Source organism: Staphylococcus edaphicus (assembly GCF_002614725.1).
Classification (GTDB): domain Bacteria; phylum Bacillota; class Bacilli; order Staphylococcales; family Staphylococcaceae; genus Staphylococcus; species Staphylococcus edaphicus.
Genome location: NZ_MRZN01000004.1, coordinates 1 through 56,871, shown reverse-complemented (window position 1 = coordinate 56,871; position 56,871 = coordinate 1). Strand labels below are relative to the sequence as shown.

General features: G+C 33.6%; 68 protein-coding genes, 1 rRNA gene and 1 pseudogene (1 of these 70 only partly in view). 60 read left to right on the top strand and 10 right to left on the bottom strand.

Going from position 1 to position 56,871, the window contains the following annotated elements; all coding sequences use genetic code 11:
* Positions 1–2,812, top strand: partial view of an efflux RND transporter permease subunit gene (locus BTJ66_RS03905; protein WP_099089666.1) — the 3' portion only. Its footprint begins 362 nt before the window's first position; the window shows 2,812 of its 3,174 coding nt (coding positions 363–3,174); its start codon lies beyond the left edge, outside the window; it ends in the stop codon at positions 2,810–2,812.
* A 140-nt stretch (positions 2,813–2,952) separates the two neighbouring features.
* Here the strand turns inward: BTJ66_RS03905 and mspA are convergent, their stop codons facing one another.
* On the bottom strand, positions 2,953–3,270 hold the full coding sequence (mspA, locus tag BTJ66_RS03900) for a membrane stabilizing protein MspA (RefSeq protein ID WP_099089665.1): 318 nt from the start codon (positions 3,268–3,270) through the stop codon (positions 2,953–2,955).
* Positions 3,271–3,335: 65 nt separating this feature from the next.
* Entirely contained in the window at positions 3,336–3,512 is a 177-nt protein-coding gene (locus tag BTJ66_RS13620; protein ID WP_099089664.1) for an SE1832 family protein, read from the bottom strand.
* Positions 3,513–3,661: 149 nt separating this feature from the next.
* On the opposite strand from BTJ66_RS13620, the gene BTJ66_RS03890 reads away from it, so the two are divergent.
* A complete protein-coding gene (locus BTJ66_RS03890; protein ID WP_099089663.1) occupies positions 3,662–4,570 on the top strand; it encodes an AEC family transporter in 909 nt (302 codons plus the stop codon).
* Positions 4,571–4,736: 166 nt separating this feature from the next.
* Here the strand turns inward: BTJ66_RS03890 and BTJ66_RS03885 are convergent, their stop codons facing one another.
* The 3 genes from BTJ66_RS03885 to BTJ66_RS03875 all read right to left on the bottom strand — a co-directional run bounded on the left by BTJ66_RS03885 (position 4,737) and on the right by BTJ66_RS03875 (position 7,533).
* The gene (locus tag BTJ66_RS03885; protein WP_099089662.1) at positions 4,737–5,528 is read right to left on the bottom strand and encodes a glucose 1-dehydrogenase; all 792 of its coding nucleotides are present in this window, start codon (positions 5,526–5,528) and stop codon (positions 4,737–4,739) included.
* Positions 5,529–5,668: 140 nt separating this feature from the next.
* Positions 5,669–6,571 carry a RhaT/GlcU family sugar-proton symporter gene (locus tag BTJ66_RS03880; protein ID WP_274521112.1) on the bottom strand — a complete coding sequence of 301 codons (903 nt, stop codon included), beginning with the start codon at positions 6,569–6,571 and terminating at the stop codon, positions 5,669–5,671.
* Between the two features lie 92 nt (positions 6,572–6,663).
* Positions 6,664–7,533 carry a GNAT family N-acetyltransferase gene (locus BTJ66_RS03875; RefSeq protein WP_099089660.1) on the bottom strand — a complete coding sequence of 290 codons (870 nt, stop codon included), beginning with the start codon at positions 7,531–7,533 and terminating at the stop codon, positions 6,664–6,666.
* 123 nt (positions 7,534–7,656) lie between these two features.
* Here BTJ66_RS03875 and BTJ66_RS03870 point away from each other — a divergent pair, with 123 nt between their 5' ends.
* Both BTJ66_RS03870 and BTJ66_RS03865 read left to right on the top strand, forming a co-directional pair.
* Entirely contained in the window at positions 7,657–9,795 is a 2,139-nt protein-coding gene (locus BTJ66_RS03870) for a DNA topoisomerase III (protein ID WP_099089659.1), read from the top strand.
* A gap of 110 nt (positions 9,796–9,905) precedes the next feature.
* On the top strand, positions 9,906–11,240 hold the full coding sequence (locus BTJ66_RS03865; RefSeq protein ID WP_099089658.1) for an NCS2 family permease: 1,335 nt from the start codon (positions 9,906–9,908) through the stop codon (positions 11,238–11,240).
* 148 nt (positions 11,241–11,388) lie between these two features.
* On the opposite strand, the gene BTJ66_RS03860 is transcribed toward BTJ66_RS03865, so the two are convergent.
* Entirely contained in the window at positions 11,389–11,775 is a 387-nt protein-coding gene (locus BTJ66_RS03860; protein WP_099089657.1) for a hypothetical protein, read from the bottom strand.
* 360 nt (positions 11,776–12,135) lie between these two features.
* On the opposite strand from BTJ66_RS03860, the gene rpsJ reads away from it, so the two are divergent.
* The 36 genes and pseudogenes from rpsJ to BTJ66_RS03680 all read left to right on the top strand — a co-directional run bounded on the left by rpsJ (position 12,136) and on the right by BTJ66_RS03680 (position 31,857).
* The gene (gene rpsJ, locus BTJ66_RS03855; protein WP_002482611.1) at positions 12,136–12,444 is read left to right on the top strand and encodes a 30S ribosomal protein S10; all 309 of its coding nucleotides are present in this window, start codon (positions 12,136–12,138) and stop codon (positions 12,442–12,444) included.
* Positions 12,445–12,471: 27 nt separating this feature from the next.
* Positions 12,472–13,131: a 50S ribosomal protein L3 gene (gene rplC / locus BTJ66_RS03850; RefSeq protein ID WP_099089656.1), complete on the top strand. Its 660-nt coding sequence runs from the start codon at positions 12,472–12,474 to the stop codon at positions 13,129–13,131.
* Between the two features lie 26 nt (positions 13,132–13,157).
* The gene (gene rplD, locus BTJ66_RS03845) at positions 13,158–13,781 is read left to right on the top strand and encodes a 50S ribosomal protein L4 (protein ID WP_002482613.1); all 624 of its coding nucleotides are present in this window, start codon (positions 13,158–13,160) and stop codon (positions 13,779–13,781) included.
* Positions 13,781–14,056: a 50S ribosomal protein L23 gene (rplW, locus tag BTJ66_RS03840; protein ID WP_002482614.1), complete on the top strand. Its 276-nt coding sequence runs from the start codon at positions 13,781–13,783 to the stop codon at positions 14,054–14,056. Before rplD ends, rplW begins: the two co-directional genes overlap by 1 nt.
* 30 nt (positions 14,057–14,086) lie before the next feature.
* Entirely contained in the window at positions 14,087–14,920 is an 834-nt protein-coding gene (gene rplB, locus BTJ66_RS03835) for a 50S ribosomal protein L2 (RefSeq protein WP_002482615.1), read from the top strand.
* A gap of 64 nt (positions 14,921–14,984) precedes the next feature.
* The gene (rpsS, locus tag BTJ66_RS03830; RefSeq protein ID WP_002482616.1) at positions 14,985–15,263 is read left to right on the top strand and encodes a 30S ribosomal protein S19; all 279 of its coding nucleotides are present in this window, start codon (positions 14,985–14,987) and stop codon (positions 15,261–15,263) included.
* Positions 15,264–15,291: 28 nt separating this feature from the next.
* Positions 15,292–15,645, top strand: coding sequence for a 50S ribosomal protein L22 (rplV, locus tag BTJ66_RS03825; protein WP_002482617.1), 354 nt, complete (start codon positions 15,292–15,294; stop codon positions 15,643–15,645).
* A 24-nt stretch (positions 15,646–15,669) separates the two neighbouring features.
* Entirely contained in the window at positions 15,670–16,323 is a 654-nt protein-coding gene (gene rpsC / locus BTJ66_RS03820; protein WP_099089655.1) for a 30S ribosomal protein S3, read from the top strand.
* A gap of 2 nt (positions 16,324–16,325) precedes the next feature.
* The gene (gene rplP / locus BTJ66_RS03815; protein WP_099089654.1) at positions 16,326–16,760 is read left to right on the top strand and encodes a 50S ribosomal protein L16; all 435 of its coding nucleotides are present in this window, start codon (positions 16,326–16,328) and stop codon (positions 16,758–16,760) included.
* Positions 16,750–16,959 (top strand): 50S ribosomal protein L29, encoded by a 210-nt coding sequence (gene rpmC / locus BTJ66_RS03810; protein ID WP_002482620.1) that lies wholly within the window; start codon positions 16,750–16,752, stop codon positions 16,957–16,959. Before rplP ends, rpmC begins: the two co-directional genes overlap by 11 nt.
* Before the next feature lie 26 nt (positions 16,960–16,985).
* Positions 16,986–17,249 (top strand): 30S ribosomal protein S17, encoded by a 264-nt coding sequence (gene rpsQ / locus BTJ66_RS03805; protein ID WP_002482621.1) that lies wholly within the window; start codon positions 16,986–16,988, stop codon positions 17,247–17,249.
* 31 nt (positions 17,250–17,280) lie between these two features.
* Positions 17,281–17,649 carry a 50S ribosomal protein L14 gene (gene rplN / locus BTJ66_RS03800; RefSeq protein ID WP_002482622.1) on the top strand — a complete coding sequence of 123 codons (369 nt, stop codon included), beginning with the start codon at positions 17,281–17,283 and terminating at the stop codon, positions 17,647–17,649.
* Between the two features lie 41 nt (positions 17,650–17,690).
* A complete protein-coding gene (rplX, locus tag BTJ66_RS03795; RefSeq protein WP_099089653.1) occupies positions 17,691–18,008 on the top strand; it encodes a 50S ribosomal protein L24 in 318 nt (105 codons plus the stop codon).
* 25 nt (positions 18,009–18,033) lie between these two features.
* Positions 18,034–18,573, top strand: coding sequence for a 50S ribosomal protein L5 (rplE, locus tag BTJ66_RS03790; protein WP_002482624.1), 540 nt, complete (start codon positions 18,034–18,036; stop codon positions 18,571–18,573).
* Positions 18,574–18,594: 21 nt separating this feature from the next.
* Positions 18,595–18,780 carry a type Z 30S ribosomal protein S14 gene (locus BTJ66_RS03785; RefSeq protein WP_002482625.1) on the top strand — a complete coding sequence of 62 codons (186 nt, stop codon included), beginning with the start codon at positions 18,595–18,597 and terminating at the stop codon, positions 18,778–18,780.
* A gap of 31 nt (positions 18,781–18,811) precedes the next feature.
* The gene (rpsH, locus tag BTJ66_RS03780) at positions 18,812–19,210 is read left to right on the top strand and encodes a 30S ribosomal protein S8 (RefSeq protein WP_002482626.1); all 399 of its coding nucleotides are present in this window, start codon (positions 18,812–18,814) and stop codon (positions 19,208–19,210) included.
* Between the two features lie 27 nt (positions 19,211–19,237).
* On the top strand, positions 19,238–19,774 hold the full coding sequence (gene rplF, locus BTJ66_RS03775; protein WP_099089652.1) for a 50S ribosomal protein L6: 537 nt from the start codon (positions 19,238–19,240) through the stop codon (positions 19,772–19,774).
* Between the two features lie 31 nt (positions 19,775–19,805).
* Positions 19,806–20,168: a 50S ribosomal protein L18 gene (gene rplR, locus BTJ66_RS03770; protein WP_002482628.1), complete on the top strand. Its 363-nt coding sequence runs from the start codon at positions 19,806–19,808 to the stop codon at positions 20,166–20,168.
* 20 nt (positions 20,169–20,188) lie between these two features.
* Positions 20,189–20,686, top strand: a complete 498-nt coding sequence (rpsE, locus tag BTJ66_RS03765) for a 30S ribosomal protein S5 (RefSeq protein WP_029378520.1) — start codon at positions 20,189–20,191, stop codon at positions 20,684–20,686.
* 16 nt (positions 20,687–20,702) lie between these two features.
* Positions 20,703–20,882: a 50S ribosomal protein L30 gene (rpmD, locus tag BTJ66_RS03760; RefSeq protein WP_002482630.1), complete on the top strand. Its 180-nt coding sequence runs from the start codon at positions 20,703–20,705 to the stop codon at positions 20,880–20,882.
* 18 nt (positions 20,883–20,900) lie between these two features.
* Positions 20,901–21,341 (top strand): 50S ribosomal protein L15, encoded by a 441-nt coding sequence (gene rplO / locus BTJ66_RS03755; protein WP_099089651.1) that lies wholly within the window; start codon positions 20,901–20,903, stop codon positions 21,339–21,341.
* Positions 21,341–22,633: a preprotein translocase subunit SecY gene (gene secY, locus BTJ66_RS03750; RefSeq protein ID WP_037537939.1), complete on the top strand. Its 1,293-nt coding sequence runs from the start codon at positions 21,341–21,343 to the stop codon at positions 22,631–22,633. The genes rplO and secY overlap by 1 nt, the downstream gene beginning before the upstream one ends.
* 17 nt (positions 22,634–22,650) lie before the next feature.
* Entirely contained in the window at positions 22,651–23,301 is a 651-nt protein-coding gene (locus BTJ66_RS03745) for an adenylate kinase (protein ID WP_099089650.1), read from the top strand.
* A 172-nt stretch (positions 23,302–23,473) separates the two neighbouring features.
* The gene (gene infA / locus BTJ66_RS03740) at positions 23,474–23,692 is read left to right on the top strand and encodes a translation initiation factor IF-1 (RefSeq protein ID WP_001118443.1); all 219 of its coding nucleotides are present in this window, start codon (positions 23,474–23,476) and stop codon (positions 23,690–23,692) included.
* A gap of 31 nt (positions 23,693–23,723) precedes the next feature.
* The gene (rpmJ, locus tag BTJ66_RS03735) at positions 23,724–23,837 is read left to right on the top strand and encodes a 50S ribosomal protein L36 (RefSeq protein WP_002482634.1); all 114 of its coding nucleotides are present in this window, start codon (positions 23,724–23,726) and stop codon (positions 23,835–23,837) included.
* A gap of 21 nt (positions 23,838–23,858) precedes the next feature.
* Entirely contained in the window at positions 23,859–24,224 is a 366-nt protein-coding gene (rpsM, locus tag BTJ66_RS03730; RefSeq protein WP_002482635.1) for a 30S ribosomal protein S13, read from the top strand.
* 23 nt (positions 24,225–24,247) lie between these two features.
* Positions 24,248–24,637: a 30S ribosomal protein S11 gene (gene rpsK / locus BTJ66_RS03725; RefSeq protein ID WP_002461763.1), complete on the top strand. Its 390-nt coding sequence runs from the start codon at positions 24,248–24,250 to the stop codon at positions 24,635–24,637.
* 75 nt (positions 24,638–24,712) lie between these two features.
* Positions 24,713–25,657, top strand: a complete 945-nt coding sequence (locus BTJ66_RS03720) for a DNA-directed RNA polymerase subunit alpha (protein ID WP_017722939.1) — start codon at positions 24,713–24,715, stop codon at positions 25,655–25,657.
* Positions 25,658–25,675: 18 nt separating this feature from the next.
* Positions 25,676–26,044 (top strand): 50S ribosomal protein L17, encoded by a 369-nt coding sequence (gene rplQ / locus BTJ66_RS03715; protein ID WP_002482638.1) that lies wholly within the window; start codon positions 25,676–25,678, stop codon positions 26,042–26,044.
* A gap of 392 nt (positions 26,045–26,436) precedes the next feature.
* A pseudogene (locus BTJ66_RS03710) lies at positions 26,437–27,245 on the top strand (energy-coupling factor transporter ATPase).
* Positions 27,242–28,105 (top strand): energy-coupling factor transporter ATPase, encoded by an 864-nt coding sequence (locus BTJ66_RS03705; protein WP_099089649.1) that lies wholly within the window; start codon positions 27,242–27,244, stop codon positions 28,103–28,105. The pseudogene BTJ66_RS03710 and the gene BTJ66_RS03705 overlap by 4 nt, the downstream one beginning before the upstream one ends.
* The gene (locus BTJ66_RS03700) at positions 28,095–28,901 is read left to right on the top strand and encodes an energy-coupling factor transporter transmembrane component T family protein (protein ID WP_099089648.1); all 807 of its coding nucleotides are present in this window, start codon (positions 28,095–28,097) and stop codon (positions 28,899–28,901) included. The genes BTJ66_RS03705 and BTJ66_RS03700 overlap by 11 nt, the downstream gene beginning before the upstream one ends.
* A gap of 6 nt (positions 28,902–28,907) precedes the next feature.
* On the top strand, positions 28,908–29,711 hold the full coding sequence (gene truA / locus BTJ66_RS03695; RefSeq protein WP_099089647.1) for a tRNA pseudouridine(38-40) synthase TruA: 804 nt from the start codon (positions 28,908–28,910) through the stop codon (positions 29,709–29,711).
* Positions 29,712–29,915: 204 nt separating this feature from the next.
* The gene (gene rplM, locus BTJ66_RS03690) at positions 29,916–30,353 is read left to right on the top strand and encodes a 50S ribosomal protein L13 (RefSeq protein WP_047504367.1); all 438 of its coding nucleotides are present in this window, start codon (positions 29,916–29,918) and stop codon (positions 30,351–30,353) included.
* Positions 30,354–30,372: 19 nt separating this feature from the next.
* Entirely contained in the window at positions 30,373–30,765 is a 393-nt protein-coding gene (gene rpsI, locus BTJ66_RS03685) for a 30S ribosomal protein S9 (protein WP_002482644.1), read from the top strand.
* A gap of 228 nt (positions 30,766–30,993) precedes the next feature.
* Positions 30,994–31,857 carry an alpha/beta hydrolase gene (locus BTJ66_RS03680; protein ID WP_099089645.1) on the top strand — a complete coding sequence of 288 codons (864 nt, stop codon included), beginning with the start codon at positions 30,994–30,996 and terminating at the stop codon, positions 31,855–31,857.
* Between the two features lie 51 nt (positions 31,858–31,908).
* On the opposite strand, the gene BTJ66_RS03675 is transcribed toward BTJ66_RS03680, so the two are convergent.
* Entirely contained in the window at positions 31,909–32,901 is a 993-nt protein-coding gene (locus BTJ66_RS03675) for an LLM class flavin-dependent oxidoreductase (protein WP_099089644.1), read from the bottom strand.
* Positions 32,902–33,049: 148 nt separating this feature from the next.
* On the opposite strand from BTJ66_RS03675, the gene BTJ66_RS03670 reads away from it, so the two are divergent.
* The 6 genes from BTJ66_RS03670 to BTJ66_RS03645 all read left to right on the top strand — a co-directional run bounded on the left by BTJ66_RS03670 (position 33,050) and on the right by BTJ66_RS03645 (position 38,377).
* A complete protein-coding gene (locus tag BTJ66_RS03670) occupies positions 33,050–34,057 on the top strand; it encodes an NADP-dependent oxidoreductase (protein ID WP_099089643.1) in 1,008 nt (335 codons plus the stop codon).
* 21 nt (positions 34,058–34,078) lie between these two features.
* Positions 34,079–35,086 carry a zinc-binding alcohol dehydrogenase family protein gene (locus tag BTJ66_RS03665; RefSeq protein WP_099089642.1) on the top strand — a complete coding sequence of 336 codons (1,008 nt, stop codon included), beginning with the start codon at positions 34,079–34,081 and terminating at the stop codon, positions 35,084–35,086.
* Positions 35,087–35,289: 203 nt separating this feature from the next.
* Positions 35,290–36,873 (top strand): BCCT family transporter, encoded by a 1,584-nt coding sequence (locus BTJ66_RS03660; RefSeq protein ID WP_099089641.1) that lies wholly within the window; start codon positions 35,290–35,292, stop codon positions 36,871–36,873.
* Between the two features lie 135 nt (positions 36,874–37,008).
* Complete coding sequence (gene amaP, locus BTJ66_RS03655) at positions 37,009–37,545, top strand: alkaline shock response membrane anchor protein AmaP (RefSeq protein WP_099089640.1); 537 nt, start codon at positions 37,009–37,011, stop codon at positions 37,543–37,545.
* A 12-nt stretch (positions 37,546–37,557) separates the two neighbouring features.
* Positions 37,558–37,797 carry a DUF2273 domain-containing protein gene (locus BTJ66_RS03650; protein ID WP_099089639.1) on the top strand — a complete coding sequence of 80 codons (240 nt, stop codon included), beginning with the start codon at positions 37,558–37,560 and terminating at the stop codon, positions 37,795–37,797.
* 79 nt (positions 37,798–37,876) lie between these two features.
* Positions 37,877–38,377, top strand: coding sequence for an Asp23/Gls24 family envelope stress response protein (locus tag BTJ66_RS03645; protein WP_099089638.1), 501 nt, complete (start codon positions 37,877–37,879; stop codon positions 38,375–38,377).
* A gap of 117 nt (positions 38,378–38,494) precedes the next feature.
* Here BTJ66_RS03645 and BTJ66_RS03640 read toward each other — a convergent pair whose 3' ends face one another.
* Entirely contained in the window at positions 38,495–40,450 is a 1,956-nt protein-coding gene (locus BTJ66_RS03640) for an IucA/IucC family protein (RefSeq protein WP_099089637.1), read from the bottom strand.
* 103 nt (positions 40,451–40,553) lie between these two features.
* On the opposite strand from BTJ66_RS03640, the gene BTJ66_RS03635 reads away from it, so the two are divergent.
* The 7 genes from BTJ66_RS03635 to BTJ66_RS03605 all read left to right on the top strand — a co-directional run bounded on the left by BTJ66_RS03635 (position 40,554) and on the right by BTJ66_RS03605 (position 49,241).
* Positions 40,554–41,729, top strand: coding sequence for an MFS transporter (locus BTJ66_RS03635; RefSeq protein ID WP_099089636.1), 1,176 nt, complete (start codon positions 40,554–40,556; stop codon positions 41,727–41,729).
* On the top strand, positions 41,726–43,483 hold the full coding sequence (locus BTJ66_RS03630; RefSeq protein ID WP_099089635.1) for an IucA/IucC family protein: 1,758 nt from the start codon (positions 41,726–41,728) through the stop codon (positions 43,481–43,483). The genes BTJ66_RS03635 and BTJ66_RS03630 overlap by 4 nt, the downstream gene beginning before the upstream one ends.
* 3 nt (positions 43,484–43,486) lie before the next feature.
* Positions 43,487–44,548 (top strand): alanine/ornithine racemase family PLP-dependent enzyme, encoded by a 1,062-nt coding sequence (locus BTJ66_RS03625; protein ID WP_099089634.1) that lies wholly within the window; start codon positions 43,487–43,489, stop codon positions 44,546–44,548.
* Positions 44,549–44,642: 94 nt separating this feature from the next.
* Complete coding sequence (locus tag BTJ66_RS03620; RefSeq protein WP_099089633.1) at positions 44,643–45,653, top strand: ABC transporter substrate-binding protein; 1,011 nt, start codon at positions 44,643–44,645, stop codon at positions 45,651–45,653.
* 12 nt (positions 45,654–45,665) lie between these two features.
* Positions 45,666–46,700, top strand: coding sequence for a FecCD family ABC transporter permease (locus tag BTJ66_RS03615; RefSeq protein WP_099089632.1), 1,035 nt, complete (start codon positions 45,666–45,668; stop codon positions 46,698–46,700).
* Complete coding sequence (locus BTJ66_RS03610) at positions 46,697–47,659, top strand: FecCD family ABC transporter permease (RefSeq protein ID WP_099089631.1); 963 nt, start codon at positions 46,697–46,699, stop codon at positions 47,657–47,659. The genes BTJ66_RS03615 and BTJ66_RS03610 overlap by 4 nt, the downstream gene beginning before the upstream one ends.
* A 208-nt stretch (positions 47,660–47,867) precedes the next feature.
* Positions 47,868–49,241 carry a YjiH family protein gene (locus tag BTJ66_RS03605; RefSeq protein ID WP_099089630.1) on the top strand — a complete coding sequence of 458 codons (1,374 nt, stop codon included), beginning with the start codon at positions 47,868–47,870 and terminating at the stop codon, positions 49,239–49,241.
* Positions 49,242–49,349: 108 nt separating this feature from the next.
* Here BTJ66_RS03605 and BTJ66_RS03600 read toward each other — a convergent pair whose 3' ends face one another.
* Together BTJ66_RS03600 and BTJ66_RS03595 are read right to left on the bottom strand one after the other, a co-directional pair.
* Complete coding sequence (locus BTJ66_RS03600) at positions 49,350–49,661, bottom strand: heme oxygenase (RefSeq protein ID WP_099089629.1); 312 nt, start codon at positions 49,659–49,661, stop codon at positions 49,350–49,352.
* A 228-nt stretch (positions 49,662–49,889) separates the two neighbouring features.
* Positions 49,890–50,150 (bottom strand): SunI/YnzG family protein, encoded by a 261-nt coding sequence (locus BTJ66_RS03595; protein WP_099089628.1) that lies wholly within the window; start codon positions 50,148–50,150, stop codon positions 49,890–49,892.
* Between the two features lie 175 nt (positions 50,151–50,325).
* Here BTJ66_RS03595 and BTJ66_RS03590 point away from each other — a divergent pair, with 175 nt between their 5' ends.
* The 7 genes from BTJ66_RS03590 to BTJ66_RS03560 form a co-directional block, all read left to right on the top strand.
* The gene (locus BTJ66_RS03590; RefSeq protein WP_099089627.1) at positions 50,326–50,829 is read left to right on the top strand and encodes a metal-dependent hydrolase; all 504 of its coding nucleotides are present in this window, start codon (positions 50,326–50,328) and stop codon (positions 50,827–50,829) included.
* A 115-nt stretch (positions 50,830–50,944) separates the two neighbouring features.
* Entirely contained in the window at positions 50,945–52,132 is a 1,188-nt protein-coding gene (locus BTJ66_RS03585) for a UTP--glucose-1-phosphate uridylyltransferase (RefSeq protein ID WP_099089626.1), read from the top strand.
* A gap of 16 nt (positions 52,133–52,148) precedes the next feature.
* On the top strand, positions 52,149–52,832 hold the full coding sequence (gene trhA / locus BTJ66_RS03580; protein WP_099089625.1) for a PAQR family membrane homeostasis protein TrhA: 684 nt from the start codon (positions 52,149–52,151) through the stop codon (positions 52,830–52,832).
* Between the two features lie 177 nt (positions 52,833–53,009).
* Positions 53,010–54,347 (top strand): multidrug efflux MFS transporter SdrM, encoded by a 1,338-nt coding sequence (sdrM, locus tag BTJ66_RS03575; RefSeq protein ID WP_099089624.1) that lies wholly within the window; start codon positions 53,010–53,012, stop codon positions 54,345–54,347.
* 176 nt (positions 54,348–54,523) lie between these two features.
* On the top strand, positions 54,524–54,982 hold the full coding sequence (locus BTJ66_RS03570) for a SepA family multidrug efflux transporter (protein WP_099089623.1): 459 nt from the start codon (positions 54,524–54,526) through the stop codon (positions 54,980–54,982).
* A gap of 242 nt (positions 54,983–55,224) precedes the next feature.
* Complete coding sequence (locus BTJ66_RS03565) at positions 55,225–56,289, top strand: Mrp/NBP35 family ATP-binding protein (protein ID WP_099089622.1); 1,065 nt, start codon at positions 55,225–55,227, stop codon at positions 56,287–56,289.
* Positions 56,290–56,782: 493 nt separating this feature from the next.
* Positions 56,783–56,871 (top strand): 16S ribosomal RNA (locus BTJ66_RS03560); the annotation flags it as partial.

Sequence of the window (56,871 nt, the reverse complement as noted above, 5' to 3'; positions counted from 1 at the left end):
AAACGTAGAAGAGCCTGAGTTAACGAGAAGTTCTATGGATGCTTTCCCAATTGTTGCATACTCACTCACTACAAATGATAATAACTTAAAAGATACAACAAGTAGGATTAATAATCAGTTATTACCTAAGCTACAAACCATTGATGGCGTTCAAAATGCACAACTTAATGGACAAACGTCTAGAGAAGTATCTATAAAATTTGACCAAGACAAATTAGAAAAGAGTGGATTAACTAAAGACAGCGTCCAACAATACTTGAAAAGTGCTACAAGTGAAACACCGCTGGGCCTTTTTCAATTTAATGACACTGAGAAATCTGTAGTTATTGATGGTCAATTCAAGTCAGTTAATGCACTAGAAAACTTAGATATTCCGCTAACTGCTGCGGCTGGCACAAGTGGCGGTCAATCACAAGAAGGTGATGCAACATCAAGCAAAGGTGCTGGACAACAAAGTAGTTCTGCAGCTCAATCTGCAAGCGGTACTTCAAGTAGTCAATCAAGTGGTAGTGACATACCTTCAGTTAAACTGAAAGATATTGCACAAGTATCAGCAGGTGATGAGAGAGCATCAATATCTAAAACAAATGGTAAAGATGCGGTTAATGTTCAAATCACGAAAGCACAGGATGCCAATACAGTCCAAGTCGCAAAAGATACTAAAAAAGAAATTGATAAATTTGTAAAAGAAAATCCCAAGCTGGTTGCTACAAAGGTTATGGATACAGCTAAGCCAATAGAAGATGCACTGTATACAATGATAGAAAAAGCAGCACTCGGTACCATTGTGGCGATTATAGTCATCTTACTATTTTTGAGAAATATTAGAACGACGGCCATTTCAATCGTATCTATACCAATGTCTATTTTAATTGCTATGGTTGCGTTAAAATTATCAGATGTTTCGCTAAATATTTTAACACTAGGGGCACTAACTGTTGCGATTGGTCGTGTTATCGATGATTCAATCGTTGTTGTTGAAAATATTTATAGAAGATTATCAGATAAAGCAGAGTCACTCAAAGGTGATCGTCTAATTGTAAGTGCAACAAGTGAAGTGTTTAAGCCAATCATGTCATCAACAATCGTTACAATTATTGTATTTTTACCATTAGCGTTTGTAAGTGGTTCTGTTGGGGAAATGTTTAGACCATTTGCACTTGCGATCGCATTTAGCTTATTAGCTTCACTGCTCGTATCAATTACCATTGTGCCAGCGTTAAGTGCGACTTTCTTTAAAAAAGGTGTGAAACATCACAAAAAAGAAGAATCCTTAGGGTTAATCGGTAGAAAGTATAAAGCAATATTAAGCTGGTCGTTAAATCATAAATGGATTGTTATGATTATCAGCACAGTAATTTTAATTGCCAGTATTGGGCTTGGTGCTGCTAAATTAGGCACGAGTTTTATTTCTGCTGGTGAGGATAAATATATGGCATTGACTTATACACCTAAACCTGGAGAAACACAAGAAGGTATATTAAAACATGCAGAGCAAGTGCAAAAATATTTAAACAGTAAAGATAAAGTGCGTACAGTTCAATATTCTGTAGGTGGACCAACGCCAAATGATCCTAGTGGAAATTCTAATAGCCTAGCGATTATGGTAGCATATGCTACAAATACACCTAATTTTGATAAAGAACCGGATAAAGTATTACAGCATATTGAAAAATATAAACATCCGGGTGAGTGGACAAATCAAGATATGGGTACAGGCGGCAGTAATAATGCATTAGAAATTGCAGTCACTGGGCCTTCGTTAGATGCGATTAAAGGTACAGTAACTAAAGTTGAAGATAAAATGAAGGACGTTAGTGGAATGGCTAATGTCAAGTCAGATTTAACACAAACATATGATCAATACAATGTGAAAATAGATCAGAATAAAGCAGCAAGTTATGGATTATCTGCCTCACAATTAGCAATGACTTTAAATCAGAATACGCCTGAAGAAAGTGTGACAACAGTTAAAGAAAAAGGCAAATCTATTGATGTGAAAATTAAAGAAGATAAGCAAACAGATTGGACAAAAGATAAGCTAGAACATACAGAATTACAAGCTCCTACAGGACAATCCGTTGAATTAAGTGATATCGCTAAGTTAGAATCATCAACAACGCCAAATAAAATTGAAACGAAAGCAGGAGATTATACTGCAACGGTTTCATCAAAAATTACGAATGACGATGTTGGTGGTACTTCACAAAAAGTAATGTCAAAAATAAATCAAATTGAAACACCAAATAATGTAAAAATTAATGTCGGCGGCGCAAATGAAGATATAAGTAATGCGATTACACAATTAGCATTAGCAATGTTAGCTGCAATTATCATTGTATATCTCGTGCTTGTATTAACATTTAAGGGTGCACTTGCACCATTCACCATTTTATTCTCATTACCATACACGATTATAGGTGTAGTTGTTGCTTTAGTTATAACTGGAGAGACGATTTCTGTGCCAAGTATGATAGGAATGCTAATGCTTATTGGTATTGTGGTAACAAATGCCATTGTATTAATTGATAGAGTCATTAATAAGGAAAAACAAGGCATTGAAATGAAAGCTGCGTTACTAGAAGCAGGCGGTACGCGTATTAGACCTATTTTAATGACTGCACTTGCGACAATAGGCGCACTTGCCCCGATGTTGTTCGGTGAAGACAGTTCAATTATTATTTCTAAAGGTATGGCTGCAACTGTTGTAGGTGGCTTAATTTCATCTACATTACTAACGCTCATAGTTGTTCCAGTTATATATGAAATATTATTTACACTTAAGGCAAAGATATTCAGCAGAAAAAAATAATAGCTTCAATGTGAGTAATATAGCAATCTAATATATTAAAAATTTCCATCATTTCACTAACTCAATAAATGACAAGAGGCTTAGACAATTAAAATTGTCTAAGCCTCTATTGTTGATAAGCCAAATATTTGAACGTTCTATTAATATAAAACTAATGTTAAAATAGCATAGATAACAAATAAAATAATACTAATAATATTTAATATTTGAATAGCTTTTTGGTCTTTCTTACTGTGTTTGAAAGCAGTGATTTCAACATTACCAACCAATAATATTAATATTATGAATACCCACCAGTTAATTGCGGGGAATGATAATGTAGTGATTGCAACAACAAATAATAAGAGTAAGGCCATGATTATACGTAAAATACGCGTTATTATAGTATCCATTCTAAATATGCTTATGTAACATACAATTAGATAGAGAACTGGTAAAAAGATAAGATATAGTTGCATTTGATTACATCCTTTCTATGTTCGCACTTAATCTTAGCATGTAAAAATGATATTTACTAGGTTGTTTACTTACGTTCTTTTTGGTTAATTTCTGAACGTACAGATGCAATCTCTTGTTCTATTTCTTCGAGTTGCTTCACTAATGGGTCGACTGATTGATTTACAGATTCTCTTTTTTCTAGATCACCTTGCAATCTAACATAATCATATTTGAGTTCAGCTAATTTATCATTTAAATCCATTGTTGTACACTCCTTTATGCGTAGAAAAAGCCTACAGCGGTTTGAATAAAATTATAACATGAAATTGAAAGCTTCTAAAATAACCAATTTATATGTTAAGGTATGAAAATAGAATGAAAACGAAATAACGTAATGAAAGAAGGACTATTGTGACACAACAATTTATCATAATTATTTTACTCATTGCATTAGGTTATACGCTAAAGAGAATAAACTACTTTAAAGCAAATGATAGCCAAGTATTCTCTACTTTAGTTTTAAATGTCACGCTTCCTTCTTTAGTAATCGTAAATTTAAATGAAGCTAAATTAGATATATCATTGTCGATTTTACCAATTATGATGATTTTATACGGAATTATTACAAAAGTAATAATTGTTTGGTTCTTTATAAAATATGATAATCAAATACGTGGTGCTACGGGAATGATGATGGCGTCGTTGAATATTGGTTTATTCGCCTATCCATTAGTTGAAGCTATTTGGCCAAAGACTGGTATGATTTACTTTGGTATGGCCGATATTGGTGGTGCTATTATTATGTTCGGTGTGACTTATTTTGTAGGAAGTTATTTTAGTAGTGGTGGAGATAGCTTCGATTTTAAATATTTAGGAAAGAATTTATTAAAGTCTGTACCACTTATGACATATATGATTATGTTTATTCTAAATATGTTAAATATTCATTTTCCAGAACCAGTTATTAAGTTCTTCACTGTATTATCTGGTGCCAATATGCCTTTATCAATGATACTACTTGGATTGATGCTTAATTTTAGTATAGATAAACGTTTTTTACCTATCGCGATTAAGTATTTGGTAGTACATTATGGACTGGGTATTATAGCTGGTTTGCTTGTCTACTACTTCCTTCCAGTGAGTGATGAGATGGTCAAGACGACATTACAAGTGGCATGGCTCTTACCTGTGGGTGTAGCGATCATTCCATATTCAATTCAGTTTAAATACAAAACGCTACCATTAGTAGGGATGGTCACCAATTTAACCATAGTGATAAGTATTATAATTTTATATATTTATCAAGCACTATTCGTATAAAATAGATTAGTTTAAGTGTAATAAATAAGGGAACATGATTAACTTAATTCAATTGTTAATCGTGTTCCCTTTTTATATGAACGTACTTTCAACTTACAAAAAGTACAAAAAAATGACAGAGCGCTAAGTATAAAATGAGTGCTATGTCACAGTAGGGATAGGTGTTTTAACCTTTTCCTCCCATAAATGCCGGATAGTTTGTCATACCGCCATCTACATATATTGTTGTCCCGTGAATATAATCTGCTAAATCAGATGCAAGAAATCTTGCGACATTTGCCACTTGTTGTGCGTCGCCAATTACTTTTGCAGGAATCATTTCAAGTGTTTCCGCACGTGTTTTTGGATCTGAGAATTTTTCTTTTGTATGTTCAGTAACAATTGCACCAGGAGATATATTGTTAATGCGGATGCCATATTGTGCATATTCCATTGACATGGTTTCCATCATTAATTTTAGACCACCTTTACTTGCTGCATAATTAACGTAATTTGGCCAAGGTATTTTATCGTGGACACTTGATGTATTGATGATAATACCTTTCTTATCTTCTTTTAAAAATTGGTTTACTGCCGCTTTTGAGCCTATAAATGCACCAGTCAAATTAATATCAATTACTTTTTGCCATTCGTCTAATGGCATTTCGTGTGTGGGAATTGGCTTTTCAAATCCTGCATTGTTAATCATGATATCTAAAGTGCCAAATTCATCGACTGCACTTTGTATTAAGTTATTAACATCTGCCTCTTTAGCAACATCGGCATAAACTTTAATTGCTTTACCGCCTGCACCTTCAATCAATTTTATAGATTCAGCGACTGCTTCTAAACTGCTTTCCGAGCGATAGTTAATGACCACCTTAGCTTTTTCTTTACCAAATTGTTCTGCCATCTCTTTTCCAATACCACTGCTGCCACCAGTAATTACAACTACTTTATTCTCTAAATCTGTAAACATATTGTGCATCCTCCTTAAATGTACTGCTGATAAATAAAAAGCTTAGAACCGACAAGATGTTAACCATGGATAGGTGGGTCAACTACTAACGATATGCCAAGTTCTAAACTTAATGATGTATGATATATATTTAATTAAGACTAACCTTTTAAATTACCCAGTATAAATGCTGCAATTATGATAAGTACAATACCAACCCAAATGCCTGTCATTTGACGCTTGTCTTTTCGTTCTCCTAATAAGAATATACCACCGAGTGTAGAGACAATAACTAATAATTGTGAAAATGAGAAACTTGTTGCTACACCAACTTTTGGTTGAGAATAGAACATGAATAAATTACCTATTCCCCAAATTACACCAGGAATCATATTCCACATCGTACTTTTTAGCGATGTTTCATGTTTTGCAGAAAGTATTAAACCGCCAATTGCCATACCAATTGATTGGAAGAAGAGGGCATTCATTCCATCTACGCCGAATATTTGAGCTACTACAACATAAACAACATAGCCCACCGTAGAAATAATCAATATAGGAATTGCCTTGCCGAATTTACTATTGCTTCCTGAAGCTTCATTTTTACCTTTAATTGATGTCAACGCAATACCAATTACTAATAAGACCATAGCTACTAATCCTAAAGTAACTTGTGTTCCGGTACTCCATTCTCCGAGGAAAACAGCGCTAAATAGTGTAGTACCAACGAGTTGCAAGCCAGTAGATATAGGCATTGTTTTTGAAACACCAATAAGACTGATTGATTTAAGTTGATATCCTTGACCAAGTGCCCAAAATGCACCTGAGATTAAACCGACAATAATGACAGCTAAATCATCAAATTTAGCGTTACCTGTAACTAATAAAACAATACCCACAATTAACGTACCTAGTGTTGTCCCTCTAATTTGATTGTAAGGACCGCCACCAACGAGTACATTAATTAAAACGACACTACCCCAAAATAACGCAGGTAATAACGCAATTAACAAATCCATATATTTACTCACACTTTCTATTTTATTGTCCCTCTGAACAAACATGATAGATTGTTCTTGAACATCTAGTTTAAAACAAAACAATACGTTAGTAAAAATATTAAGTTATAATAAGTCAATTATTTACTTAATATGGTTTAAATATGTGCATTAACATATTTGAATTTCTTATATTCGTAATTGATATTGAAACCTAATTCGTGAAATCGTTCAACGAGTGTATTATTTTTACTTCTAATTTTGAAATAAATTTTATCAACTGCGTAATTTGTAAATGTAAATTGTAAGGCATGAGATAATAAGTCAAAAGCAATACCCATCAATCTATAATCTGAATGAGATGAGAAATATTTGATTTCAGCTTTTTTAGTACTTTCGAAAATCTGTAAGTAAAGATACCCTTTTAATAAACCTTCAGACATAAAAACAAATAATTTATTATGACTATCTAATGATTCAATAATTTCATCTGCACTCATCACATCATGTTTGAAAGTATCGTTATGTAATTTTTCAAATAATCGATGATAGGCAGGGCGGTATTCTGTTATATTTTGAGCATGATCAACTTTACCAATATCTTGAGTAGAGATAAGATGATAATCCGTAAAACTATATGAAGCTTCGATTTCTTTCATAAATGGCATGTAATCTTGTTCAGTTTCTTCAAATGAAAAATTAAAATTGGCAGTATCAGGTTTACTTTCTACGAATGCTTCAAATAAAGTTTTGAAATCTTGTTCAGTTAATGATAGTGACTTTCTAACAAAAGGCCCTAATACTTTGTACTTATTTGCTTCATATTTAAATGCGAGCATCAACATCTCAATTTGCCCTTGATTGTCTATTTGTGCAAAAACACCAGGATCTATTAAAGATTGTCTGATTGTTGCTTCAACATCGTCATGTGCTTGCGGTAGCTTGTATAAATATGATGTATAATGATAGTTTGCTTCATTTATAAATTTAACAATTTGATCATAGTTATTTAATTTAACAATTTTCATAACAATACCTCCGTATAATGATCTGTTAAGTTAATTATAAGAACTTTTTGATATAAATGGAAGTTTTGATGTGCTATATACATGTTACAATGTATATGATCTTGAATTTGAAAGGACGAAATTATGAAATCATTGATTATAGCTGAAAAACCTTCAGTTGGTAGAGATATTGCAAGTACACTGAATATTAATGAAAAGCGTAATGGATATTTTGAAAATAATAAATATATCGTTACCTGGGCGTTAGGACATTTAGTCACTAATGCTACGCCGGAACAATATGATGTAAATTATAAAGAATGGAAACTCAACGATTTACCTATTATTCCTAATAAAATGAAAACAATCGTTATAAGTAAAACGAAAAAACAATTTTCCACAGTCCAGTCATTAATTAATAGTACTAAAGTGAAGGATATTATTATAGCGACAGATGCCGGAAGAGAGGGGGAACTTGTCGCACGATTGATACTGGATAAAGTACATAACAAAAAACCAATTAAACGTTTATGGATTAGTTCTGTAACGAACAAAGCAATTAAAGATGGTTTTAATAAGCTTCAAGATGGGCGTAAATTCAATAATTTATATTATGCTGCTTTAGCACGTAGCGAAGCAGATTGGATTGTTGGTATAAATGCGACTCGTGCACTAACTACAAAATACGATGCACAACTTTCATTGGGGCGTGTACAAACCCCTACCATCCAATTAGTGCAAATGAGACAAAATGAAATCAATCAATTTAAACCGCAGACTTATTACACAATGAAAATAAATGCAGGTGGATTAACTTTTCAATGTACTCAACCGCAATCTCATTCCGATAAATCTGTTTTAGAAAATATTAAAAAAGAGATTGAAGGACAACAAGGACAAATTAAATCTATAAGTAGATCGCACAAAAAAGCTTATCCACAACAGTTATATAATTTAACAGATTTACAACAGGATGCATATAAACGTTACCATCTAGGACCAAAAGAAACGTTAAACACATTGCAAACATTATATGAGCGTCATAAGTTAGTGACATATCCACGTACGGATTCTAATTACTTAACAGATGACATGGTAGACACGCTTAAAGATAGACTGCAGGCAATTATGGCTACTTCATTAAAAGATTTTGCGAAACGTCAAATGTCACAAACATTTTCGCCAAAACAGAGATTTATAAATAACAGCAAAGTATCTGACCATCACGCAATTATTCCTACGGAAGTACGTCCAGATATAAGTCAACTCAGTCAACGGGAATCTAAAATTTATATGATGATTGCTCAGAGATATCTTGAAAATCTAATGCCACCACATGAATACGAAGCCATTGCTATAGAGTTGGAGATAGGGAAGCAATACTTTACCTTTAAAGATAAAGTGACTACTAAGCTAGGCTTTAAAGCTGTTTATGAAAGTAATGAAAGTGTACATAAACAGGTAGATAAGCTGCAGAAAGGCACAATGCTCAATGTGAGTAAGATTCAAATAGAACAGCACGAAACAACACCACCTTCTTATTTCAATGAAGGTTCATTATTGAAAGCGATGGAAAGCCCTCAAAAATTCTTTGATTTAAGTGATAAAAAGCATCATAAGACACTAAAAGATACAGGTGGTATAGGCACAGTAGCAACGAGAGCCGATATCATTGAAAAACTATTCAACATGAATGCAATTGAATCTCGCGATGGTAAAATAAAAGTAACATCAAAAGGAAAGCAAATATTAGAATTGGCGCCACAAAAACTCACGTCTCCTTTATTGACGGCAGAATGGGAAGAAAAACTTTTACTAATTGAACAAGGAAAGTATGATGCCCATAAATTTATTTCTGAAATGAAAACTTTTACAAAAAATGTGGTCAATGAAATTAAAGAAAGCGAGCAAAACTACAAGCATGACAATTTAACAACGACTGAGTGCCCAACTTGTGGCAAGTTTATGATTAAAGTCAAAACAAAAAATGGACAAATGTTAGTATGCCAAGATCCACAATGTAAAACTAAAAAAAATGTACAACGTAAAACAAATGCACGTTGTCCAAACTGTAGTAAAAAAATGACGCTTTTTGGTCGTGGTAAAGAGGCTGTATATCGTTGTGTTTGTGGACATACAGAAACGCAAGCTCAAATGGATCAACGATACAAAAATAAAAAGTCTGATAAAGTAAATAAAAAAGATCTTAAGAAATACATGAATAAAGATGAAGGAATAGAAAACAACCCATTTCAGGATGCATTAAAAGACTTGAAGTTCTAAATAATTCGAACAAATAACATTTTATTTTAAGTAAAGTTCGTGTTTACTATTGTAAAATAATACATTTGGTATTAAAATATGAAAGTATTTTAAAAAAAGGAGAACTAACCGTGAAAAAGTATTTCAAGTTTGATAAACACGAAACAAACTATAAGAAAGAGATACTTGGTGGGCTTACAACTTTCTTGTCAATGGCATATATTTTAGCTGTTAACCCTCAAGTACTTAGTTTAGCTGGCGTAGATGGCGTTTCTGAGAACATGAAAATGGATCAAGGCGCGATTTTCGTAGCTACAGCATTAGCAGCCTTTGTAGGTTCGTTATTTATGGGATTAATTGCAAGGTACCCAATTGCTTTGGCACCTGGTATGGGCTTAAATGCCTTCTTTGCATTCACTGTAGTATTAACAATGGGGATTCCGTGGCAAGTTGGTCTGACAGGCGTATTATTTTCAGGGCTAGTCTTTGCAGTGTTAACCATGACAGGACTGCGAGAGATAATTATTAATGCTATACCATATCAAATGAAAATGGCGGTTTCTGCCGGTATTGGCCTATTCATTACCTTTGTGGGATTACAAAATTCAGGTATTATTGTCAAAAATGATTCAACACTCGTTACTTTAGGGCATATTACAGATGGACCAGTATTATTAACTATTTTCGGTATTGTTGTTACAGTAGTACTTTATGCAATCAGAGTTCCAGGCGCGATTTTTATAGGAATGGTTTTAACATCTATTGTAGGTATGCTTACAGGACTTATACATACACCGAGTGGCATAGTGGGACAAGTACCTAGCATTGAACCAACGTTTGGTGCTGCATTTGAAGCATTTAAAGATCCTAGTCAATTGTTTACTGTTCAATTTTTAATTGTTATCTTAACGTTCTTGTTTATTGATTTCTTCGATACAGCAGGTACACTCGTAGCCGTGGCTACACAAGCAGGAATTATGAAAAATAATAAATTACCAAGAGCAGGACGTGCGTTATTTTCTGACTCACTGGCAACCATTGTTGGGGCAATTTTTGGTACGACAACGACTACGTCATATATTGAATCAAGCTCAGGCGTTGCAGTTGGAGCAAGAACAGGTTTTGCGAGTATTGTAACAGGGTTCTGTTTCTTGTTAGCGATTTTCTTCAGTCCATTAATGGAAGTAGTGACAAGTGCAGTTACTACACCGGCACTAGTTGTTGTTGGCGTATTGATGGCGGCTAACTTTGCTGAAATTGACTGGAAAAAATTTGAAGTTGCAGTTCCAGCATTTGTAACAATTATTATGATGCCTTTATCCTATTCTATTGCGACGGGTATTGCTTGCGGATTTATCTTCTATCCTATTACAATGTTAATTTCAAAGCGTCATAAGGAAGTACATCCCATTATGTACGCACTAATGATTTTGTTTATATTGTACTTTATCTTTGTTCACGGATAAAAAATTAAAATAAAAGCACGTTGTGACGTCATTTAGACGTTGGACAACGTGCTTTTTCATATTTAAACGATTAAGGACTAGACAAACTAGACGATATACAATTATTGCTCAGTCGTGTTTCTTCATTAATATGTTCTAATCGAACATATTAACGTTCATTACGTCTATCCTCTGTATAGATAACTTTCGCATGCTTGTTTGGAATATACAATGGAATGGATAATAGAACAAACAGAAAGAATAACATTAGAAAGAACAAAATCCAATGAACAACCATACCAACGACAGGAATGAATGCAAGGAAAGAACCAATCACACCTAACAAGGGAATAAACAACATAGGTTTTATAGAATTTTGGTTATCAACTATTAAAATAATCATCATTATAAAATAAAGTAATGCATTAATTAATAATGGTTGCCATCCAAAACTTAAAATAATACTACCACCTAAGAAAGGGATACCATAGACTAATTCACTTATAATCAGCAAGAAAGTTAATACTAACAATGTAGTTCGTATACCACGCTTCATATCAAATCACCACCTAACAAGTTTTATTATAAAGGAAAGTAAGCGCATAAAATAATAATATGAAGTCAAAGTGAATAGAAAATTTGCTATTTACTAAAAAAAATTATAAAAGTGGTTGAAGTGAAATAATTAATAAAGTACAATAACAAAGTATGTGTTAGACAAAAAGTTCCAAAACTTTTGCAGAAAAGCTTGATAATTCACTGTTTATCATGTATCATATCTAATGTTGGACTTTAAGAACACGCGATGAAGCGAAAGGTTACTGACACACCCGGCCGCTTTGCCATGGCGCTGTGTGAGATAGTTTTCGTGGAGAAGTCTATCACTTAAATGTAGACGATATAAGGAGGGAAAATTATGGCAAAACAAAAAATCAGAATCAGATTAAAAGCTTATGATCACCGAGTTATCGATCAATCAGCAGAAAAAATTGTTGAAACAGCGAAACGTTCTGGTGCAGATGTTTCTGGACCAATTCCGTTACCGACTGAAAGATCAGTTTATACTGTTATTCGTGCCGTGCATAAGTATAAAGATTCACGTGAGCAATTCGAACAACGTACACATAAACGTTTAATCGATATTGTTAATCCTACACCAAAAACAGTTGATGCTCTTATGGGCTTAAACTTACCATCTGGCGTAGACATCGAAATCAAATTATAATAGAAAAATTTAGGAGGTGGACTTTCGATGACCAAAGGAATCTTAGGAAGAAAAATCGGGATGACACAAGTTTTCGGAGAAAACGGTGATTTAATCCCTGTAACAGTAGTAGAAGCAAGCCAAAATGTTGTATTACAAAAGAAATCAGAAGAGATTGATGGATACAACGCTATCCAAGTAGGCTACGAAGATAAACAAGCTTATAAAAAAGATAGCAGATCTAGCAAATATGCTAACAAACCAGCTGAAGGCCATGCTAAAAAAGCAGGCACAGCACCTAAGCGCTTCATTCGTGAATTCAGAAACGTTAACGTTGATGAATACGAAGTAGGTCAAGAAGTCTCAGTTGATACATTTGAAGCTGGAGACGTTATTGATGTGACTGGCGTATCTAAAGGTAAAGGTTTCCAAGGTGCCATTAAACGTCACAATCAAGCACGTGGTCCAATGTCACATGGTTCTCATTTCCACAGAGCCCCAGGTTCTGTAGGTATGGCATCAGATGCTTCAAGAGTCTTTAAAGGACAAAAAATGCCTGGACGTATGGGCGGTAACACTGTAACAGTTCAAAACTTAGAAGTAGTACAAATTGATACTGAAAACAATGTTATTTTAGTAAAAGGTAATGTACCAGGTCCTAAAAAAGGATTTGTAGAAATCATATCATCAATTAAAGGTAATAAATAATACACAACGAAAGGAGGAATAGCATAATGGCTAATTATGATGTATTAAAAGTAGATGGAACTAAATCAGGTTCAGTTGAACTAAGCGATGCAGTATTTGCAATCGAACCAAACAACAACGTTCTTTTTGAAGCAATTAACTTACAACGTGCTTCATTACGCCAAGGTACACACGCTGTTAAGAATCGTTCAGCAGTACGTGGTGGTGGACGTAAACCGTGGAGACAAAAAGGTACAGGACGTGCGCGTCAAGGTACAATCCGTGCGCCACAATGGCGTGGTGGTGGTATCGTATTCGGACCAACACCAAGAAGCTACTCATACAAAATGCCTAAGAAAATGCGTCGTTTAGCATTACGTTCAGCATTATCTTTCAAAGTACAAGAAAAAGGTTTAACTGTCGTAGATGCATTAAACTTAGATGCTCCAAAAACAAAAGAGTTCAAAACTGTACTTTCTAATTTAGAACAACCTAAAAAAGTATTAGTAGTAACTGAATCAGAAGATGTAAACGTTGCTTTATCAGCACGTAATATTCCTGGTGTACAAGTCACTACTGCTCAAGGACTAAATGTTCTAGATATCACAAGCGCTGACAGTGTAGTAATTACAGAATCAGCTGCTAAAAAAGTTGAGGAGGTGCTCGGATAATGGAAGCAAGAGACGTTCTTAAGCGCCCCGTAATCACTGAAAAATCTTCAGCTGCTATGGCAGAAGACAAATATACATTCGACGTAGATACTCGTGCTAATAAAACACAAGTTAAAATCGCTGTTGAAGAAATCTTTGATGTAAAAGTAGATAATGTGAACATCATTAACTACAAACCAAAGAAAAAACGTATGGGCCGTTACCAAGGCTATACAAACAAAAGACGCGTAGCAATCGTTAAATTAAAAGAAGGATCTATCGATCTTTTTAACTAAAAAACATTACCAATAAGGAGGTAAACGACAATGGCTCTAAAAAAATATAAGCCAATTACTAATGGTCGTCGTAATATGACTAGTTTAGATTTCGCAGAAATCACAAAAACTACACCTGAAAAGTCATTATTACAACCGCTACCGAAAAAAGCGGGACGAAATAACCAAGGTAAATTGACAGTTCGCCACCACGGTGGAGGACACAAACGTCAATACCGTGTTATTGACTTCAAACGTAATAAAGATGGCATCAACGCTAAAGTTGATTCAATTCAATATGATCCAAACCGTTCAGCAAACATTGCATTACTAGTTTATGCTGATGGTGAAAAACGCTACATCATTGCTCCTAAAAACTTAAAAGTAGGACAAGTTCTTGAAAGCGGTGAAGAAGCAGATATTAAAGTAGGTAATGCATTACCATTACAATTCATTCCAGTAGGTACAGTAATCCACAACATCGAGTTAAAACCTGGTAAAGGTGGACAAATTGCTCGTTCAGCTGGTGCTAGTGCACAAGTACTTGGTAAAGAAGGTAAATATGTATTAATCAGATTAAGATCTGGCGAAGTACGTATGATTCTTTCAACTTGCCGTGCTACTATTGGTCAAGTTGGTAACATCCAACATGAACTTGTAAATGTTGGTAAAGCAGGACGTTCTAGATGGAAAGGCATTCGCCCAACAGTTCGTGGTTCTGTAATGAACCCTAACGATCACCCTCACGGTGGTGGTGAAGGTCGTGCACCTATCGGTAGACCATCTCCAATGTCACCTTGGGGTAAACCTACGCTTGGTAAGAAAACTCGTCGTGGTAAAAAATCTTCAGACAAACTTATCGTTCGTGGACGTAAGAAAAAATAAAAATAACTTATTTGCGTGTGCGGCTTAATAGCTGCACGCACACAATAAGAAGGGAGGCGCCACTATGGCTCGTAGTATTAAAAAAGGACCTTTCGCTGACGATCATCTAAAGAAAAAAGTTGAGGCTCAAAGCGGAAGCGAGAAAAAACAAGTAATTAAAACTTGGTCACGTCGTTCAACTATTTTCCCTGATTTTATCGGACATACATTCGCTGTATATGATGGACGTAAACATGTGCCTGTATTCGTAACAGAAGATATGGTTGGTCATAAATTAGGAGAATTCGCACCAACTCGTACTTTTAAAGGACACGCTGCAGACGACAAAAAAACTAGAAGATAATTTCTAACAGGTAGAGGAGGAAATTCGAATGGAAGCAAAAGCGGTTGCTAAAACAATAAGAATCGCACCTCGTAAAGTTAGATTAGTATTAGATCTAATTAGAGGCAAAAGCGCTGGAGAAGCTATTGCGATTTTAAAATTAAAAAACAAAGCTTCATCACCAGTAGTTGAAAAATTATTAATGTCCGCTTTAGCTAATGCTGAACATAACTATGACATGAACACTGATGAATTAATAGTTAAAGAAGCATATGCTAATGAAGGACCAACATTAAAACGTTTCCGTCCACGTGCACAGGGTCGTGCAAGTGCGATTAACAAACGTACAAGCCACATTACAATCGTCGTAAGTGACGGTAAAGAAGAAGCTAAAGAAGCTTAATATATTTTTTAAGGAGGGAACACTGTGGGTCAAAAAATTAATCCAATCGGACTTCGTGTTGGTATTATCCGTGATTGGGAAGCTAAATGGTACGCAGAAAAAGACTTCGCATCATTATTACACGAAGATTTAAAAATCCGTAAGTTTATTGATAACGCATTAAAAGAAGCATCAGTTTCTCACGTTGAAATCGAACGTGCTGCTAATCGTATCAACATCGCTATTCATACTGGTAAACCAGGTATGGTAATCGGTAAAGGCGGTTCAGAAATTGAAAAATTACGTAACAAATTAAACTCATTAACAAATAAAAAAGTACACATTAACGTAATCGAAATCAAAAAAGTTGATTTAGATGCAAAATTAGTTGCTGAGAATATTGCACGCCAATTAGAAAACCGTGCTTCATTCCGTCGTGTACAAAAACAAGCAATTACAAGAGCAATGAAAATTGGTGCCAAAGGTATCAAAACACAAGTTTCAGGTCGTTTAGGCGGAGCTGACATCGCTCGTGCTGAACAATATTCAGAAGGAACGGTTCCACTTCATACGCTACGTGCCGACATTGGTTATGCACATGCAGAAGCTGACACTACTTACGGTAAATTAGGTGTCAAAGTATGGATTTATCGTGGAGAAGTTCTTCCTACTAAGAACACTAGTGAAGGAGGAAAATAATAATGTTACTACCAAAACGTGTAAAATATCGTCGTCAACATCGTCCTAAAACTACTGGTCGTTCTAAAGGCGGTAACTATGTAACATTTGGTGAGTATGGTTTACAAGCAACTACAACTTCTTGGATTACATCTCGTCAAATCGAATCAGCTCGTATTGCAATGACTCGTTTTATGAAACGTGGCGGGAAAGTTTGGATTAAAATCTTCCCACACACACCTTATACTCAAAAACCTTTAGAAGTACGTATGGGTGCTGGTAAAGGTGCAGTAGAAGGTTGGATTGCAGTAGCAAAACCAGGTAGAATTTTATTTGAAGTCGCAGGCGTTAACGAAGAAGTTGCGCGTGAAGCATTACGTTTAGCAAGTCACAAACTTCCAGTTAAAACTAAGTTTGTAAAACGTGAAGAATTGGGTGGTGAAACAAATGAAAGCTAAGGAAATTAGAGACTTAACCACTTCAGAAATCGAAGAACAAATCAAATCTTCAAAAGAAGAGCTTTTTAACCTACGCTTTCAGTTAGCTACAGGTCAATTAGAGGAAACTGCACGTATTCGCACAGTAAGAAAAACGATTGCACGTCTAAAAACTGTTGCTCGTGAAAGAGAAATTGAACAAGGTAAAGCGAATCAATAATTCAATTGAAAGAGGAGGTTACTAAAGTGAGCGAAAGAAATGATCGTAAAGTTTATGTAGGTAGAGTCGTTTCCGATAAAATGGATAAAACGATAACTGTACTTGTTGAAACATACAAAACACACAAGTTATATGGTAAACGAGTAAAATACTCTAAAAAATACAAAACTCATGATGAAAACAACTCAGCTAAATTAGGGGACACAGTTAAAATTCAAGAGACACGTCCTTTATCAGCAACTAAACGTTTCCGTTTGGTAGAAATTGTTGAAGAATCAGTAATTATTTAATTAAATAGTGAAGATAAAGGAGGTTTAACTCATGATCCAACAAGAAACACGATTAAAAGTAGCAGATAACTCTGGTGCACGTGAAGTTCTTACAATTAAAGTATTAGGTGGATCTGGTCGTAAAACAGCTAACATTGGTGACGTTATTGTTGTAAGTGTTAAAAATGCTACACCAGGTGGCGTTGTCAAAAAAGGTGAAGTAGTTAAAGCTGTTGTTGTACGTACTAAATCAGGCGTACGCCGTAACGATGGTTCATATATCAAATTTGATGAAAATGCATGTGTCATCATTCGTGACGACAAAGGCCCACGTGGTACGCGTATTTTTGGACCTGTTGCTCGTGAATTACGTGAAGGCAACTTCATGAAAATTGTATCATTAGCTCCAGAAGTACTTTAATAAAACATTTATAAATATATAAATTTAAGGAGGTGCCACACATGCATATCAAAAAAGGTGACAACGTAAAAGTTATCGCAGGTAAAGACAAAGGTAAAGAAGGTAAAGTTGTTTCAACTGAGCCTAAAAAAGACCGTGTCGTTGTGGAAGGTGTCAATGTAATTAAAAAGCACCAAAAACCAACTCAATTTAATCCTGAAGGTGGAATCTTAGAAACAGAGGCAGCAATCCATGTTTCTAATGTACAGTTATTAGACCCTAAATCGAATGAACCGACACGCGTAGGTTACAAATTCGTAGATGGTAAAAAAGTTCGTATCGCTAAAAAATCAGGCGAAGAAATTAAATCTAATAATTAATAATTAATTGAAAGGAGGATCCACTGTGAACCGTTTAAAAGAAAAATTCAACTCTGAAGTTACTCAAAACTTAGTTAAGCAATTTGACTACAGTTCAGTAATGGAAGTTCCAAAAATAGAAAAAATCGTTGTAAATATGGGTGTCGGTGACGCTGTACAAAATACTAAAGTATTAGATGATGCTGTAGAAGAATTACAAGCTATCACTGGTCAAAAACCATTAATTACAAAAGCTAAAAAATCAGTAGCAACATTCCGTTTACGTGAAGGTATGCCTATCGGTGCGAAAGTAACACTTCGTGGCGAAAGAATGTATGACTTTTTAGATAAATTAATTGCTGTATCACTTCCACGTGTACGTGACTTCCAAGGTGTATCTAAAACTGCATTCGATGGTAGAGGTAACTACACTTTAGGTGTTAAAGAACAATTAATTTTCCCAGAAATTGACTATGACCGAGTAAATAAAGTACGAGGAATGGATATCGTTATCGTAACGACTGCTAACACTGACGAGGAAGCTCGTGAATTGTTATCACAATTCGGTATGCCATTTCACAAATAATCTCTAAAGGAGGCTAATTAAGTGGCTAAAACTTCAATGGTTGCTAAGCAACAAAAAAAACAAAAGTTCCAAGTACGTGAATATACTCGTTGTGAACGCTGTGGTCGTCCACATTCTGTATATCGTAAATTTAAATTATGCCGTATTTGTTTCCGTGAATTAGCTTATAAAGGCCAAATCCCTGGCGTTCGTAAAGCTAGCTGGTAATAGAAAATAGTCTGAAAGGAGGCAACAATCAATGACAATCAACGATCCAATTGCAGATATGCTAACTCGTGTAAGAAACGCAAACATGGTGCGTCACGATAAATTAGAATTACCTGCTTCAAACATTAAAAAAGAAATTGCTGAAATTTTAAAAAGTGAAGGTTTCATTAAAAACGTAGAATACGTTGAAGACGATAAACAAGGGGTTATCCGTTTATTCCTTAAATATGGTCAAAACAATGAACGTGTTATCACTGGTTTAAAACGTATTTCAAAACCTGGTTTACGTGTATATGCTAAAGCTAACGAAGTACCTAAAGTACTTAACGGTTTAGGTATTGCATTAGTTTCTACTTCAGAAGGTGTTGTTACTGACAAAGAAGCTAGAAAACGTAATATCGGTGGAGAAATTTTAGGTTACATTTGGTAATAATAAATAATAAGGAGGTGCGATAACATGAGTCGTGTTGGTAAAAAAATTATTGACATCCCTAGCGACGTAACAGTAAGTGTTGAAGGTAACACAATCACTGTTAAAGGTCCTAAAGGTGAATTATCAAGAACAATGAATGAAAGAATGACATATAAACAAGATGAAGGCACTTTAGAAGTTGTAAGACCAACTGATTCTAAAGATGATAGAACAGTACATGGTACAACTCGTGCTTTAATCAATAACATGATACAAGGTGTTAAAGAAGGATACCAAAAAACACTTGAACTTGTTGGTGTTGGTTACCGTGCTCAAATGCAAGGTAGTGATTTAATCTTAAACGTTGGTTACTCTCACCCAGTTGAAATCAAAGCTGATGACGGTATTACTTTCGGTGTTGAGAAAAACACAACAGTAACTGTTGCTGGTATTTCAAAAGAACAAGTTGGGGCAATCGCTTCTAACATTCGTTCAGTAAGACCTCCAGAACCTTATAAAGGTAAAGGAATTCGTTACCAAGGTGAATACGTTCGCCGTAAAGAAGGTAAAACTGGTAAATAATAAATAACTTTCAGAAGAAAGGAGTAATAAGATGATCAGCAAAATTGATAAAAACAAAGTGCGTCTTAAAAGACATGCACGTGTACGTAATAAATTAGCCGGCACAGCTGAAAAACCACGTTTGAACATCTATCGTTCTAACAAACACATCTATGCACAAGTTATAGATGACGTAAATGGTAAAACTTTAGCACAAGCTTCTACACAAGAAAAAGATTTAGCAAATGAATCTGGATCTAAAGTTGAATTATCAGCTAAAGTTGGCGAAACTGTAGCAAAAAGAGCTAGCGAAAAAGGCGTTAAAACAATTGTATTTGACCGTGGAGGATATTTATACCATGGCCGTGTTAAAGCCTTAGCAGATGCAGCTCGTGAAAATGGTTTAGAATTTTAATTTAAAGGAGGGACATTTACATGGCTCGTAGAGAAGAAGCGAAAGAATTTGAAGAACGCGTTGTTACAATTAACCGTGTTGCGAAAGTTGTAAAAGGTGGTCGTCGTTTCCGTTTCACTGCATTAGTTGTAGTTGGAGATAAGAACGGTCGCGTTGGTTTCGGTACTGGTAAAGCACAAGAGGTACCAGAAGCAATCAAAAAAGCAGTTGAAGCAGCTAAAAAAGATTTAGTTGTTGTTCCACGTGTTGAAGGTACTACTCCTCACACAATTACTGGACGTTTCAGTTCAGGCAGTGTATTTATGAAACCAGCTGCACCAGGTACTGGTGTTATTGCAGGTGGCCCTGTTCGTGCGGTATTAGAATTAGCAGGTATCACTGATATCTTAAGTAAATCTTTAGGTTCAAATACACCAATTAACATGGTTCGTGCTACAATCAATGGATTAAAAAACCTTAAAAATGCTGAAGAAGTTGCGAAATTACGTGGCAAATCAGTAGAAGAATTATATAATTAAGGAGGGAAAATAAGTTATGGCTAAATTACAAATTACCCTCACTCGTAGTGTTATAGGTCGTCCAGAAACACAACGTAAAACTGTTGAAGCTTTAGGTTTGAAAAAAACAAACTCTTCAGTAGTTGTTGAAGATAACCCTGCTATTCGTGGGCAAATCAACAAAGTAAGTCACTTAGTGACAGTAGAAGAAAAATAATTTTAAGGAGGTGCCGAAATGAAATTACATGAGTTAAAACCAGCAGAAGGTTCTCGTAAAGTTCGTAACCGCGTTGGACGTGGTGCTGCTACTGGTAACGGTAAAACTAGTGGCCGTGGACAAAAAGGACAAAAAGCGCGTTCAGGTGGTAGTGTAAGACCAGGCTTCGAAGGTGGACAATTACCATTATTCCGTCGCTTACCAAAACGAGGTTTTACTAACATTAATCGTAAAGAATATGCTATTGTTAACTTAGACCAACTTAATAAATTTGAAGATGGTACTGAAGTAACTCCTGCTTTATTAGTAGAATCTGGTGTAGTTAAGAGTGAAAAATCTGGTATCAAAATACTAGGTAACGGTTCTCTTGATAAAAAACTAACAGTTAAAGCTAGCAAATTCTCTGCATCTGCAGCAGAAGCTATTGATGGAAAAGGCGGAGCACACGAGGTGATCTAATGTTTGAAACGCTTGTGAGCTTCTTTAAAACAAAAGAAGTTCGTAACAAGATCTTTTTTACTCTCGCAATGTTAGTTATTTTTAAAATAGGTACTTATATTCCAGCACCTGGTGTTAACCCAGCTGCTTTCGACAGTCAACAAGGTTCTCAAGGTGTCACTGACTTGTTAAATACATTTGGTGGCGGAGCCTTGAAGAACTTTTCTATCTTTGCCATGGGTATAATGCCTTATATAACTGCTTCAATCGTCATGCAGTTATTGCAAATGGATATTGTTCCGAAGTTTTCAGAGTGGGCAAAACAAGGTGATGCAGGTAGAAAAAAACTTAATAACGTAACACGTTATTTTGCAATTGTACTTGCTTTTATCCAATCTATAGGTATGGCATTCCAATTTAATAACTATTTAAAAGGTCAATTGATCATGGATCAATCGATTCTTAGCTATTTATTAATAGCTGTTGTCTTAACAGCAGGAACTGCTTTCTTAATTTGGCTTGGTGAACAAATCACTCAATTCGGCGTTGGTAATGGTATATCCATTATCATATTCGCAGGTATTTTGTCTTCGTTACCTTCATCACTAATCCAGTTTTATCAACAGGCCTTTGTAGGTCAAGATGATACTTCTATGGCTTGGTTGAAAGTAATTGGCTTAATTATTGGAATGATATTATTAACGGTTGGTGCGATATACGTATTACAAGCTATTCGTAAAATTCCAATTCAATATGCGAAGAAACAATCAGCACAACGATTAGGTTCACAAGCAACTTATTTACCTTTGAAAGTTAACTCTGCAGGTGTTATACCTGTTATCTTTGCAATGGCATTCTTCTTGTTACCAAGAACATTGACATTGTTTTTCCCTGACGCAAGTTGGGCGCAGAAGGTTTCTGACGTGGCAAACCCATCAAATAACATCGGTATGATAGTCTATGTAGTACTTATCATAGCATTTGCTTATTTTTATGCGTTTGTTCAAGTTAATCCTGAAAAGATGGCAGATAACCTGAAGAAACAAGGAAGTTATGTTCCAGGTATTAGACCTGGCGAGCAAACAAAAAAATATATTACTAGAGTTCTCTATCGTTTAACATTTGTCGGATCAATATTCTTAGCTGTAATAGCGATTCTACCTATTATTGCAACGAAAGTAATGAGCTTACCACAATCTATACAGGTTGGCGGTACAAGTTTACTAATTGTAATTGGTGTAGCGATTGAAACAATGAAAAGTCTAGAAGCTCAAGTGAGCCAAAAGGATTATAGAGGCTTTGGTGGTAGATAAATTGTAGGAGGGCATTTATGAATATCATTTTAATGGGTTTACCTGGTGCAGGTAAAGGAACTCAAGCGAGTGAAATTGTTAAGAAATTCCCAATTCCACACATATCTACTGGTGACATGTTCAGAAAAGCGATTAAAGATGAAACGGATTTAGGTAAAGAAGCTAAATCATACATGGATCGTGGAGAATTAGTCCCTGATGAAGTTACTGTGGGTATCGTTAAAGATAGAATATCTGAAGACGATGCGAAAAAAGGATTCTTACTTGACGGCTTTCCTCGTACTATTGAACAAGCTGAAGCATTAAGTAATATCATGAAAGAATTAGATAGAGAAATTGATGCTGTTATCAATATAGAGGTACCTGAAGAAGAATTAATGAACCGCCTTACTGGTCGTAGGATCTGTGAAAAATGCGGAACAACTTATCATCTTGTATTCAATCCTCCAAAAGTTGATGGTATTTGTGATCTTGACGGTGGTAAGTTATATCAACGTGAAGATGACAACCCAGAAACAGTTGCTAATCGTTTAAACGTCAATGTGAAACAATCTAAACCTATCTTAGAATTCTATGATAATGAAAATGTTTTGAAAAACATTGACGGTTCTAGAGATATTAAAGTCGTTACAAAAGACGTTATCGATATCCTAGAAGATTTAAAATAAGATCAACTTTGTACGGTCTATGTAATGCTAAAGGTATAATTAAATAAGAGTGACAATGCGATTACGTAATTCATTATATTTGTTAAACTGATTAACAACACTTATAGACTCGTATGGTTAGAGTTGATTTTTTGACGATAACCAACTATTTCATAAAGGGGGAAGTTAATTAATGGCTAAACAAGATGTAATTGAATTAGAAGGTACTGTATTAGATACTTTACCAAATGCAATGTTTAAAGTAGAATTAGAAAATGGTCATGAGATTTTAGCTCACGTAAGTGGTAAAATCAGAATGAATTATATTCGTATTCTACCTGGCGACAAAGTAACAGTAGAAATGTCTCCGTATGATTTAACACGCGGAAGAATTACGTATCGTTATAAATAATCGTCACTCCATAATATAGGGAGGTTTAAAAATGAAAGTAAGACCATCAGTAAAACCAATTTGCGAAAAATGTAAAGTCATTAAACGTAAAGGTAAAGTAATGGTAATTTGTAGCAACCCAAAACATAAACAAAGACAAGGTTAATAAAGAGAGGTGTAAATAATTATGGCACGTATTGCAGGAGTAGATATTCCACGTGAAAAACGTATTGTTATTTCATTAACTTATGTGTACGGTATCGGTACTACTACAGCTAACAAAATTGCTGAAGAAGCTAACGTATCACCAGAAACACGCGTTAAAGACTTAACTGATGATGAATTAGGTCGTATCCGTGAAGTAGTTGACAACTATAAAGTAGAAGGTGACTTACGTCGTGAGCAAAACTTAAACATTAAACGTTTAATGGAAATCTCATCATACCGTGGTATCCGTCACCGTCGTGGATTACCAGTTCGCGGACAAAAAACGAAAAACAATGCTCGTACTCGTAAAGGCCCAGTTAAAACTGTAGCTAACAAGAAAAAATAATAGGTAAAGGAGGCAAAATTTAAATGGCACGTAAACAAGTATCTCGTAAACGTAGAGTGAAAAAGAATATTGAAAATGGTGTAGCTCACATCCGTTCAACATTCAATAATACAATCGTAACTATTACTGATGAATTTGGTAATGCGTTATCATGGTCATCAGCAGGTGCATTAGGATTTAAAGGTTCTAAAAAATCAACACCATTTGCAGCTCAAATGGCATCAGAAACTGCTTCAAAATCAGCTATGGAACATGGCTTGAAATCTGTTGAAGTTACTGTAAAAGGCCCTGGTCCTGGTCGTGAATCAGCAATCCGTGCATTACAATCAGCTGGTTTAGAAGTAACTGCAATCCGTGACGTTACTCCAGTACCACATAATGGTTGTCGTCCACCAAAACGTCGTCGCGTATAATTTTATTGTTATTGTCGCAGGTCACTGAGAAATACAGTAAAAATCAATCGACGTAAACAAGGAGGATATTTGTAAATGATTGAAATCGAAAAACCTAGAATTGAAACAATTGAAATTAGTGATGATGCTAAATTCGGTAAGTTCGTTGTTGAACCACTAGAACGTGGCTACGGTACTACACTAGGAAACTCCTTACGTCGTATCCTACTATCTTCATTACCAGGTGCAGCCGTTAAGTACATTGAAATCGAAGGTGTATTACACGAATTCTCAGCAATAGATAATGTCGTTGAAGATGTTTCTACTATTATTATGAACATCAAAAAACTAGCATTAAAGATCTATTCGGAAGAAGACAAAACTTTAGAGATTGATGTTAAAGATGAAGGCGATGTAACTGCGAGTGACATTACTCATGATAGTGATGTAGAGATTTTAAATCCTGAGATTAAAATTGCAACAGTTTCTAAAGGTGGACATTTAAAAATCCGTCTAGTTGCTAATAAGGGTAGAGGTTACGCATTAGCAGAACAAAACAAAACTAGTGATTTACCAATTGGTGTAATTCCAGTGGACTCACTTTATTCTCCAGTTGAACGTGTTAACTACACAGTAGAAAACACACGTGTGGGTCAAAGTAGTGATTTTGATAAATTGACATTGGATGTTTGGACAAATGGTTCAATCACACCACAAGAGTCAGTTTCATTAGCTGCAAAAATCTTAACTGAACACTTGAATATCTTCGTTGGATTAACTGATGAAGCTCAAAATGCTGAAATCATGATTGAAAAAGAAGAAGATCAAAAAGAAAAAGTACTTGAAATGTCTATTGAAGAATTAGACTTATCAGTACGTTCTTACAATTGCTTAAAACGTGCAGGTATCAACTCTGTTCAAGAATTAGCTGATAAATCTGAAGCAGACATGATGAAAGTGCGTAATTTAGGTCGTAAATCTTTAGAAGAAGTTAAGTATAAACTTGAAGACCTAGGTTTAGGTTTAAGAAAAGAAGATTAATATAAAGGAGGTTAACTCATGGGTTACAGAAAATTAGGTCGTACTTCTGATCAACGTAAAGCTATGTTACGTGATTTAGCTACTTCACTTATCGTTAGTGAGCGTGTAGAAACAACAGAAGCGCGTGCAAAAGAATTACGTAGTGTTGTTGAAAAATTAATCACTTTAGGTAAAAAAGGCGATTTAGCTTCACGTCGTCAAGCAGCTAAAACTTTACGTAATGTTGAAATCTTGAATGAAGATGAAACAGTTCAGACTGCATTACAAAAATTATTTGGTGAAGTTGCTGAACGTTATACAGAACGTCAAGGCGGTTATACTCGTATTCTTAAAGTCGGTCCTCGTCGTGGAGACGGTGCTGAATCAGTAATTATAGAATTAGTTTAATTTAAATATGCGTACTACTATATATAAAGCAAATGAGTGCAACGATAATGTTTGCCACATACAAATATTGTCTAGCTCAGAGTACCCCATCAAAACTAAATAATAACTTTAAAGCGTGAACTCAAACATTATGATGGGGTGCGCGCTTTTTTATATTGGCCCCCTAAATTCATCTGAGATTTAGGGGGCCAAATTCAATTACGAAGCCATATTAAAATAAATGATGTTTTAACATTTAATCATAAAGTGATTTAGTTAGCATAAATTGAAAACAAATGAGCAATTTAATTTATACAATCGTTTGCGGATCTAAACTTTCTTTAGGTCGTCTTTTCATGTAAAATAGACAAGGTATATTAAAAGCAAGCTATAATTATTTGGAGGCTATGGATATGGGAACGCAAGAAGATATCATTACATTTAATCATGTTACATTTAAATATAATAGTGATGAACCACTTGCGTTAAACGATGTATCTTTTGGCATTCCAAAAGGGCAGTGGACTTCAATTGTTGGTCATAATGGCTCTGGTAAATCGACGATTGCAAAATTAATGGTTGGAATTGAAAAACCTATTGATGGAAGTATCAAGTTTTATGATCAAATTATCAATCAACAAAATTTAGATAATTTGAGACAGCATATAGGTATCGTATTTCAAAACCCAGAAAACCAATTTGTAGGATCAACTGTCGAATTTGATGTTGCTTTTGGTCTGGAAAATAATAGTGTCTCATATGATGATATGCAGACGATTGTACCAAAAGCATTAGAAGATGTAGAAATGTTAGACAGAGCAGATTATGAACCTCAAGCGCTCTCTGGTGGTCAAAAACAACGTGTTGCTATCGCAGGTGTACTTGCACTTGATACAGATGTCATAATATTAGATGAAGCCACATCAATGTTAGACCAGCTGGTAGAAGTGAACTGATAAGTTTAATACATCGATTAAAAGAAGAAAAAGACGTTACAATCATATCCATAACCCATGATTTAACTGAGGCAACAGAAGCAGATTATTTGGTTGTATTAAATAAGGGACAAGTTTATCAAACGGGTATGCCACAGGATGTTTTTAACGATGGTGATGGTCTAACAGAAATTGGATTAGATTTACCTTTTTCTATTAGAATGGAGCGCGCTTTGCTAGGAAATTCGCATTTTATAACTTATGAAGGGCTGGTAAAAAAATTATGACAGTCAACTTCAATCAAGTAAGTTATATATATCAAAAAGGCACGCCGTTTGAACACCTTGCTCTAAAAGATATTGAAACAACTTTTCAACAAGGTAAGTACTATGCGATTATTGGTCAAACTGGTTCTGGTAAATCGACATTAATCCAGCATTTTAATGGTTTGCTTAAACCTTCGACTGGTAAATTAGAAATTGATGATCTTATTATTAGTCATAAAACGAAAGATAAAATATTAAAGCAAGTCCGCAAACGTATCGGTGTAGTGTTTCAATTTCCTGAATCTCAACTGTTTGAAGATTCAGTTGAAAGAGAAATATTGTTTGGACCTAAAAACTTTAATATGCCGGTTGAGGAAGTCAAAGCACGTGCATATCAGTTATTAATCGACTTTGGGTTTAATAGAGATATTTTGCAACAATCTCCTTTTCAAATGTCTGGGGGACAAATGCGTAAAATCGCACTCACATCTATTTTAGCTATGGATCCAGACATTGTTATTTTAGATGAGCCTACTGCAGGACTTGATCCGAAAAGTAGAAAACAGATAATGGAAATGATAAAAAAATTGCAAGTTGAACAAAATAAAACGATCATCCTGGTGACTCATGAAATGAACGATGTTGCCAAATATGTTGATGAAGTAAAAATAATGAAGCGTGGGCAACTTGTAGAAGCCTGTTCACCTAGAAGGCTGTTTAGTGATCTGAATTATGTAAATCAAATGCATTTAGATGTTCCTGATGTTGTGAGATTACAAAGAGATATAGAGAATAAGTACCAATATGAGTTCAATAAAATTGCTTTAACTGAAGATGAATTTATTGAGATGTATAAGGAGTGGCAACAAGATGAAAGATAAGTTTATAATTGGGCGCTATCTTCCTATAAATACAATCATTCATCATTTAGATCCTAGAGCAAAATTAATATTTGTATTTTTCTTTATTGTTTTAATATTTTTTGCACACTCATTTGGCACTTATTTATGGTTATTTATTCTAATTATGTGTTTTATGAAATTGGCACATATAAAATTTTGGTTTCTACTTAAAGGATTAACGCCAATTTGGATATTCTTAATATTTACATTTTTTATGCATTTGTTTTTAACTAAAGGTGGTACACGCATAATTGAAATTGCTTTTATTTCTATAGATATGCAAGGTATTCTAGAAGGTATTTATATTGTGTTAAGGTTGATGTTCATTATTATGATATCGACAATAATGACGTTAAGTACAAGTCCTATTGATTTGACAGATGCATTTGAACGATTATTATCACCACTCAAGATTGTTAAAGTTCCAGTACATCAATTGAGTATGATGATGTCTATTGCTTTGAGATTTATACCAACATTAATGAATGAATTAGATAAAATTATTTTAGCCCAAAAATCAAGAGGTTCTGAAATAAGTTCAGGCGGACTAATCACGAGAATAAAGGCATTTATTCCATTACTTATACCATTATTTATTTCAGCATTTCAAAGGGCAGAAGATTTGGCAATAGCAATGGAAGTAAGAGGTTACGATACGCACAAAAAACGAACGAGTTATCGTAAGTTAGAATGGCAATTTGGAGATTCAATCACATTAATGTTGCTGATACCCATTGCAATCATACTTTTTGGTTTAAAATATATAGGAGTGTAATAGTAGATGCGAGTCTTAGTTAATATCTCATATCAAGGAAGTCAATTTCTTGGATTTCAAATTCAGCAACACGGTAGAACAATTCAACAACAATTTGAAAAAATTTTAAAGCGTATGCATAAGCATGAGGTAAGAATACACCCTAGCAGTAGAACTGATAGGGGTGTACATGCTATTGAACAGTACTTTCATTTTGATACTGACTTAAATATTCCAAAACAACAATGGCAATATGCAATGAATAGAGCATTGCCAGATGATATTTATGTCAATCATGTTCGTTTTGTCAGTGACGACTTTCATTGTAGATATGATTGCGTGGGAAAATCATATCGATATAAGGTTTATCAAGGAGACCATAAAAATCCGTTTCTATGTGGACTGCAAACCTATATACCAGAAAAATTAGACATTGAAAAGATGAATATAGCGGCGCAATATTTTATAGGAACACATGATTTCACAGGGTTTTGTTCTCAAAAAACAGAGGTTGAAAGTAAAGTAAGAACATTATATGACAGCCACATAGAAAAAACAGAAAATGGCTTTGATTATATTGTCACAGGTTCTGGGTTCCTATATAATATGGTACGTGTGTTAATTGCATTTTTAATAGAAGTGGGTAAAGGCAAGAGACAACCAGAAGAGGTTCCTCATCTATTAAACGCAAAAGATCGTAAGCAAGTTCCTTTTACCGCCCCGGCAGAAGGATTGTATTTAGAGAAGATTTATTTAACACCCAATGCGTTAATACAAGACTTTGGTAATAATATAAAAATACATCAAAAAAAATCATCACAAAATCTTTAAATTAGATTGACAAAACGACAGAAAAATTATACGATTACTAACGGTATTGTTTTATATCACCCACGATAAGCCCCGGAATCTTATTGTGTAACACGATATAGAAGCACGTAGAAATAAACAATTAACAAAATAAATGAAATCTAAGCTTTAACAAGTATAAACTATTAAACGAGAAACATTTATTTATTCTAGGAGGACAATTATATGCGTCAAACATTTATGGCTAATGAATCAAACATTGAGCGCAAATGGTATGTTATTGATGCTGAAGGTAAAACACTTGGTCGTTTATCATCAGAAGTAGCAGCTATTTTACGCGGTAAAAATAAAGTAACTTATACACCACACGTTGATACAGGTGATTACGTAATCGTCATCAACGCTTCAAAAATCCATTTCACTGGTAACAAAGAGCGCGATAAAATGTACTATCGTCACTCTAATCATCCAGGTGGAATCAAATCCATTTCAGCTGGTGAGTTAAAAGCTAACAACCCAGAACGTTTACTTGAAAACTCAATTAAAGGAATGCTACCAAGCACTCGTTTAGGTGAAAAACAAGGTAAAAAATTATTTGTATATGGTGGCGCTGAACATCCACACGCTGCACAACAACCAGAAAACTACGAGTTACGTGGTTAATTAAAAGGAGGAAATTACATTGGCACAAGTTGAATATAGAGGCACAGGCCGTCGTAAAAACTCAGTAGCACGTGTACGTTTAGTACCAGGTGAAGGTAACATTACTGTTAACGGCCGCGATGTACGTAGCTATTTACCATTCGAATCATTAATCTTAGATATAAACCAAGCATTTGATGTTACAGAAACTAAAGGTAACTATGATGTTTTAGTTAACGTTCAAGGCGGAGGATTTACTGGACAAGCTCAAGCTATCCGTCACGGAATCTCTCGTGCGTTATTAGAAGCAGATCCTGAATACAGAGGTTCTTTAAAACGCGCTGGATTACTTACTCGTGATCCTCGTATGAAAGAACGTAAAAAACCAGGTCTTAAAAAAGCTCGTCGTTCACCACAATTCTCAAAACGTTAATATTACTGAAGTTGTTGCGAATATTATTCGCTTACAGTATAAGTATAAAAATTGCGTTAGTAATTTGTGTTCAATTGAACAGATGTTGCAACCTTCCCAAGTATTTGGGAAGGTTTTTTTATTATTGTTAAAAAGCACAATGTCAAAGATTAAATAAAATCAGTCGTGCTAATTGTTCAAAAATAATCTATAATAGTAGTACACAATTTTAAATTTTGGAGTACGTCTATGAAAAATATAAGTAATACGACTCGCAATGTAATGATCATAATTATTACTGTGTTGTGTGTCATCGTTGCGATTTTAATTTTAAAAGCAAATGCTAATAATAAAATGTCTAATAACAACACACATATACCTACATTTTATTTACATGGCTATGCTGGAACTGGAAACTCAATGAAATTATTAGTAAATTCTGCTCATGAGTCAACTAATGTAAAGGATGTTGTTAGGGCAAAAGTATCAAAAGAGGGAATGGTGACATTCGACGGTGATATTCATTTTAATGCTAAAAGACCAGTTGTTGATATCATTTTAGAAGACAATACAAATAAAGATTTAACCAAAAATGCACAGTGGATACGTAATGCTATTATCGCTACAATGACACAATATCATTTCGAAAAGTTTAATTTTGTAGCACACTCAATGGGTAATCAGTCGTTTAGTTATTATATGTTGAACTATGGTAATGATCAACACTTACCTAGATTAAACAAGCAAGTGAGTTTAGCTGGAAATTTTAATGGTGAAGTTGATATCAATGGCTTAGATTTAGATGTTACATTGAACAACAAAGGAAAGCCTAATTTAATGTTGAAAGATTATAAAGATTTACTGACAATGAAGCAGCGTTATCCTAAAGATGCACAAGTGTTAAATATATATGGTGATATAAATGATGGTACACAATCAGATGGACGAGTGACAAATGTATCGTCTAAAGCATTAGAATATTTGTTAGGGGACCGTATCGCGAGTTACGAAACATTTAAAGTAACAGGCGCAAAAGCTGAGCATAGTGAATTACATGACAATCAAATTGTCATCGATAAGATTAATGCATTTTTATGGGAAAAAAGTAGGTAATTACTTAAAAACCAGTGCATACGCAATTATTCATGCGTATGCACTGATTTTTTATGAGTTGGCTGCCGCAAGCAATTTAAGTAAGACTTTACGATTATCTTCCCCATAAACGTGCGGTTGAACCATGATTTCATCAGCATTAAAGTCATCAATCATTAATTTTAATTTTGAAATAACTTCATTTGGTGAACCAATTATAACTCTTCCTTGATTCTGGGCAATTTTTTCTAATTCTCGTGATGTATATGTCCTTTGTGAGGCATGAGTGATTGAGGGATATGCTTTTGGTTGATTTAAATATCCAATCCTCAGTAACCATAAATGAAAGGCGTCAGCTAGTGCATTACGTTGACTTGCTTCGTCTGCAGTTATGACAAAAGAAGTCATAATGACGTATGAGTGCTGTGTTGGATGATATTGTTTAAAGCAAGTGCGGTAATGACTAATGACAGTTTGTAACTGTTCTTGATTCTGTCCCATATTAGCAATGACGAAAGGCAGACCTTGCTTAGCTGCAAGAGTAGCACTTGCTTTACTAGTTCCTAGTATAAACATAGCCGGTTTAGTTTCGATTTTGGGAGTAGCAGTTAAGGAATGATGGCGGTGATTTTGCTCTATGTCATCATTAAAGTAATGAACTAAATCATTGATTTGAGTTGGATAATCGACAGTTTCAGTTTTATATTCATTTAAAGCTTGATTTACATTTTTGTAACTTGGAGAGTGACCAGTACCGAGGTTTACACGATTTGGGTGGCGTGCCTCCATAATTTTGAATATTTCAGCCACTTTATAAGCACTATAATGAGGCAACATCACACCGCCACTTCCAATTTTGAGAGATGTAGTCTGCTCTAATAGTGACATCATGACCATCTCAGGGGCGCTAGAAGCAACCGAAAATACTTGATGATGTTCCGCAACCCAATAACGTTGATAGCCTAATTGTTCTGCCATTTTTGCCAATTCTACAGTATGGTTTAGTGCTTGTGTTGCTGTACGTCCTTCAAATATTGGAACATAATCTAATATACTTAGCTTCACTATAGATTTCTCCAATCCTAAGTAATCTTTGAGCGGTTAAAATATAGACATATCATAACATGTGTTTATTAACTTGAATAAGCGATTTGATTGAATGAAGATAACGATAACTATAGAATAAAAGAAACTAGTGAATGGAGGCAATATAATGAAAACAGAAAGAATTGTATTAGCAAAAAGACCAGAAGGAATACCTTCTGATGATGTATTTAGATACGAAACTGTTGAAATAGACGAGCCAAGTAGTGATGAAATACAAATTGAATCCCTTTATATTTCTGTAGACCCGTACATGAGAGGACGTATGGATGATAGTAAATCATACATTACACCATTCCAATTAAACGAACCAATGAACGGTCATATAGTTGGTAAAGTGACTGAATCGAATGCGGATGGGTTTGACAAAGGTGACATTGTTACAGGCACGTTCCCGTGGCAAAAAATCGTGAATGTCAAAGCTAAACATGCAATTAAGGTTTCGCAAACAGATATCCCATTATATCTATATTTAAGTGTATTAGGTATGACAGGACAAACCGCATACCATGGATTGTTAAAAATTGGACAACCACAAGAAGGAGAGACTGTGGTAGTATCTGCAGCATCTGGTGCTGTGGGTTCTGTAGTGGGCCAAATAGCAAAATTAAAAGGTGCTTATGTTGTTGGTATTGCGGGTGGAAGTGAAAAGACAAATTATCTAACTGACACATTAGGTTTTGATGCTGGTGTTGACTATAAAGCAGATGATTTTTCTGAACAATTGGCGAAAGCAGTGCCCAATGGTGTAGATGTTTACTTCGAAAATGTAGGTGGAACAATTGCGGATGAAGTTATGAAACACTTAAATCAATTTGCGCGTATACCCGTATGTGGTGCGATTTCAGGATACAATAATACAGAAATTGAATATGGCCCACGCATCCAACCAATCATTATTAAATCACAGGCCTTGATGCAAGGATTTATCGTTGCAAATTATGCAGATGATTTTGCTAAGGCAAGTAAAGAACTTAGCCAATGGGTACAAGAAGATAAAATTAAAACCAAAACGTCAGTAATGGAAGGCTTTGATCATATACCATCAGCATTTAGAAATTTATTTACAGGAGATAATTTTGGTAAACAAGTAGTCCAAGTTTCAAAAGATATCTAAATAATTAAGGAGATGTATTTCATGAAAGCGATTGGTGCTGATAGAAATTTTAATTTAGATGAAGGCAATTTATTTTACGAGTTTGATGTGGAACCTACTCAACCGAGACAGCACGAACTATTAATCCGTGTTAAAACGATAAGTGTAAATCCAGTCGATACAAAAATAAGAAAAACACCGGTAGAACAAGCACCACGTGTATTAGGTTTTGACGGTGTAGGTACTGTGGAAGCCATTGGACCAGATGTCACTCATTTTAATATTGGTGATGAGGTATATTATTCTGGTTCTCCTAAATATCAAGGGTCAAACCAAGATATGCAATTAGTTGATGAACGATTAGTCGCCAAAAAACCTAATAACATAACAGATGTCGAAGCGGCAAGTTTACCATTAACTGGACTTACGGCATATGAGACTTTATTTGATGCATTTAAAATTTCATTTAATCCAGCTGATAACAAAGGTAAATCAATATTGATTATAAATGGCGCCGGTGGTGTAGGTAGCATTGCTACACAAATAGCTAAGCATTATGGTTTAAATGTAATTACAACAGCTTCTCGTGAAGAAACTTATAATTGGTCTAAAGATATGGGCGCAGATATTGTACTTAATCATAAAAATGATTTGGCTGAAGAATTTAAAAAATATGAAATTAGTGAAGTTGATTATATTTTCTGCACATTCGATACCGATATGTATTATGAAAAGATGATTGAGTTAGTAAAACCGAGAGGTACGATTGTAACTATTGTAGCCTTTAAGGGTAAACAAGATTTAAATTTGCTTAAACCCAAAAGTATTACATTTACGCATGAATTTATGTCAGCACGGCCCATACATGAAACTGAAGATATGCAGATACATCGAGATTATTTAACAGATATTACCGAAAAGGTTGAAACAGGTATTTATAAACCAACGGTTACTGAAGTATTTGAAGGTTTAACAGTTGAAAATTTATTTAAAGCACACATTAAACTTGAAAATCAGGGAATGATAGGTAAACTAGTTATTAATCTATAAAACTAGAATAAGCTATTTTCTTCTGATAATTCAAAATTAATATATAGTAAGCATCTTTTAAATTTAGCTACATACGATAGCTTTATTTAAAAGATGTTTTTTATATATAACACTAAAAATTAATATTGCTGAATATATACGAATATATGAAAAAAGATAGGGTATGAGTGATACATAAAGTATAGGGAGTGTGTAAATTTGGTATGCGTTTAAATAAATTGACAGTAGTATTTTGGGTGGCATTAATGATATGTACGTTATTTGTTGTATATGGTGCATTTTTACCTAAACAACTTGAAGCGGTTACGCAAAGTATTACGAATTTTATCGCGGTCAATTTTGGCTGGTATTATTTATTATTAGTACTATTTATTTTGGTTGTTTGCGTTTATTTATTATTTTCAAGATATTCTTCCATTACATTAGGTGAAGAAGGAGAGGATCCTGAGTTTTCTTTAAAATCATGGTTTGCAATGCTATTTAGTGCTGGTATGGGAATTGGTTTAGTATTTTGGACAACAGCTGAGCCTATTAGCCATGCTTTCACTTTAACCCCATTACATCAAGCAGGCACACAAACTGCAATAAATGAAGCTATGCAGTTTTCATTCTTCCATTGGGGCGTCCATGCTTGGGCTGTCTACGGTATTGTTGGGCTTGTCTTTGCTTTTTTTAATTTTCATAAAGGATATCCGGGACTAGTGAGTGCAACTTTGACGCCAATTTTAGGTACTAAAATGATGAGAGGTCCCATAGGTGGTTCTATCGATGTACTAGCTATCATTGCTACAGTCACGGGTGTGGCAGCAACACTTGGATTTGGTGCACTGCAAATTAATGAAGGTCTTAATTTCTTATTTGATGTCCCATCCAATTTTGGAATGCAGGTAGTCATTATTATTATTGCAACCGTGTTATTCACATGGTCAGCATGGTCTGGCATTGATAAAGGTATCAAAAATCTTAGTAATATTAATATGATTTTAGCGTTTATTGTGTTGATCGTGCTCTTTTTTGTTGGTCCAACATTGACTATTTTAAATACGTTTACAAATTCTTTAGGGGACTATATTGCTAATTTCTTTAATATGAGTTTGCGAATCCCTCAAGCAGGTGGAGAGAAATTTCAATGGTTACAGCAGTGGACGATATTCTATTGGGCTTGGTGGATTTCATGGGCACCATTTGTTGGTATATTTATCGCACGTGTTTCTAGAGGAAGAACAATTAAAGAGTTTATTCTTGGTGTTTTATTTGTGCCAGCGCTTGTATGTTTCTTATTCTTTGCAGTTTTTGGTGCGTCTGCAATTTACATACAACAGAGTGGAATTGCAAATATTGCAAAAGAGGCGACTGAGACTGCGACATTTTCTACATTGGAACATTTCCCATTAGGTTTCTTACTGAGTATTGTGACATTGATTGTGATTATGATTTTCTTTGTAACATCAGCAGACTCAGCAACTTATGTCCTAGGTATGCTAAGTTCCAAAGGAAGTATTAACCCTTCGAGCTTTGTTAAAGTGAGTTGGGGAATTATATTAGCATTATTTGCTATGATTATGATTTATACTGGCGGTACGCAATCAATTCAAAACTTATTGATTATTGCAGCATTGCCGTTTTCAATTGTTATTATCCTCATGATTTGGTCACTTTTTAAATCATTATCAATTGAAAAACCAAGACCAAGTAATAAACTATTAGTTTCGGATGATAAGTTTTTACAATATCGTAAAGCGAGTCATGAAGAAAAACTCGAACATGATAATAAAAAAGTAGAATAAAACAGATGATGGTAAATTGTTTTGCAGAAATGTTAAAAATAAAATTCCATAAAAATGTTTCTACGAAAATTTTTTAGGGTATTAGTTCTGTATGACAAGTACATATTATCAAAAGCATAGGAGGTGTCATACGAGGTGAAACGACTTAAGAATTTTATCCTTGGCCTTTTAATAGTAGTGATTGTTGGCTTTCTGCTCTTTATGTATATTAAAGATTCAAGAATAAGTCAGTATCAGGATTATTTTACACAGTTTAATTGGTTTGAACCAACACTTATTGGATTATCCGCATTACTCATTATTATTGGTCTCATTTTAGTATTCAGCTTGTTTAAACCTACGTATAGAAAACCTGGACTTTATAAAGATTTTGAAGATGGCCATATTTATGTATCAAGAAAAGCGGTTGAAAAATCAGCTTACGATACCCTTACACAATATGATCAAATACGTCAACCGAACGTAATAGCAAAACTTTATAACAAGAAAAAGAAATCGCACATTGCTTTAAAAGCAGATTTCTTTGTTCCTGGAGATGTTCAGGTTAAATCTTTAACAGAAGAAATAAGAAATGACATCAAGCAAAATGTAGAACATTTTACAGAATTGCCTGTTTCAAAATTAGAGGTTAATGTTAGAGATCAAAAAACCTCAGGCAAACGTGTGTTGTAAGGGAGGGTTATCATGGCTAACAATAATAACCAAAATGGACAAGATTCTACGCAAGAAGTGGTTGAATTATTCAAAACTTTTAAATGGAGAATTATCGGCTTCTTAGCATTCTTAATCATTGCGATTTTATTCCTAACTTTAGGTTTTTGGAGTACGATTTTAATTTTAGTTTTATGTTTGATTGGAATAGGAATCGGGTATACTAAAGACCGTAAGCAAGACTTTTTAAATTTTCTTAATCGATGGAGTTAGTCGATTAAAGTTATGAAACAAAGTAGTTATTATAATAAATTATTTATAATAAATTATTTACAATAAAGGAGAATGTATTATGGCAGTAGATAACAATAAAGCAAAACAAGCTTATGACAACCAAACAGGAGTAAATGAGAAAGAACAAGAAAAAAGACAAGAACAACAAAGTCAAGAACCTGAGTTCACTAATAAATTATCATTTTCTGATGAAGTAATTGAAAAAATTGCTGGTATTGCAGCTCGTGAAGTTAGCGGTATCTTAGAAATGAAAGGCGGATTTGTTGATAACATTTCTAACTCATTCGGAAGCAGTAACAATGTAACACAAGGTGTTAGTGTCGAAGTTGGAGAAAAACAAGCGGCTGTTGACTTAAAAGTTGTTTTAGAATATGGCGAATCAGCTCCGAAAATCTTCCGTAAAGTGACTGACTTAGTTAAAGAGCAAGTAAAATATATTACTGGCCTTGATGTAGTTGAAGTAAACATGCGCGTTGAAGATGTAATGACTAAAAAAGAATGGTCTCAAAAAAATGAAAAAAGCCAAAACTCAAACAATGAGGACAAAGGTTTACAATAATTTATAGACATTCATAACTAAAAGTACCGATAAAGCATATGCTTTATCGGTACTTTTTTGTGTTTGTAAAACATATATTTCACGAGTGTATCAAATTACATATGTTTTTAATCACGATTAATGTAAAGGACGATAAAGCGGATTATCAACTTTTATATAGGTATAATAATCGGCTTCATCTTCTAACCTCATCGTTGTAACACATTTATAATCGATTTTTGAAGAGAACAATATAGATTCAATTGTCTCGATTCTAGAGGTATCTTTCATCGTTAATGAGATTTCTTGTAGTTTTGTATACAGTATGTCACTTATCATTGACCAAATTTCAGTTTCTAAGTTTTCACTTGTAGTTGATTGTGCTATTGCTACGATGAGTTCACCTAAATGATTTTGAATACTTGAATAGAATACTTTATTAAAAACGGTTTGTGACTGATCTGTTAATATTAAAGACTTTTCATGAAATGTCTCTGTAGTATAGCCCATATGGTTTAAATAGCTTTCATCAATACGTAATCCTTCAAAATCTCTAATATAAATAGTATTCATTGATCCATCATAATTAAATGTGGCAATTGAATTTTGCAAATGTGCTTCTAAGGCGATGCCATATTTAACATATAAAGGTAAGACGAGGTCTATCAATGCTTGAGCATATGACTTTATCCACTGAATACTGGCGTCCTCATAACTTGAAAATTGATGTGTTGATTCGTATTTTTTTATTAATGAACAAATGGGTGTTTCATTATGATTCACATAATTTGCAACAAGGCTCGATGGAATCATTGGAATTGTATTTTGGTTAATGCGTGTATAGATATTTTCTCGAAAAAGCGCGCCTAATTGTTCACTTTTAACTGTTTGTAATGAGCTTGAATCCTGTGGATTATAAAAATGAACACCTGCTAGTTCATCAATCGTATCTGCATTAATATTAGTAAAAAGACGATCATTATTTTTTATATCATTTAATATTTTTGTGACTTGTGGTCCATTGATTGTCGTCTGTTCAGATAAGGTACGAATTTCACCAGTGATATGAACGTTGGTTGATAATTTTATATGCGGTATCATTTCAGGAAATTTAGGTATGAGCGTTCTAAAAGACAAACCGGCAAAGTAATCAATGTCATAGTCAACAGGTATGAGCAACCGTGATTCAATTTCTTGTACATAATCTTTTTTCAAGATTTCATCATATTGCCATGGATGAACTGGCATTATGAAATAATTATCAATGTCCTCGATACTTAGTATTTTTGATACCGAATCATACAAACCATCAAATTGACTGAAAATCAATTCATTATAATTATTATATAGAGACTGTGATTTTGCGATATCTTTTTGAAGTAAGATAAATTTCAGTTTTATAATATTTGCAAATTCAGAAGAATAGGCTATTGCAGTTTGTGGTGTCATACCTTTACGTAGTTTGGCACCGGGATGCAATGGATGTCCTTCTAAGACAGCTTGCTCAGATCTCAAGTATGGATCATCTGATGAGACAATCAAATCAAGCAGTGATTGATGCGTATCATTTAATGTATATGACTGATAGCTCAGTGCAATAGCCATATTAGCAACGCTATTATCCATATCGTCCTTAAATTGCATACTAGCTTCATTGTTTAAGTGGGGTACTTCAGTTAGGATACATTCTAAAATGTCATTTGGATGTTTGATACGACTGAATTTTTTGTTTTTTTCAAAATAAAAAGGGCCAGTCACATTAATTCTGTCGAAAGCATGTTGCCCTGAAATAGGTGCGTATAATGTCTTTCCATTCTGTAGGAATGACATCTTTAATATATATGTATAGGGTGTATCTATTGGTAAAGGATAATGATCTACGCTAATTATTTCACTATAATCACGACAATTGGCTAAATTTTCTCTATGCATCGAAGTGATTAATCTCTGTGATATTTTATCTCGACTTTTCAATAATACAGATTTAAATAAATCTGCCCAAGTATCATTAACAGATTGAATATAAGTTAGAGCATATTGTTCTTCATTAGTAAGTTTATTTATTAAAATGTTGTCGGTTCTTTTACAATTCATAATGCACCTCTAAAAAATTTATTTTACAAACGTATAAGATATTTGTATAATCCATATTATCGATAATGATAATTATTATCAATTAAAAAACTGGAGGAATTACATGGCAAAGTATTTTTTTCCAAGTTCATTCTTACTGTTTTTAGGGAATTGGATTGGACAAATTACGTTAAATTGGTATGTATTTTCTTTATATCATAACGCAATTTATCTTGGATTAATCAACTTTTTCCGACTCGTGCCTATTTTACTCATAAGTGTATGGGCGGGAAATTTGGCAGACAGATGTGAAAAAGGAATTATTTTAAAAATAACAGTATTTGCTTCTTGCTTCTTAACGTCTATACTTTGCATTTTAACATTTCAAGTGCCAAAATTACCCATAATTGTATTTTTGATTTATGCACTTGGGCGGGGAATTATGAGTGCAATAGAAACTCCAGTTCGCCAAGCTGTTTTGCCTGATTTGACAGAAAAATTAACGACAACCCAAACTGTTTCCTATCATTCGTTTATAATCAATATTTGTCGATCTATTGGTCCGGCTATTGCTGGTTTTATAATGGCAACTTATACCGCAGAAATAAGTTTCGGTGTGCAAGCTGTCTGCTATCTTATTTCACTCATACTTTGCTTGCCGTTGAATTTCAATAGTTATATCAGAACAGAGGCCAATTCAGAAGTAAGTATGAAATATGTCGTGAACTATTTTAAAGAAAATATAGAAGGTGGCAGAATTTTTGTAACATCGCTATTAATCATGGCAACTGGCTTTACATATACGACGTTATTACCGGTCTTAACTGACACAACATTTCCAAATCAAGTGACTATTTTTGGAAGTGCCATGACCTGCTGTGCAATAGGCGGTATTATCGCCACAATGATATTGCCTAATATTTTAGATAAAATTTCAATGGTAAAAATGTACTATATTAGCTCTGTTCTATTTGGCCTATCACTTCTCTGTATCGTCAGTAGTCAAACTTGGCTATTATTTGCCTCTTTATTCTTTATAGGCCTTTTTAGTCAATGGGCTCGTACAACGAATAGAATATATTTTCAACATCGAGTAGATCCGAATCATAGAGGGAAGATACTTAGTATAATCATGATGGATAGAGGTATGATTCCTTTAGGGGCAATGGTAATGAGCTTCTTAGCAGAATTTGTGGGCATTATAGAGACTTTCATAATTATGGGGACAGTTACATTGATGATTGCATTGATCTTCGGTGTGATTACTAGACAAAGAAAAAATGGAGGCAGTATTGTATGATGTATCAAACATGGTATTTAGCAGACAAAAACGTACAATATCGTTTGTTTAACGCAATTATTAAAGAACAAATATTCCCTGAAAATATGTACTGTAATTCATACGATCACTTTGTTGAGTTACAATATCATGGACAAGTGTTGAAATTACAAAAAAATAGATACAGTGCTATGGAAAGATATGAATTTTCTGGTGCCATCACGTATATAAAAGGTAAAGTTGAAACTGAAATTACTTCATTAGAACAACTTTTAACAGTTCTCGACAGCCATTTTGATATTCCAATTAGTAACAGGTTAACGGAAGAATTAATTTCTAGTAGAGAAGGCTTTGCATTAACGTATGAACATTTTAATCATAGACAATCATTAATTCATGCGACACTTAAATTTTCAAAAATGCCAGAAACAATTAATTTCTTTTCATGGCTTCAACATATGGTGGATTCAGAACAAATTAATGATTTAAGTTACTCAGAAAGTTTAGTAATAGAAGGACACCCAACACATCCATTATCTAAGACAAAATTGCCTTTAACGACAGAAGAAATTAAACAATTTGCGCCAGAATTTGAAAAGGTTATCGCACTTCGAATTATGCTTATTCATAAACATAATTGCATAATAACTTCTATGGAAAATGATAGTGAGTTTTTGTTAGACAAAGTTATGCCTGAATATCGATATAAATTAAAAGCATATTTAGAAGCGCTTGATTTGGAATTAAAAGATTATAGCGTGATTATTGTACATCCATGGCAATATGACAATGTTATTCCTTATAAATTTGTAGAATGGATTGAATCTAAACTTCTTTTACCAACACCGTTCGAAATCGAAGCAAGAGCAACATTATCATTTAGAACAATGCAACTCATAGGCAAACCATTTCATGTAAAATTACCTGTCGATGTACAAGCTACGAGTGCGGTAAGGACAGTATCAAGTGTCACAACAGTTGATGGACCTAAGCTCAGCTATGAATTACAGGACATGTTGGCCATATATCCCCAACTACAAGTTGCTATGGAACCTTTTGGTATACATGCTAATACAGAACCTGATACTGCACGTCATTTAGCATGTATTGTAAGACATCAACCGCTCATTGCTGATAATGGAACGACACTTGTAACTGCGAGTTTGGTCAATAGAAATCCAGTAGATTATCAAGTAACAGTAGACAGTTATTTGAATTGGGTCAATCATGCAATTACTGAAGATGCTATTAAAAAGTTTCTTAGTATTTATACCAAAACTTTAATTGAACCTTTAATAGCTTATATACAAGACTACGGTCTTGCATTAGAAGCACACATGCAAAATACAATTGTCAATTTAGGTCCGAATTATCAAATGAAATTTATTATAAGAGACTTAGGCGGTTCAAGAATAGATTTATCAACACTTCAACAAAAATTACCAAATATAAGTATCACCAATAAGAGTTTAATTGCAGAAAATATAGAAGCGGTCATTGCTAAATTCCAACATGCAGTGATTCAAAACCAAATTGCTGAACTTATCTATCACTTTTCACGGTATGATGATGTTGAAGAAGCTGAATTGTTCGCAATCGTAAGTGAAATTGTAGAACAGGCAATCGATCCTCATAAAGCACATGCACATATGTTAAAGCAAGTATTATTTGGCCCTACAATTACTGTCAAAGCATTATTACGGATGAGAATGGAAAGCAAAGTAAAACAATATGTAACAATAGATTTGAGGAATCCGATATTTAAAGAGGTGTAATGTATGGCACAAATAAAAGTTAATTTATCAAAAATAAAATATAATGCGCAGGTTCTATCTTCGCTTTTCAATGAAAATCATATAAGATTTACACCTGTTATTAAGTGTGTTGGAGGAGACAAACGCATTGTACAAACATTAAAGGACAACGGATTAACACATTTTGCAGATGCGCGTATTGAAAATATAACTAAAAGTAAAGATGCTGATTTGTCATTTATGATGATAAGAACACCCAGTCAAAATGAATTGATAGATGTCGTACAGCATACTGATATCAGTATTCAAACTGAAATAACGACTATCCGCCGATTAAATAAAATTGCTGAAGAACAGGAGGTTAAACATAAGATATTATTAATGGTGGATTGGAAAGATAGTCGTGAAGGCATACTTACATATGACATTATAGATTACATAAATGAAATCTTGTATATGCATCATGTGTCTGTAGTTGGTTTAGCGTTTAACTTCATGTGTTTTCAATCGATTATTCCGACAGAAGAAGATGTTTCTTTGATTAATCAATATGTAGAGTCAGTGGAACGAGAAACAAATATGAAATTTTCAATTATCTCAGGTGGTAATTCTAGCATGTTAACTCAAATGCTTTATCGAGATTTTGGAAGAATCAATGAGTTGCGTATAGGTGAGACTTTATTCAGAGGAATAGAAACGACAACGAATCAACCGATTGCATTTTTATATCAAAATGCTGTCATATTAGAAGCAGAGATTGTGGAAATTAAACCAAGAATGGATATTGCTAGTGGACATCAATATTTACAAGCTATTGTGGATATGGGTAATTTAGACACAGTTGTAGAAGATATTAAACCTTTACATCATCGCATAAGGATTATAGGTGCCACGAGTGATCACGTAATGCTAGATTTATTAAATCAAGATCACTATCAAATAGGCGATAAAATACAATTTAGTTTAGGCTACAAAGCATTGGCACAAAGTATGTATATGGTCAATCTTGAAAAAATTTATAATAAAGATGAAGCAATAGAAAAACTATGCTGCAATTTTAATGTAGAAAAATCAAATAGGTCTTAAGTTTTAATAAAAAAGTTAAAAATTATTATTGACAACGATAACCATTCTCAATAGAATTATATACGTAATGATACATATATAAGGAGTGAAAACGATGAAGCATAGTTATAAGATTATGGGTATCCTGTTTTTAACTTTAACAATTGTCATGTTGGCTGCCTGTGGTAATGTCAGTGATAATGATTCGAGTAAATCGGATAAAAATAATGACAATAAAGATGGTGTGACAATCAAGCACGATGGGGGTACGACTAAAGTTGCCAAAAATCCGAAGCGTGTAGTAGCACTTGAATTCTCCTTTGTTGATGCATTAGCTGCTTTAAATGTTAAACCAGTGGGAGTGGCAGATGATGGAGATAAGAAGAGAATCTTAGAACCAATTCGTAAAGAAATTGGAGATTATACATCTGTAGGCGCTCGTAAGCAACCCAATTTAGAAGAAATTAGTAATCAAAAACCAGACGTCATTATTGCTGATACAAATAGACATAAAGGTATTCAAAAAGATTTAGAGAAAATTGCTCCAACGATCATGTTACCAAGCTTTGATAGTGACTATAAAGATAATATAGAAGCCTTTAAGACGATTGCTAAAGCAGTTGGTAAAGAAGATAAAGGTACAGAGAGACTTAAAGAACATGATAAATTAATGGATAAATACAGCAAAGAAATTTCAATGGATAAAGCACAACCTGTGTTGCCAGCTGTAGTAGCTAAGTCTGGTTTGTTAGCACACCCTGAGAATACGTATGTAGGTGAATTATTAAAAGAACTAGGTTTTAATAACGCTTTAAATAAAACAGAAACGGATAATTTATCTAAATACCTGAAAGGTCCTTATTTACAATTAAATGCTGAAGTATTATCAGATATTAATCCTGGACGCATGTTTATTATGGCGGACAAAGGTGAAAATGATCCGAATCTTAAAAAACAAGAAAATGATCCTGTATGGAAAGACTTAGATGCAGTGAAAAATAATCGTGTTAGCGTAGTGGATCGAAATACGTGGGCACGCGCGCGTGGTATCATTTCTTCAGAGGAAATTGCTAAACAACTAGTAGAAATTTCTAAAGAAGAGAAAAATGATAATCAACAAAAGTAAGGTGACAGGTAAATGACTAAATCAAATAGCATTAACCAGACAAACGCTATAGAACAAAAGACGCAAAAACGTACAGCACTCACATTTATTGTGAGTGTGTGTGCGCTTTTTGTCATTATATACTTCAATTTAAGTATTGGTGCTTCACATATTACATTGAATGATTTCATAGATTATGTAAGTCACGATACCAATACAAAGCATACATTTTTAATACATAATGTTCGCATGCCACGAATGTTCGCAGGTTTATTTATTGGTGCTGCACTTGGAGTGGCAGGTCTGTTAATGCAGGCAATGACGAGAAATCCGTTAGCATCACCTCAAATATTCGGGGTAAATGCAGGCGCTTCGTTTGTAATTGTCTTTATTACGATGATAGCACCTGTTTTCTCTGCTTATGCAACGATACTTGCATTTATAGGTGCATTTATAGGTGGGGTGACGGTATATATACTATCCGGATCAACAAAAGGCATGACACCAGTTAAACTAGCATTAGCTGGTATGGCTATTCATTTATTCTTTTCTAGTTTAACTCAGGGAATCATTCTCTTAAATGAAGATGCTACATCAACAGTCATGTTTTGGCTTGTAGGGTCTTTATCAACAATACAATGGCCACAAATTATAGGAATTATACCGTGGCTTGTGATCGCGTTTATAGGTGCAATTGCGATTGCAAAGCAACTTACTATCATGGAACTAGGTGAAGATTTAGCTACTTCACTTGGACAAAATGTTAAAGTGATAAGAATTATCACGGGATTATTAGTCATTGTACTTGCTGGCGCCTCGGTTTCAATTGCTGGACCCATTGGATTTGTTGGTTTGATTGTACCGCATATTGTCAAACATTATATAAGGACGGATTATAGATTGATGGTCCCACTGACAATGATTGTAGGTGCAGATTTATTATTGCTATCCGATGTGTTGAGTCGATTGATTGCGTTCCCTTTTGAGTCTCCTGTAGGGATTGTTACTTCATTTGTTGGCGCATTGTACTTCTTATTAATAACGGTTAAAGGAGTTGATAGACTATGAGCGGTAAATTCGTGATGCGTTATAGTATCGTGACGATTTTATTAATTATTTCTGCAATCGCATCATTGTCTATCGGAGCCGTATTTATTAATCCAATTGAAGCGGTAAACAGTTTATTTAGGCATGATAATTTTATTTTAAATGAGTATAGAATCCCTAGAATGTTTTTGGCTATTATTGTTGGTAGTAGTTTAGCTATCTCTGGTTCACTGATTCAAGGTGTAGTTAGAAATGCACTAGCGTCGCCAGATGTAATTGGTATAACAAAGGGCGCGAGTTTATCGGCAGTAACGATTATTATGGTATTTCCTTCCGCTCCTTTATTTATCTTACCGTTTGGATCTTTTGCTGGGGCATTATGTATCAGTTTAATATTAACAGTACTTATATCTAAATTTAATGTCCAAGGATCAAAACTTGCACTCATAGGCTTAGCTATTGGTGCAATTTGTACAGCGATAGTTCAATATTTATTAATACGGAATCCAATGGATGCTAATACTGCATTAGTATGGTTGACTGGTAGTCTTTATGGGCATAGCATGATGAACGTTTGGGTTATTTTGCCATGGTTTATCATAACGCTGCCAATCATTTTGTATTATTGTCACCAGCTCGATATTTTGTCTTTAGGTGATGATATTGCAACTGCACTAGGTACGAAAGTGAAAAAGATCAAAATGATATTGTTGCTATTAGCAGTTATATTAGCAGGTGCTTCAATATCTATTGTAGGTGGACTTAGTTTTCTTGGATTAATTGCACCACATATTGCGAGAAGCATTGTGGGGCATAAACATATGCACATTACAATGATGTCCGGATTAATAGGTGCTTTGCTTCTGTCAATCAGTGACTGTTTGGCTAGAGGGATATATCCTCCACTGGATATTCCGGTAGGTGTAATTGTTGCAATCATAGGTGTTCCTTACTTTTTATTCTTATTAAGGAAAATTTAATCAAGGAATTATGATTAAAATTGCAAAAGTAAACGCATTCATATAAAGTAGAATTAATTCTATGCACAATAGAATTGATTCTACTTTTTTAAAATAACAATAAAAAGACACAAATTACCAATTTACATATTTATACATAATAGGTTATAATTATAGCTGTTGTTTTTTTAAAATGTACATTAAATTAAACACCATAGGGGTGAATAGAGTGAATCAATATAGTAAAGCGCAGATTATACGCGGTAGACTTAAATTTATTATCATGTCTTTATTTGGAATAATTTTATTCTTGATACCAATCACTGTGACTGAAGATGGCGAAAAGCAAACAACATTACCTGTAGCATTTTTGGCAGGACTTTTAAAAGATATGATTGGAAATGCAATGCCTTTGGTTATTGTGATCATTATTACGATTTCAGGTATTTTATCAATACTATGTTCTACTGTATTTAAAAATAAACTAGCGCCAGATGGATTAATGTATAATGCATTTAATGTTAAATTTGTATGGTTATTTTTAAGAATATTAGCAGTCGTTTTTGTGTGGATTACATATTTGAAAATTGGGACTAAGGTAATTTATTCTGCAGATACAGGTGGACTTGTATTTGAAAGCTTATTACCAACCTTGGTTACAGTATTTTTCTTTGCTGCATTATTTTTACCATTACTTATGGAATATGGTTTGTTAGAATTGTTAGGCCCAGTATTTAGACCGATAATGAGGCCATTATTCACATTACCGGGTCGATCAACCGTTGATAATTTAGCATCATTTATCGGGGATGGCACGGTAGGTGTATTAATTACAAGTAGACAATATGAAGAGGGCTTTTATTCGAGACGTGAAGCAACTGTGATTGCAACTACATTCAGTGTTGTATCACTAACATTTGCAATTGTAGTAGCTGATACAGTACACATGCAAAATCATTTCTTCTATTTTTATTTAACGGTTATTATCTCATGTTTAGTGTGTGCATTTATATTACCGAGAATTTGGCCACTCAAATCTATTAAAGATGAGTATGCTAAAGAGGTTTCTGAAGATATGAGAACTGAAAAGTTACCTGAAAATAAAACTGCGCTTGGACATGGATTTGATATGGCCACGGAAACAGGAATTAAAGCACCAGGCTTTAAATTATTTTTTAAATCTGGTTTTAAAACGGTTATTGATATGTGGTTTGTCATTTTACCTGTTGTTATGAGTGTGGGTACATTGGCAACAATAATTGCAACCTATACACCGCTATTTGCAATTATTGGTAAACCATTCGTACCTTATCTAGAGTTATTGCAAATTCCAGAAGCAGTACAAGCATCTGAAACAGTGCTAATTGGCTTTGCTGATATGTTCTTACCTTCTATTTTAATTGAAGGTGTAGGGAATGACGTAACACTATTTGTAGTTGGTGCCTTGAGTATCACTCAGTTAATTTACCTATCGGAAGTAGGCGGTGTGATTTTAGGTTCTAAGATACCGGTGAACATTTTTAAACTTTTCATTATTTTCTTAATTAGAACAATCATTGCCTTACCAATTATTTCATTAATGGCACATTTATATTTTAACTAAGGTCGTTAAAAAGCAAATAGCATAAAAAGGAGCAGCGACACATAATGAGTCGTTGCTCCTTTTATGCTATTGAAATAAATAATGGCATGAGTTTAACTAAATTAATGGTTAGAGTTTAGAAATTACATTTGCTTTAACAACTTTATTGCCTAAAATAGGAGAATCCTCATTTTCAGTTGTTGATTTTCCTTCATGGGCTTCTTTAAAAGCATCACTCTTTAGCCAACCATTAAAGTCCTCTTTGGTATCCCACCAAGTATTTATATACATTTGATCATAATCTTCTTTGTTATCTATAAGCCATACCTCTACTTTTTGAAAGCCTTTTAATTCTTGGATTTTGCCACCTTGTGTAAATTTGGGCGCCATTTTTTCTGCAAATCCTTTTTTTACATCTATTCTATTTGTAACAACGTACATGATGTACACCTTCTTTCATAAGTATAAATCTAGTATATCATGGTTAAGTCTAGAAAATAATTGAGAATACTTATTAATTAGAAGATTTGTCTAACTACCATAATTACGATTTAAGTTAGTAATACTATATATCAAATAAAGGAAACATCGAAAAAAAGCGCTACTGAAAGTTAATTTAACTTTCAATAGCGCATTTATATCAATAGATAGTTATCGTAATTTGAATGATTACTTAGTAACTTCATTATAGACTTTTTGATCATTTTGAGTATAAATAATGTATTCATGGTCATCAGTATCGATAATAACACGGTTTGTTTTACCGAATGTAGAACCTATTCTTGAAACTTTATCTCTATCAAGTTTTGGTACCTCATGGATATTTTGATCTTGTGAAATATTCTTAATATCACTTGTTGGTATTTTAATATCTGCAACTCTCCATTGAATTCTTACTTCATTGTTATCTTTTTTTACTGTCATTGCCATTACGTGAACACATCCTTTAAATAATTTGTAACTACATCATACAATATATTGCAAACGGTTTCAAGTCATTGTGTGATACTTTTTAAAAATAGGTTATACTCATAGAAAAATACGAAAGTACGTTCGCGTTGTTAATGTGAATATGATAAAATAATAGTGATAAGGAGAAGTGAAAATGACAGGTAAAACACATGCGTCGTGCGGCTTATTAGTCGGAGCTTTAACTATAGAATATTTTCATACAGATTTGTTTACATCAGTTACGGTTATTACACTTGCAATCATTTCAAGTTTAATACCTGATATTTGTCATACACAAAGTAAAATTGGAAGCCGATTTAAACTAATTAGTTTTTTTATTAGAATGATATTTGGACACAGAACATTTACACATTCATTGCTATTTATTGTAATTATCGTATGTTTACTTTACATCATACAAGCACCAATATACTATTTGACTACAATTATTCTAGGTTTGCTCTCGCATGTTATACTAGATATGTTAACGCCAAGAGGTGTTAAGTTATTTTACCCGATACCATTGAGTGTGAGATTTCCGTTGGTATTTAAGACGGGTGGACTAGTAGATTTGTCATTGGCTAGTGCATTGGCGATTGGTGCAATTTATGTTGTTTTCCAACCATTTTTTAACAACCTATTGATGAATTGGTTATAATTATGGTTGTGCTAAGAATCATAATAATATAGAGTACATATAGTGAAATTATATATCCAAAGTATAAATAAGATATAAAATTTATCTAATTTATTGGATATTAAGGAGAGAGAGCATGCTAGATAAGAAAGCGTTAGAAAAGTTTAATCAAGAACATCTTATTGAGTTTGAAAAATTAATGAGTTCAAATGAAAAAGAACAATTATCTGAAAAACTTGATGCATTAAATTTAGCAGATATTAAACGTATGTATAACGATTTATACGTGAATAAAAGCGTCATTGATGACGTTTCTTCTATTAATGAAGTAAAATATGATATTAAAAATGAATTTTCAACGGATGAAATTGAACAGTATGAGAAAATTGGTCTTGATGCGATTAAACAAGGCAAATTTGCAGTCTTATTAATGGCTGGCGGACAAGGAACAAGGTTAGGATACAAAGGACCGAAAGGTTCGTTTGAAATAGAAGATACGAGTTTGTTTGAAATTCAAGCGAAACAATTACTTGCATTAAAAGAACGAACTGGCCAATTTGTAGACTGGTATATTATGACAAGCAAGGTAAATGATAAGGAAACACAACTGTATTTTGAATCTAAAAATTACTTTGGATATGATAGACAACATGTACATTTCTTTGTACAAGATAACATTGTCGCTTTATCTGAAGATGGTAAATTAGTATTAGATGTGGATAGCAATATTCTTGAAACACCTAATGGTAATGGTGGTGTTTTTAAATCATTAGAAAAAGCGGGTTATTTAAATGAAATGATGGAAAATGGTGTCGAGTATATTTTCTTAAATAATATTGATAATGTACTAGTTAAAGTCTTGGATCCATTATTTGCTGGCTATACCTTCCAAAACAGTATGGATATAACTACTAAATCTATACAGCCTAAAGATGGAGAAAGTGTTGGCAGACTAGTGAATGCTAATCAAAAAGATACAGTTTTGGAATATTCGGAATTAGATCCAGAAGTTGCTAATGAGTTTAATAATGCGAATATTGGTATTCATTCATTTAAAGTTACTTTTATTAATAATGTCGTGGATAATGAATTGCCTTATCATTTAGCGATCAAAAATTTAAAACAATTAGATGAAGATTTTGGAGTTATTGAACTTCCAACTTTAAAATTTGAACTTTTTTATTTTGATATTTTCCAATATGCGCATAGTTTCCTAACTTTGCAAGTACCAAGGGATGAAGAGTTTTCGCCTCTTAAGAATAAGGAAGGTAAAGATAGTGTGGAAACAGCGACGGCGGATTTAAAACGCATGAATTTGATATAGAAGGTAGGTTACATGCATGTCTCATTCAGTAGAAGCTGAAGATAATAAAGTAGTTAAAACATTTAAAGACATTATGCCTTTAACTTTTGGGGAAGAAATAGGTAATTCAGTCTCCCATGGTATAGCTGCTTTTATAGCGTTATGTGCGTTGCCTTATGCAGCGATACATAGTTTTCTTGATTACGGCGTGTTAGGTGCATTTAGTGTATCACTTTATGTCATAAGTATTTTTTTAATGTTTATATCATCAACGGTATACCACGCAATGCCTAACCAATCGGCACATAAATATATACTGAGAATCATAGATCACGGTATGATATATGTGGCTATTGCAGGAACCTATACACCAATTTGTTTAACATTAGTGGGTGGTTGGATTGGTTGGTCATCCATGGTAGTCTTATGGGGCATCACGATATGGGGCATTTTGTATAAATCGTTGGCAAAAAATGTTAATCATAAGTTAAGTTTAATTATGTATTTAGTAATGGGATGGATTGGTGTGCTTTTTTTACCAACAATCATTTTTGATTCATCATTATTATTTATGCTATTTATACTGTTTGGTGGTATAGCCTATACAGTAGGTGCTTGGTTTTATGCACAAAAAGACCATCCGTATTTCCACATGATATGGCATTTTTTTATTGTTGTTGCATCAGTATTTCATTTTGTAGCAATTATATATTTTATGTAACATGGTAAATGCTGTTAACAATGTCTATTGATGTTGTTAGCAGCATTTTTTAATGAACGATGAATTGTATGTGTATGAGTGAAAAGAAATTTCTAAATAAATATATTGAACTTATAAATAAATCATGATTAAGTAGTAATGATATGGTAAGAAATTTTAAGGGTTAGGAAGTAATATATGAATATAAGATCATTAGGAATTATGATTGCGTTGATATTAATTATGTTTATGTCAGCGATAGAAACCTCAATTGTCTCTTTGGCTTTGCCAACTATAAAAAGTGATTTAAATGTAACTTCATCTATCTCATTAATATTTGCAGTATATTTTACTGCAATAGTTATAGCGAATCCTATCGTTGGTGAATTGTTAGATCGTACCAAAATAATATATATTACACTATTTGGACTTTTACTGTTTACTTTAGGTAGTCTGTTTTCAGGACTAAGTAGTACGTATACTATCTTAATTCTATCCCGTTTTGTACAAGGTTTAGGTGCCGGTGTCATGATGGCATTAAGTCAAATTGTCCCGAAACTTGCGTTTGAGATTCCATTACGTTATAAGGTTATGGGTATTGTTGGCAGTGTATGGGGCATATCAAGTATCATAGGCCCAGTTTTGGGTGGTGGTATTTTGGAGTTTGCTACGTGGCATTGGTTATTTTTCGTGAATATACCTATTGCAATTTTCGCGATGTTACTTGTGATTATTACATTTCATTTTGAAAATGAAAGTTCATCAGCAACATCTAAATTAGATGTGAGGGGCCTATCTTTATTTTATATTTTTGTATTCTTTTTGATTTTTGCAGTAATGTACACCTCGAATATATACTTGAATGTGATTTCAATCATATTAGCATTAATTGTTGGCATTATATTATATAGGAATGAAAAGACAATAAAAACACCGTTTATTCCTGTAAAAGAGTTTAATAAAATGATTGTATTAATATTTTTTACTGATTTTGCTTATGCCATTATACTTATGGGATACAACTTATATATGCCGATTTATTTACAAGAGGATGTTGGTTTATCACCCTTGCAAAGTGGATTTGTTATTTTCCCAATTTCATTTGCTTGGTTAGTATTGAATTTTAATCTTGATAAATTGGAAGCTACAATGACTAGAAAAACATTATATTTATTTGCGTTTACATGTTTGATGCTTTGTGGCATTTTGGTGCTTATCGGTACAGAGTCACCAGTTTTTATTGCTTTTAGTTTATTGTTAGCAGGGATTAGTTTTGGTACAGTTTATACTAAAGATAGTGTCATAACACAAGAAGAAACATCTCCAAAAAATATGAAACGTATGATGTCATTATATACACTAACAAAAAGTTTAGGTAATTCAATGGGATCAACCATTATGGGCTATGTTTATGCATTTTCGTTCACAATTTTCGGCTTACATATTCATAACATTATCTTAGTGAGTCTTGTTATATTAATTACGCTTATCATATTGTGGTCGCTTATGTATAAGGAGCAGGATAGACGAATCTAAGAATCGCTCAAAAGTTTAAACAAATGTACAGTTTAATTGAATATAAGATTTGGATATGTATTTGGTGGTGCATCATTATAATGATAATATATAAATGCATTCATTCACGCTAAAAATTGCAAGATTATCTTTAACTATAAAGTGAATCAATAATTAGAAAGGGAGGACAGTAAGCAATGAAATATTTTAAGTATTTATTAACAACGCTTATTGTACTTTCTGTATTTATTATTTCTGGAGCCATTTTTTTAACATTTTTAGGTTTTGGCTTATATGGATTGAGTAGAATTTTGATTTATTTTCATCTTGCTTATTTTGGATATAATAAAAATTTTTATGATAATTTGATTTATTATGGAAGTTATATCGTTTTAGGCTATTTCAATTTATTTATTGTTGAAAATCTAATGGACTATTTTAGAAAAAAATTACCTGAAAATCCATATTTTCAAGGACTTACTTTTCAATTAATTACTTTTTCAGTAACTACATTGTTATTTTATTTTATCGTACATTTACACTATACCTATATAAATATAGACTTTTGGGTAATCGTGGTAATTATTGGATTTTTATTCATATGTAAAGAAATATTTTATCCCGATAGCAAAAATCTGAATCAAAAAAATAGATAGCTATTAATAAATCAACATGGTAAAAGTGTTCAATAATTTATTTATATTATGAATTAAACGTAATGCGAATGGGTAGTTTAAAGTCAATTGCGGTTAGCCTATTATTCTGATTTATGAATAAATTGAGCTAACTGCTTTTTTATTAAGTAAATTAAATTTATACTTAGTGTAAGCAGTTAAAGCAAACTATAACTATATTTGTTAGAATATAAATGATATTTAAAATAAGAGGGGGACGCTTTGTGTTAACGATAGAGCAAGTTAAAGGGCTTGTTGGAGAATTAAAAGACCCAATAATAGATGTACCATTAAAGGAAACAGATGGCATAGTAGAAGTTACTATAAAAGAAGAAATAGAGCATATCAGTGTGAAAGTAGCGATGGCTCAATTAGGTGGTCAACCACAATTAGACTTACAAATGGCTATAGTAGAAGTATTAAAAGAAAATGGAGCTAATACTGTAGGTATTAGATTCGAAGAGCTACCTAGCGATGTCGTTGAACAGTATCGTGGATCTGCTCAAAATGAAAATCAAACGATAGAAGGTTTGCTTTCAAAAGATAATCCTGTTGAATTTATCGCTATCGCATCCGGAAAGGGAGGCGTTGGTAAGTCAACAGTTGCGGTAAACTTAGCAGTATCATTAGCACGTGAAGGCAAAAAGGTGGGATTAGTTGATGCCGATATTTATGGTTTCAGCGTTCCAGATATGATGGGCATAGATGAAAAACCAGGTGTGCAAGGGAAAGAAATTATTCCAGTAGAGCGTCATGGTGTTAAAGTAATTTCCATGGCATTCTTTGTAGAGGAGAATGCGCCAGTTATTTGGAGAGGACCAATGCTTGGTAAAATGTTAACTAATTTCTTTGTAGAAGTAAGATGGGGGGATTTAGATTATCTAATCTTAGATTTACCACCGGGCACTGGTGATATAGCATTAGATGTACATACAATGCTACCTTCAAGTAAAGAAATCATTGTTACAACACCACACCCAACAGCGGCATTTGTTGCAGCACGTGCAGGAGCAATGGCTAAACATACAGAACATTCGATTTTAGGTGTGATTGAAAATATGTCTTATTTCCAAAGTAAGGAAACAGGAAATAAGGAATATGTATTTGGTACTGGTGGTGGAGAAAAACTTGCCGAAGAGTTACAAACAGATTTACTAGGACATCTTCCGTTAGAACAACCATCTTGGAATCCAAAAGATTTTGCTCCATCAATCTATCAACCAGATGATCGTCTTGGTGAAATATATCAATCAATGGCCCAGCAAATTATTAATAAAACAACAAAATAAGCATTAATAGGTAGCGGATAGAAATTATTTTAATTTCTATCCGTTTTTTCATTGCAATTTTTTTAATAGATGATAGAATAGTTTCTTGTGACAAACAATTGCTTATTAACTAAGTGAGAAAGAAATTATAAAAATTTTAAATAAATATTGACTTTCCTTTGTGAAATTGATATTATTTAAAAGTCGTCAAAAACGGCGACAACATTATTTAAACAAGTTATGAAAAGTGTAAAAAATATACTTGAAATCATGTAAATGATAATTTAATATTGTTAAAGTAGTGTTAAAGATGCATTAAGAAATACTAAATTTTTGTTGACAAAAGTTTAACAAAAATGGTATGATATTAAAGCAACTATTCAAATGAACATTGAAAACTGAATTGCAATATGTCAACGTTAATTCCGAACGCAACATTAAATTGTTGGTTCAAAACAAGTGTTAGAGATAACACAAATTAGTATTTTATGAGCTAATCAAACATCATAATTCATTTATGGAGAGTTTGATCCTGGCTCAGGATGAACGCTGGCGGCGTGCCTAATACATGCAAGTCGAGCGAACAGATAAGGAGCTTGCTCC

What these genes read in the sequence shown, in the direction of transcription:
- rplD (WP_002482613.1), top strand. Translation starts at nt 13,158, where the DNA reads ATGGCTAATTATGATGTATTAAAAGTAGATGGAACTAAATCAGGTTCA.
- BTJ66_RS03885 (WP_099089662.1), bottom strand. Translation starts at nt 5,528, where the DNA reads ATGTTTACAGATTTAGAGAATAAAGTAGTTGTAATTACTGGTGGCAGC.
- rplV (WP_002482617.1), top strand. Translation starts at nt 15,292, where the DNA reads ATGGAAGCAAAAGCGGTTGCTAAAACAATAAGAATCGCACCTCGTAAA.
- BTJ66_RS03625 (WP_099089634.1), top strand. Translation starts at nt 43,487, where the DNA reads ATGGCACAAATAAAAGTTAATTTATCAAAAATAAAATATAATGCGCAG.
- BTJ66_RS03640 (WP_099089637.1), bottom strand. Translation starts at nt 40,450, where the DNA reads ATGAATTGTAAAAGAACCGACAACATTTTAATAAATAAACTTACTAAT.
- BTJ66_RS03665 (WP_099089642.1), top strand. Translation starts at nt 34,079, where the DNA reads ATGAAAGCGATTGGTGCTGATAGAAATTTTAATTTAGATGAAGGCAAT.
- rpsJ (WP_002482611.1), top strand. Translation starts at nt 12,136, where the DNA reads ATGGCAAAACAAAAAATCAGAATCAGATTAAAAGCTTATGATCACCGA.
- rpsK (WP_002461763.1), top strand. Translation starts at nt 24,248, where the DNA reads ATGGCACGTAAACAAGTATCTCGTAAACGTAGAGTGAAAAAGAATATT.
- BTJ66_RS03585 (WP_099089626.1), top strand. Translation starts at nt 50,945, where the DNA reads ATGCTAGATAAGAAAGCGTTAGAAAAGTTTAATCAAGAACATCTTATT.
- sdrM (WP_099089624.1), top strand. Translation starts at nt 53,010, where the DNA reads ATGAATATAAGATCATTAGGAATTATGATTGCGTTGATATTAATTATG.
- BTJ66_RS03590 (WP_099089627.1), top strand. Translation starts at nt 50,326, where the DNA reads ATGACAGGTAAAACACATGCGTCGTGCGGCTTATTAGTCGGAGCTTTA.
- rplC (WP_099089656.1), top strand. Translation starts at nt 12,472, where the DNA reads ATGACCAAAGGAATCTTAGGAAGAAAAATCGGGATGACACAAGTTTTC.
- trhA (WP_099089625.1), top strand. Translation starts at nt 52,149, where the DNA reads ATGTCTCATTCAGTAGAAGCTGAAGATAATAAAGTAGTTAAAACATTT.
- rplN (WP_002482622.1), top strand. Translation starts at nt 17,281, where the DNA reads ATGATCCAACAAGAAACACGATTAAAAGTAGCAGATAACTCTGGTGCA.
- BTJ66_RS03610 (WP_099089631.1), top strand. Translation starts at nt 46,697, where the DNA reads ATGAGCGGTAAATTCGTGATGCGTTATAGTATCGTGACGATTTTATTA.
- rpmD (WP_002482630.1), top strand. Translation starts at nt 20,703, where the DNA reads ATGGCTAAATTACAAATTACCCTCACTCGTAGTGTTATAGGTCGTCCA.
- BTJ66_RS03615 (WP_099089632.1), top strand. Translation starts at nt 45,666, where the DNA reads ATGACTAAATCAAATAGCATTAACCAGACAAACGCTATAGAACAAAAG.
- BTJ66_RS03720 (WP_017722939.1), top strand. Translation starts at nt 24,713, where the DNA reads ATGATTGAAATCGAAAAACCTAGAATTGAAACAATTGAAATTAGTGAT.
- secY (WP_037537939.1), top strand. Translation starts at nt 21,341, where the DNA reads ATGTTTGAAACGCTTGTGAGCTTCTTTAAAACAAAAGAAGTTCGTAAC.
- rpsM (WP_002482635.1), top strand. Translation starts at nt 23,859, where the DNA reads ATGGCACGTATTGCAGGAGTAGATATTCCACGTGAAAAACGTATTGTT.
- BTJ66_RS03620 (WP_099089633.1), top strand. Translation starts at nt 44,643, where the DNA reads ATGAAGCATAGTTATAAGATTATGGGTATCCTGTTTTTAACTTTAACA.
- BTJ66_RS03870 (WP_099089659.1), top strand. Translation starts at nt 7,657, where the DNA reads ATGAAATCATTGATTATAGCTGAAAAACCTTCAGTTGGTAGAGATATT.
- rplB (WP_002482615.1), top strand. Translation starts at nt 14,087, where the DNA reads ATGGCTCTAAAAAAATATAAGCCAATTACTAATGGTCGTCGTAATATG.
- rpsH (WP_002482626.1), top strand. Translation starts at nt 18,812, where the DNA reads ATGACAATCAACGATCCAATTGCAGATATGCTAACTCGTGTAAGAAAC.
- BTJ66_RS03630 (WP_099089635.1), top strand. Translation starts at nt 41,726, where the DNA reads ATGATGTATCAAACATGGTATTTAGCAGACAAAAACGTACAATATCGT.
- rplF (WP_099089652.1), top strand. Translation starts at nt 19,238, where the DNA reads ATGAGTCGTGTTGGTAAAAAAATTATTGACATCCCTAGCGACGTAACA.
- BTJ66_RS03680 (WP_099089645.1), top strand. Translation starts at nt 30,994, where the DNA reads ATGAAAAATATAAGTAATACGACTCGCAATGTAATGATCATAATTATT.
- BTJ66_RS03700 (WP_099089648.1), top strand. Translation starts at nt 28,095, where the DNA reads ATGAAAGATAAGTTTATAATTGGGCGCTATCTTCCTATAAATACAATC.
- rplO (WP_099089651.1), top strand. Translation starts at nt 20,901, where the DNA reads ATGAAATTACATGAGTTAAAACCAGCAGAAGGTTCTCGTAAAGTTCGT.
- BTJ66_RS03745 (WP_099089650.1), top strand. Translation starts at nt 22,651, where the DNA reads ATGAATATCATTTTAATGGGTTTACCTGGTGCAGGTAAAGGAACTCAA.
- BTJ66_RS03600 (WP_099089629.1), bottom strand. Translation starts at nt 49,661, where the DNA reads ATGTACGTTGTTACAAATAGAATAGATGTAAAAAAAGGATTTGCAGAA.
- BTJ66_RS03880 (WP_274521112.1), bottom strand. Translation starts at nt 6,571, where the DNA reads ATGTTTGTTCAGAGGGACAATAAAATAGAAAGTGTGAGTAAATATATG.
- rplM (WP_047504367.1), top strand. Translation starts at nt 29,916, where the DNA reads ATGCGTCAAACATTTATGGCTAATGAATCAAACATTGAGCGCAAATGG.
- rpsE (WP_029378520.1), top strand. Translation starts at nt 20,189, where the DNA reads ATGGCTCGTAGAGAAGAAGCGAAAGAATTTGAAGAACGCGTTGTTACA.
- rplW (WP_002482614.1), top strand. Translation starts at nt 13,781, where the DNA reads ATGGAAGCAAGAGACGTTCTTAAGCGCCCCGTAATCACTGAAAAATCT.
- rpmJ (WP_002482634.1), top strand. Translation starts at nt 23,724, where the DNA reads ATGAAAGTAAGACCATCAGTAAAACCAATTTGCGAAAAATGTAAAGTC.
- mspA (WP_099089665.1), bottom strand. Translation starts at nt 3,270, where the DNA reads ATGCAACTATATCTTATCTTTTTACCAGTTCTCTATCTAATTGTATGT.
- infA (WP_001118443.1), top strand. Translation starts at nt 23,474, where the DNA reads ATGGCTAAACAAGATGTAATTGAATTAGAAGGTACTGTATTAGATACT.
- rplP (WP_099089654.1), top strand. Translation starts at nt 16,326, where the DNA reads ATGTTACTACCAAAACGTGTAAAATATCGTCGTCAACATCGTCCTAAA.
- BTJ66_RS03660 (WP_099089641.1), top strand. Translation starts at nt 35,290, where the DNA reads ATGCGTTTAAATAAATTGACAGTAGTATTTTGGGTGGCATTAATGATA.
- rpsS (WP_002482616.1), top strand. Translation starts at nt 14,985, where the DNA reads ATGGCTCGTAGTATTAAAAAAGGACCTTTCGCTGACGATCATCTAAAG.
- BTJ66_RS03705 (WP_099089649.1), top strand. Translation starts at nt 27,242, where the DNA reads ATGACAGTCAACTTCAATCAAGTAAGTTATATATATCAAAAAGGCACG.
- truA (WP_099089647.1), top strand. Translation starts at nt 28,908, where the DNA reads ATGCGAGTCTTAGTTAATATCTCATATCAAGGAAGTCAATTTCTTGGA.
- BTJ66_RS03670 (WP_099089643.1), top strand. Translation starts at nt 33,050, where the DNA reads ATGAAAACAGAAAGAATTGTATTAGCAAAAAGACCAGAAGGAATACCT.
- rplQ (WP_002482638.1), top strand. Translation starts at nt 25,676, where the DNA reads ATGGGTTACAGAAAATTAGGTCGTACTTCTGATCAACGTAAAGCTATG.
- BTJ66_RS03645 (WP_099089638.1), top strand. Translation starts at nt 37,877, where the DNA reads ATGGCAGTAGATAACAATAAAGCAAAACAAGCTTATGACAACCAAACA.
- BTJ66_RS03635 (WP_099089636.1), top strand. Translation starts at nt 40,554, where the DNA reads ATGGCAAAGTATTTTTTTCCAAGTTCATTCTTACTGTTTTTAGGGAAT.
- BTJ66_RS03570 (WP_099089623.1), top strand. Translation starts at nt 54,524, where the DNA reads ATGAAATATTTTAAGTATTTATTAACAACGCTTATTGTACTTTCTGTA.
- BTJ66_RS03875 (WP_099089660.1), bottom strand. Translation starts at nt 7,533, where the DNA reads ATGAAAATTGTTAAATTAAATAACTATGATCAAATTGTTAAATTTATA.
- rpmC (WP_002482620.1), top strand. Translation starts at nt 16,750, where the DNA reads ATGAAAGCTAAGGAAATTAGAGACTTAACCACTTCAGAAATCGAAGAA.
- rplX (WP_099089653.1), top strand. Translation starts at nt 17,691, where the DNA reads ATGCATATCAAAAAAGGTGACAACGTAAAAGTTATCGCAGGTAAAGAC.
- rplR (WP_002482628.1), top strand. Translation starts at nt 19,806, where the DNA reads ATGATCAGCAAAATTGATAAAAACAAAGTGCGTCTTAAAAGACATGCA.
- BTJ66_RS03595 (WP_099089628.1), bottom strand. Translation starts at nt 50,150, where the DNA reads ATGGCAATGACAGTAAAAAAAGATAACAATGAAGTAAGAATTCAATGG.
- BTJ66_RS03860 (WP_099089657.1), bottom strand. Translation starts at nt 11,775, where the DNA reads ATGAAGCGTGGTATACGAACTACATTGTTAGTATTAACTTTCTTGCTG.
- BTJ66_RS13620 (WP_099089664.1), bottom strand. Translation starts at nt 3,512, where the DNA reads ATGGATTTAAATGATAAATTAGCTGAACTCAAATATGATTATGTTAGA.
- BTJ66_RS03650 (WP_099089639.1), top strand. Translation starts at nt 37,558, where the DNA reads ATGGCTAACAATAATAACCAAAATGGACAAGATTCTACGCAAGAAGTG.